We start from the raw sequence: 55404 nt of genomic DNA, 5'->3' as shown, positions 1-55404 counted from the left end.
CCAGCCCAGGGTGCCGTGACCGGTGTTGAGGAACAGGTTGCGGTAGCGGGTGGCACCGACGATCGGGGTGCCGTCCGGGGTCGCCGGGCGCAGGCCGGTCCAGAACTCGGCCTTGCTGACGTCGCCGCCTTCCGGGTACAGGTCGGTGGTGATCATTTCCAGGGTGGCGCGACGACGCGGGTTCAGCGACAGGTCGAAGCCGGCGATTTCCGCCATGCCGCCGACGCGGATGCGCTGGTCGAAACGGGTGATCGCGACCTTGTAGGTCTCGTCGAGGATGGTCGAGGTCGGCGCCATGTCCGGGTTGGTGATCGGCACGGTCAGCGAGTAGCCCTTGAGCGGGTAGACCGGGGCGTTGATGCCCAGCGGCTTGAGCATCTGCGGCGAGTAGCTGCCCAGCGCCAGCACGTAGCGGTCGGCGGTAACCAGTTGACCATCGACCCAGACGCCGTTGATGCGGTCGCCGGCGAAGTCCAGGCGCTGGATATCCTGGCCGAAGCGGAATTCCACGCCCAGGGCCTTGGCCATCTCGGCCAGCTTGGTGGTGAACATCTGGCAGTCGCCGGTCTGGTCGTTCGGCAGGCGCAGGGCGCCGACCAGCTTGTCGGCCACCTTGCCCAGGGCCGGTTCGACGCGGGCGATGCCGGCGCGATCCAGCACTTCATACGGTACGCCGGTGCTTTCCAGGACCGCGATGTCCTTGGCGGCGGCGTCGAGCTGCTCCTGGGTGCGGAACAGCTGGGTGGTGCCCAGGGAGCGGCCTTCGTAGGAAATGCCGGTCTCGGCGCGCAGTTCGTCGAGGCAGTCGCGGCTGTACTCGGACAGACGCACCATGCGCTCCTTGTTCACTGCGTAGCTCTTGGCGTTGCAGTTGCGCAGCATCTGCCACATCCAGGCGTACTGGCTCGGGTCGCCGGTCAGCTTGATGGCCAGCGGCGCGTGGGTCTGCAGCAGCCACTTCATGGCCTTGAGCGGGATGCCCGGGGCGGCCCAGGGCGAGGCATAGCCAGGGGAGACCTGGCCGGCGTTGGCGAAGCTGGTTTCCAGGGCCGGACCGGGCTGGCGGTCGACGACGACCACTTCGAAGCCGGCACGGGCGAGATAGTAAGCACTGGCGGTACCGATCACACCGCTGCCAAGCACCAGAACACGCATTCTTGCCTCCCACGCCGCGCCAGGGACACGGACGTTTTTTATTCTGAACGTAGATGCGCGCAGTATAGGAAGTGACGCTCAGCGATATTCACTGTTTGCAATGCGGTATTTGACGAAAAATCCTGGCAAAACCCGGTTTAACGGAGGTACATCCACCAGGACAAGAGCATTTTTGCCCGAGACCGAATGGTCGAGGATCTGGCGAAAATTTCACCAGATCAGGAAGAAATATCGAACAGCCATCAAACCGCCGGAATTTCTCTCGCGCGAGAACTTGTCAGCAGGATTTACCTGCCTCCGACGCCCTTCTCCCTGCTCACCGCCGCGAGCGGCGATAAGCAGGGAAATTCCCTTGGGCGCTCTACTTGCGCACCCACTGGCCGTTGACCTGCACGTACTGCCCGGACGGCGTACGCTCGATGGCCTTCTTGCCGGCCAGGCTTTCCACGTCGCGCAGCGTGGCGCCGCTCTGGCTGGCGACCTTCTGGTACTCGGCACGGCGCGCGGCGTTGATCTGCGCGGCGATGTCGGCGGCCTGCCCGCCGTTGCTGACGACGCCCAGATAGCCATCGGCCTGTTCGCCGACCAGGCCCTGGGACTTGGCGCCGCCGAGAGCGGACATGGCCTGTTCCAGGCTCATCGCCATGACCGGCAGGCTCAGGCAGAGGGCGACCAGCGCGGCGCCCAGTTTGCGGTGCAATCTCATGAAAAGGCTCCTTCTCAGAACAGGCCGCTGTTCTCGTTGATGATGCCGTCGAGCGCCTTGTCGACCTTGATATAGATCTCGTGCTCGATCTTCACGTTGAGGTTGATGTTGATCGGCTCCTTGGGCGCCGCCAGTTGCACGGTGGGTGTGCAGCCCTGGGCAAGGCCCGCCAGGAGCAGGAATGGGAGTAAGGCGCGGAGGCGCATCGGGATTCTCCTTGCGGTCATGGCGCGGCGGCCGGGTCATTGCGCAGGCGTTCCTGCACGCGCTTGCGGATGGTGTCGCTGACCCGGTCGCTCAGTTGCAGGCTGGTGAGCAGCTTGGGCACGTTCTCCTCCAGGTTGACGTTGAGGTTGATCGGCCGGCCCTGTTCCAGCGCGGGATTGCGCCCGCTCAGGCTCAAGGCGAGCAACAGCTTGCCGGTGTCATCATAATCCACCGTGCTGGAGAGCTTGTCGTAGCGGAAATCGTCGACGGCGGTCGCCAGCAGCTGCATGGCCGGATTGCTCTGGCCCAGCGAGCGAATCTTTTCCGAGCGGAACTGCAACACACCCGGTTCGCGCGCCGCGACCTGCCCGCCGTGAATATTCAATTTTCCCTTCTCCAGACTCAGCGGCAGCGTGCCGTCGATGATCCCGGTGCCGGTCAGCCCTTCCGCCGGATAGGCCTTGAGGATCGCCTCCAGCGACAAGCCTTCGAGTTTGAGTATCTGACCCTGGCCCGGCGCGGAAAGATCCACTGCGCCTGCCGGCAGCCAGGCGCGGCCATTGAACAGCGCCAGCTCCGCCTGCCGCCAATCGACACGGCCGGCCAGGGGGGCGTTCAGCGATGCCTTGTAGCTGCCCTGCAGCGCCAGCGGCCCCAGGGTCACGCCCGGGTTCAGCGCGGCGACCTTCAGTTGCGGCATTTGCAGCTCCATCTGCGAGCCTTGCAGGCCGAACTTCGCCTGCAGGTCGAGCCCGTGGACTTCGCTGCGGTCGTAGACGCCTTCCAGCCCCTGCCCGCGCAGGTTCAGCTCAAGGCTCTGCGGCGTGCTGCCCGGCGGCAGGCGCCAGTTCAGGTCCAGACTCGCCTTGCCGTTGTTCAGGCCGAGCAACGGCGGCCAATCGGCCAGTGACTGTTCCAGCGGGTTGCCGGTGCGCAGGAAAAACTCCGGCAGGCGCGCGCCCAGGCTCAGCCCCTTGCCGGCGGCGTTGTTCAGGTCGACCGTGGCGTTCAGTCCACCGCCGTTCTGCAACTGCCCCTTGAACTGCTGGGCGTCGAGGCTGACGGACAGGTCGCCCCTGGCGTTCCAGGCCAGTGGCTTGACGTGCGCCTGGCGCAGCTCGCCCAAGGCCAGTTGCAGCGGCGCGGCCAGTTGCAGGACGAGCGGCCCCTCGGCGGGGTACGCGAGGTTGAAGGCGCCCTTGCCGAGGGTAGCGCCGAGCTTGCTCACCTTGAGCCCTTGCGGCCCGTTCAGGGTGCCTACTTGCAGCTGCGGGCCGGCGGCAAAGGCCAGGGTCGCCGACTGCTCATCCACGCGGCCGTCGAAACTCAGATCGATGCGGCTGTTGTCGGCGCGCAGGCCGGTCAGCTCCAGGTGCGGAACCTTGCCCTCCAGCCTTGCGTCGTTCAATTGCAGCGCCAGCGGCGCCGCCTCCAGCAGTGCCACGCGCGAGCGCAGTCGCAAGTCGGCAGCGCCGACGGCGCGCAGGTCGGCCCGCACGCTGCCGGCTTCATCGTCCACGCCGGGCTCCAGGTGCAGCGTCAGGCGCGCCGGGCGCAGGCCAACCGGCAGCGCCTGCAGCCAGTTACCGTAGAGATCGGACAGGCGCAGGTCGCCGCTGAGCACCGATGGCCGCCAGCCTGTTTCAGTGGCGTTGGCGACCAGCCGCAGGTCCCCCTGCAGGTTGCCCAGCCCAGGCAGCGGCCAGGGCTGCGAGAGCTGCAGGGCGAGATCGACGTTGCCCCGGCCATCGCGCAGCCCCGGCCAGTCTGGCCAGGCCGCATCCCCGGCCAGGATGGTGTTCCAGCTCAGGCGCAGGCGCCCGGCTTCGGGGATCGGCAACGGCAGGCTGGGCGTGGGCAGCCACATGGCCAGCCAGTTGCGCACCGCCAGGATCGGCGGCACGGCAGGGCTGGCCAGGGTTCCGGCTAGCTGGCGGGTGGCCGGCGCCCAGCTCGATTCGAGGGACAACAGTTGTTGGTTGTCCAGATAGCTGTCCAGTTGCAGGCGCCATTGCCCCTCGCCGGGCTGCAATAGTCCGTTGAATGCCAGTTGCTGGCCGCCCTGGCGCAGCTCGCCGCCCAAGGCGGCGGCGCCACCCTGCAGCTGTTCCCAGTGCGCGCTGCCGTTCAGCGTGCAGCGCTGCTCGCGGGCACAGGGCAGTTCGACACTCACCCGCTCCAGGGCCAGGCGGCCGGGCAGCAGTGCCAACCAGCGCGCCAGTTGCTCCGGCGCGGGCAACGCACCCTCGCTCTGCGCCGCCCCCGCGTCCGGCCACTGCCGCACATCGACCGTTTCGGCGGACACCTCCGCCAACCGCCAGCGGCCGTCCGCATGTTGCGGCCAGCCCACCTGGAGCCGCTCCAGGCGCACCGCAAGCCGCCCGCCCTCCGGGGTCTGCCGCTGCAACGCCAGGCGTTCCAGCAGCAGGCCCGCGCGCGAAACGCCCAGCCCCTGCCACTGCTCGATACTCACGCCTGCGCCGGCCAGCAGCCGCGGTACGGCCAGCCACAGGCCACCCACAGCCAGCGCCAGGATCAGCAACAGCAGCAGAAGGACAGTGCGCAGGCGTGGTAACGACATGCCGAGCTCCAGGGAAAACGTCTGGCTCCGGACCTTGCGGCGGGAGCATGGGTGTACAGGCTGGCCAACGACCGGCGGAAGTTCAAGCGCCGCCAGTGATATTCCCTGCACAACCGACTATATTGCCGACATTCCCCCAAAGCCGACGCTTGCCGTCAGAGTCCCCGATGAGAACCCAGCACCAAAGCCGCCGCGAACTGGACAAGATCGACCGCAATATCCTGCGCATCCTGCAGGAAGAGGGACGCATCTCCTTCACCGAACTGGGCGAGCGGGTCGGTCTTTCCACCACGCCCTGCACCGAACGTGTGCGACGGCTGGAACGCGAGGGGATCATCATGGGCTACAACGCCCGCCTCAACCCGCAGTACCTCAAGGCCAGCCTGCTGGTGTTCGTCGAGATCAGCCTGGACTACAAGTCCGGCGACACCTTCGAGGACTTCCGCCGCTCGGTGCTCAAGCTGCCCCACGTGCTGGAATGCCACCTGGTCTCGGGCCACTTCGACTATCTGGTGAAGGCGCGCATCTCGGAAATGGCCTCCTACCGCAAGCTGCTGGGCGACATCCTGCTCAAGCTGCCGCACGTGCGCGAATCCAAGAGCTACATCGTCATGGAAGAGGTAAAAGAAAGCCTGACTCTGCCGATTCCGGATTGAATTCTGGCTGATCGCGGCAATCTTCCGGCTTATTACAACTTTCTGGCTCTTTTTACCGCCGCGCCTATTGGCGGGGCGGGAAGTCGACGTTTATCCTGCGTAAAATTTTAACAACACAAAAATCAGGATATCGCACATGAACGCCCGCGTTCACCAGCCGGTGCACACCGATCATCACGCCCCTTCCTATTACGCCGCGAGCGTCAACCGACGCATCGAAGCGCCGCCCCTGGCTGGCGAGGAAAAGGCGGACGTGTGCATCATCGGTGGTGGCTTCTCCGGGCTGAACACTGCCATCGAACTGGCCGAACGCGGTCTCTCGGTGGTACTGCTGGAGGCCCACCAGCTTGGCTGGGGCGCCAGCGGGCGCAACGGCGGGCAGTTGATCCGCGGCGTCGGCCATGGCGTCGAGCAGTTCGAGCCGGTGATCGGCGCCGACGGCGTGCGCCAGCTCAAGCTGATGGGCCTGGAAGCGGTGGAGATCGTCCGCCGCCGCGTCGAGCAGTACGGCATCGACTGCGACCTGACCTGGGGCTACTGCGACCTGGCCAACAAGCCTTCCGACGTCGAAGGCTTCCAGGAAGATTTCGATGAGCTCAAGGGCCTCGGCTACCGTCACGAGCTGCGCATGGTGCCGAAAGAGCAGATGCGCTCCATCGTCGGCTCCGATCTCTACGTCGGCGGCATGGTCGACATGGGCTCCGGCCACCTGCACCCGCTCAACCTCGCCCTGGGCGAGGCGGCCGTGGCGCAGAGCCTGGGCGTGCGCCTGTTCGAGAACTCGAAGGTGACCGCGATCGACTACGGCCGCGAAGTGCACGTGCGTACCGCCGGCGGCAGCGTGCGCGCCAAGACCCTGGTTATCGCCTGCAACGCCTACCAGAACGGCCTGAACCCCTACCTCGACGGCAAGGTGCTGCCCGCCGGCAGCTACGTGATCGCCACCGAGCCGCTCTCCGCCGAGCAGGCCCGCGCCCTGCTGCCGCAGAACATGGCGGTGTGCGACCAGCGCGTGGCGCTGGATTATTACCGTCTCTCGGCCGACAACCGTCTGCTGTTCGGCGGCGCCTGCCACTATTCAGGCCGCGATCCGGCGGACATCGCCGCCTATATGCGGCCGAAGATGCTCAATGTGTTCCCGCACCTGGCCAACGTCCGCATCGACTACCAGTGGGGCGGCATGATCGGCATCGGCGCCAACCGCCTGCCACAGATCGGCCGCCTGCCCGACCAGCCCAACGTGTACTTCGCCCAGGCCTACGCCGGCCACGGGGTGAACGCCACGCACCTGGCCGGGCGCCTGCTTGCCGAAGCCATCGCCGGCCAGCACAGCAGCGGTTTCGAGCTGTTCGCCAAGGTGCCGCACATCACCTTCCCCGGCGGCAAGCTGCTGCGCTCGCCACTGCTGGCCCTGGGCATGGCCTGGTATCGATTCAAAGAAGCGCTCGCCGGCTGACCGCCCGCACCGGGCAGCGGCTAGAATCTCCGGCAGTCCGCCCCGGGCGGCCTGTCGGAGACCCTTTCTTGCTTTCACGCCTGTTGCTGCTGGCTTTGCTGCTTCTCGGCGGCTGCGCCAGCGCGCCGCCACCCACACCGTCGCATACCCTCCCGGCGCAAGGCACTGCGCTGGATAGCGCGGTGCGCGAGCGCGCCATCGCCCATCCGGGGCAATCCGGCTTCCACCTGCTGGCTTCCAGCATCGATGCCTTCCTCGCCCGCGCCGAGCTGATCCGCAAGGCCCAGCGCAGCCTCGACATCCAGTACTACATCGTCCACGACGGCCTCACCACCCGCGCGCTGATCCGCGAACTGCTGCACGCCGCTGACCGGGGCGTGCGCGTACGCGTGCTGATCGATGACACCAGCAGCGACGGCTGGGACTACGAGCTGGGCACCCTCGCGGCCCACCCGAACATCCAGATCCGCCTGTTCAACCCGCTGCACCTGGGCCGCAGCACCGGCTTCACCCGCAACATGGGGCGCCTGCTCAATCTCTCCGAGCAGCACCGGCGCATGCACAACAAGCTGTGGCTGGCGGACGACAGCGTGGCCATCGTCGGCGGCCGTAACCTGGGGGACGAGTATTTCGACGCCAAGGCCGAGATGAACTTCAGCGACCTCGACCTGCTGGGCGTCGGGCCGGTCGCCCAATCCCTTGGCTTGAGCTTCGACCAGTACTGGAACAGCGCCCTGAGCCGTCCGATCGGCGACTACCTGTGGGACCGGCCGGACAAGGTCGAGCTGGATCGTATGAGGCGCCGGCTCGACCGTTACCTGGAGCGCGCGCGGGTCAAGCGCTCGGGCTATGTCGCGCGACTCAGCCGCAACAGCAACCGGCCGCATCTGGACAACTGGCTGGACGACCTGGTGTGGGCGCCCGCCCGCGCCATCTGGGATGACCCGCTGAAAGTGCTCAACCAGGACGAACCCAGGCCCGGCCAGATGCTGAGCACCCAGCTCGCGCCGTTGTTCGACGGGGTTTCCCAGGAGCTGATCCTGGTCTCGGCGTACTTCGTGCCCACCAGCGCCGGGCTCGACTACCTAACCCGCCGCGCCGACCAGGGCGTCAGCGTGCGCCTGCTGACCAACTCGCTGGAAGCCACCGACGTGCCCGCCGTGCACGCCGGCTACGCGCCGTACCGCATGGCCCTGCTGGAGCACGGGGTGAAGCTCTACGAGCTGCGCGCCGAACCGGACCGGCATATCGCCGGCGCACCCTGGATGGTGCGCGGCTCCAGCAGCGCCAGTCTGCACAGCAAGGCGGCGGTATTCGACCGCAGGCAGGTGTTCGTCGGCTCGCTGAACTTCGACCCGCGCTCAGTGCTGTGGAACACCGAGGTCGGGGTCATAGTCGACAGCCCGGAACTGGCCGAGCAGGTCCGCAGCCTGGCGCTGGCCGGCATGTCGCCGAACGTCAGCTACCAGGTGAAGCTCGACCGCAGCGGCAGCCAGCCCCGGCTGGTCTGGGTCAACGAGCGCGACGGCCAGCGCCATACGCGACACCACGAGCCGGGCAGCCCGTGGCGCCGCTTCAATGCCTGGATTGCCGGCGCCATCGGGCTGGAGAAGATGCTCTAGGAACGCTCCTGCTGCAGCTCGGCGTCGGTCGTCTGAATCACCGGCGGCAGGCCGCGGTAGGACACCAGCACGACGAAGCCCGCCGCCCCCAGCGCCATCACCATCGGCAACGCGTGACCGCTGACCCACTGGCTGGCCGCGCCCGTGGCCAGCGGGCCGATCAGGCAGCCGATACCCCAGAGCTGGGCGATGTGGGCGTTGGCGCGCACCAGGGCATCGTCCCGGTAACGCTCGCCGATGAGGATCAGCGACAGGGTGAACAGCCCGCCCGCACTGGCACCGAACAACACCAGCACCGGCCAGATCGCCGGACTGTGCAACAGCAGCGGAATGCCCAGGCTGCTCGCCAGCAGCACCGTGCCGCAGCCCTTGAACAGCGTCTGCCGGGAGATGCGGTCGGCAAGCCAGCCGATCGGCAATTGCAGCAGCGCGTCGCCGACCACCACCGTACTGACCATCGCCAGCGCCACCGCCTGGGTGAAGCCCTGTTGCACGCCGTAGACCGGCAGCAGGGTGAGAATCATCGCCTCGAAGCCGGCGAACAGCACCACCGCCCAGGCGATCGCCGGCAGTTTGGCGCAGAAGCCGAACAACCCGCGCCCGGAGGCACTGTGCGGGTCGACCTTGGGCGCGCCGCCACGGCCCAACAGAAGCAGGGAGCCGCCGATCAGCAGGCACACGGCGAACCAGAAGCCACGGTCGTCATCGGTTCCGATGAAGGTCAGCAGCACCGGCCCGGACAGCTGGCTCAGCGCATAGCCGGTGCCATACAGGGCGACCAGGCGACCGCGCCATTTCTCGATGGCCAGCTGGTTGATCCAGCTCTCGCCGAGGATGAACACCACGGTCAGTTGCACGCCGATCAGCAGGCGCAGGACCAGCCAGATCGGGTAGCTCTGCAGCAGCGCCAGCAGGCCGACCGAGAAAGCGCCCGAAATCAGGCACAGCCGCATCAGCCGCGGCGTACCGAAACGCGCCGCGAGCCGGCCGGCAAGCATGGCGCCGAGCAGCACGCCGGCGGCGGGCGTCGCCGCCATCACGCCGATGGCGAAGCTGCCGTAGCCCCATCCATCGAGGCGCAGCGATACCAGCGGCATGGTCAGTCCGAGGGCCAGGCCGATGCTGATGACCGACAGGCAAACAGCGGAATAAGCACCCCAACGCATTGTCTTTCTCCTGTTCCATCCGGAGCGCACTCCGGGCCAGATGCCGAGCCCGGTGCGCAATGCAAAGCGGCCGGGCTTCCCAAAGGAAACCCGGCCGCAGGTTTGGCTCTTGTCAGAGCGGCCCCGAGCGGGGCCGACCTTGCACAGCCTGAATCAATAAGTTCGCAACGGGGGAGCGATCCCCCTAACCGTCCTTAGAGCTTGATCCAGGTAGCTTTCAGTTCAGTGTACTTGTCGAACGCGTGCAGCGACTTGTCGCGGCCGTTGCCGGACTGCTTGAAGCCGCCGAACGGCGCGGTCATGTCGCCGCCGTCGTACTGGTTCACCCACACGCTGCCGGCGCGCAGCGCCTTGGCGGTCAGGTGGGCCTTGGACAGGTCGCTGGTCCACACCCCGGCGGCCAGGCCGTACGGGGTGTCGTTGGCGATGCGCACGGCCTCTTCGGCGTCCTCGAACTCGATGACCGACAGCACCGGGCCGAAGATCTCTTCACGGGCGATACGCATGGCGTTGGTCACGCCGTCGAAGATGGTCGGCTCGACGTAGGTGCCGCCGGTCTCTTCCAGGGTACGCTTGCCGCCGGCCACCAGCTTGGCGCCGTCGTCATGGCCAGCCTGGATGTAGCTCAGCACGTTGTTCATCTGGGTGGTGTCGACCAGCGCACCAACGTTGGTTTCCGGGTCCAGCGGGTTGCCCGGCTTCCAGGCCTTGATGGCTTCGACGACCATCGGCACGAACTGGGCCTTGATCGACTTCTCCACCAGCAGGCGCGAGCCGGCGGTGCAGACTTCGCCCTGGTTGAAGGCGATGGCGCTGGCGGCGGCTTCGGCGGCGGCCTTCAGGTCCGGCGCGTCAGCGAAGACGATGTTCGGGCTCTTGCCGCCGGCTTCCAGCCAGACGCGCTTCATGTTGGATTCGCCGGCGTAGACCATCAGCTGCTTGGCGATCTTGGTCGAACCGGTGAACACCAGGGTATCGACGTCCATGTGCAGGGCCAGGGCCTTGCCCACGGTGTGGCCGAAGCCCGGCAGGACGTTGAACACGCCTTTCGGGATGCCGGCCTCGATGGCCAGCTGGGCGATGCGGATGCCGGTCAGCGGGGACTTCTCGGAGGGCTTGAGGATCACCGAGTTACCGGTGGACAGCGCCGGGCCGAGCTTCCAGCAGGTCATCAGCAGGGGGAAGTTCCACGGCACGATGGCGGCAACCACGCCCACCGCCTCGCGGGTGACCAGACCGAGCTGATCGTGGGAGGTGGCGGCAACTTCGTCGTAGATCTTGTCGATCGCTTCACCGCTCCAGCGCAGGCTGTTGGCGGCGCTGTTGACGTCGATGCTCAGCGAGTCGCTGATCGGCTTGCCCATGTCCAGGGTTTCCAGCAGGGCCAGCTCTTCGGCGTTCTGCAGCAGCAGCTCGGAGAAGCGGATCATCACCTTCTTGCGCTGGGCCGGCGCCATACGCGACCACACGCCGGATTCGAAGGTGGCACGGGCGACCTGCACGGCACGCTCGGCATCGGCCAGGTCGCAGCTGGCGACCTTGGCCAGGAAGCGGCCATCCACAGGGCTGATGCAATCGAAGGTGGCGCCGGATACGGCGGCGACGTATTCACCGTTGACGAAGGCGCGGCCTTCGATCTTCAGGTCTTTGGCGCGAGCTTCCCAATCGGCGCGAGTGAGGGTACCCATGACAACGTGTCCTCTTATTAATGTACTTATCTAAGGTCCAGGCGCCCGGTGCGGGCGCGCTGTCAAATATTCCGCAAGGCGGAGCAAACGCATGCTGTCCGCCACCCTAAACCGGAGGGCGGTAATTTTCAATATTTTTTACACTAAGCGGCAAAACAGCCTTGTCACGTTCGTTTTATTAAACATAGACTCCCCCCTGATCGGTGCTCGAGGGTCATTCATAGTCGGCACCGAACGGAATATCCAACGGCGCCCAGCGTGCAGGCGCCCCGCTCGCCAACAACACACAAGAATCGAGACCGTCATGAAAGTCGATCAGATCGTCGATTTCGCCCAGGCCACCACCGCCCCGGAACACTACCGCCCCGCCCCGGAACGCATCATTAAGGGCGACCCGGCGCAGAACGTGCGCAACCACTACGCCAGCCCCTGCGGCCAGTTCAACGTCGGTATCTGGGAAGGCGAGCCGGGCCACTGGAACGTCAGCTACACCGAGCACGAGTACTGCGAGATCCTCCAGGGCGTGTCGGTGATCCGCGATGCCGACGGCGGCGCCAAGACCGTGCGCGTGGGCGACCGCTTCGTGATCCCGGCCGGCTTCAGCGGCACCTGGGAGGTGCTGGAGCCCTGCCGCAAGGTCTACGTGATCTTCGAGCAGAAGGCCTGATCGGCCAGATATGAAAAAGCCCGCCGATCGGCGGGCTTTTTTTCGTGCCGGCTTTTTGCGCAGGCAAGAAAAAACCCGCCACGAGGGCGGGTTTCTTCACAAGGGCGCAGATCAATTACTTGATCTTGGCTTCCTTGTAGATCACGTGCTTGCGAACAACCGGATCGTATTTCTTGATCTCGATTTTCTCAGGCTTGGTACGCTTGTTCTTGTCGGTGGTGTAGAAGTGGCCGGTACCGGCGCTGGACACCAGACGGATCAGTTCGCGCATGACGGTGCTCCTTAGAATTTTTCGCCGCGGGCGCGCAGGTCGTTCAGAACGGCCTCGATGCCACGCTTGTCGATGATACGCATGCCTTTGGCGGAAACGCGCAGACGCACGAAGCGCTTCTCGGACTCAACCCAGAAACGGTGATGCTGCAGGTTCGGCAGGAAACGGCGGCGGGTTTTGTTGTGTGCGTGGGAAATGTTGTTCCCGGTAACCGGACCCTTACCGGTCACTTGGCAAACTCTCGACATGGCTCAGCCCTCTGTAAACCACATGCCAAACCCGGCATGGGTTGGCTGCTTAACTCAATTGGATTCTCAGTTTCACCGGGGTCTTAACTGCCACATCGCCGCGATCGAGTCGCAAGATCAGAGCAGGGCCCCAGAAAAGAGCGCAGCTTTATATCAGAAAGACACTTCGCGCTGCAAGGGCGAGCACCACTCCGCGAAGCGAGCGCCAGCCCCCGTGAGGCGTGGCACGGGTGCCGTTCGTCGCCTGTCATCGTTGTGACGGGCAGCGGCTTGGTCTAGGGTAGCTCCTTCGAGGCTGCCATCAGCCTTGCATGACCCGCCCAGCCTCGCGGATGGGCATCTTGCCAGCTCACATGGAGTCCGTCATGCGTCTCGCCCTGCTTGCCCTGCTGATTGCCCCGGCCTTTGCCAGCGCCGCCTCGTTGAGCGTCTGCACCGAAGCCAGCCCCGAAGGTTTCGATGTGGTCCAGTACAACTCGCTGACCACCACCAATGCCTCGGCCGACGTGCTGATGAATCGCCTGGTGGACTTCGACGCCACTCGCGGCGAACTGGCCCCCAGCCTGGCCGAGCGCTGGACGGTTTCCGCCGACGGCCTGACCTATGACTTCCAGCTGCGCGGTGCGGTGAAGTTCCATCGCACGGACTACTTCAAGCCCAGCCGCGCCCTCGACGCCGACGACGTGGTGTTCAGCTTCCAGCGCATGCTCGACCCCGCGCAGCCCTGGCACAAGGTAGCCCAGAGCGGCTTCCCCCACGCCCAGTCGATGCAGCTGCCGAGCCTGGTAAAAGCCGTGGAGAAGGTCGACGCGCACCATGTGCGCTTCACCCTGAACCACCCGGACGCCACCTTCCTGCCGATGCTGAGCATGGGCTTCGCCTCCATTTATTCCGCCGAGTACGCCGACCAGCTGATGAAGGCCGGCACCCCGGAGAAGCTCAACGCCCAGCCGATCGGCACCGGCCCCTTCGTCTTCAAGCGCTTCCAGAGGGACGCCGTGGTGCGCTACGCCGCCAACGGCGAGTACTTCGGCGGCAAGCCGGCTGTGGATAACCTGGTGTTCGCCATTACCCCGGACGCCGCCGTTCGCATCCAGAAGCTCAAGCAGGGCGAGTGCCAGATCGCCCTGTCGCCCAAGCCGGTGGATGTGGAAGCCGCGACCAGGGCCGCCGACCTTAAGGTGGTGCAGACCCCGGCATTCATGACCGCCTTCGTCGGCATCAACAGCCAGCACGCGCCACTGGACAACCCCAAGGTGCGCCAGGCGATCAACCTGGCCTTCGACAAGCGCAGCTACCTGCAGGCGGTCTTCGCCGGCAGCGCCACCCCGGCCGATGGCGTCTACCCGCCGAACACCTGGAGCTACGCCAAGGACATCCCCGGTTACCCACACGATCCGGACAAGGCCCGCGCCCTGCTGGCCGAGGCCGGGCTGAAGGACGGCTTCGCGACCACGATCTGGACCCGCCCCTCCGGCAGCCTGCTCAACCCCAACCCCAGCACCGGCGCGCAGCTGCTGCAGTCGGATCTGGCGAAGATCGGCATCAAGGCGGAGATCCGCGTGATCGAATGGGGCGAGCTGATCCGCCGTGCCAAGGCCGGCGAGCATGAACTGCTGTTCATGGGCTGGGCCGGCGACAATGGCGACCCGGACAACTTCCTCACCCCGCAATTCTCCTGCGCCAGCGTCAAATCCGGGCTCAACTTCGCCCGCTACTGCGACGAGAAGCTCGACGGCCTGATCAGCCAGGGCAAGGTGGTGGCCGACCGGGCCAGGCGCGGCGAGCTGTATCACCAGGCGCAGCAGATCATCCACGAACAGGCGCTGTGGCTGCCGCTGGCCCACCCGACGGCCTCGGCCATCACCCGCAAGGACGTGAAGGGCTATGCGGTGAGCCCGTTCGGTCGCCAGGACTATTCCAAGGTCACCTTCTGAGCCCCGGCCGGGCGCGGCGGCTACAGCCAGCCGTGCTCGGCCATCGACAGCGGCTCGCCATCGCCGACGATGAAGTGATCGAGCACGCGTACGTCGATCAGCGCCAGCGCATCGATGATGCGCCGGGTCAGCAGACGGTCGGACTGGCTCGGCTCCGCTATCCCGGAAGGATGGTTGTGGGTAAGGATCAACGCGGCCGCATTGTGCGCCAGCGCGCGCTTCACGATCTGCCGGGGATAGACGCTGGCGCTGTCGATGGAGCCGTGGAACAGCACCTCGAAACCCAGCACCCGGTGGCGGTTGTCCATGAACAGGCAGGCGAACACCTCGTGAGGCTCGTGGCGCAGCCGCGCCTTGAGGAAGTCGCGCACCGCCTGCGGGCTTTCCAGCGCCGAGTCGCGGCTCAGTTGCTCGGCGAGATGGCGCCGGGCAATTTCCAGCACGGCCTGCAACTGCACGAACTTGGCCACGCCAAGGCCCAGATGGCTGCAGAAGGACTCCAGGTCGGCCTCCAGCAGCGCGCGCAGGCTACCGAACTCGTTCAGCAGCCGCCGCGCCAGGTCGACGGCGCTGCACCCGGCCACGCCGGTACGCAGGAAGATGGCCAACAGCTCGGCGTCGCTCAGGCTCGCCGCTCCCCGTTCGAGGAGTTTCTCCCGCGGGCGCTCCGCCGCGGGCCAATCACGAATGCTCACAGGACCTCCCAGTCACGCCGGCCCGCTGTTCCCATGCGGGCGCTGTGATATCTTACCCCCCTCGCTTCGCGCAGCCGGGGGCCTGGGGAGGCGTCGCCGGCTTCAGCGCGCGTCATCCATTTCCGTAAATCAAGGCGACCTATGCAGCGGCTCTATCGTAAACGCATCGTCCTGGGCGTCGGCGGCGGCATCGCTGCCTACAAGAGCGCCGAACTGGTTCGCCGCCTGCGCGACCAGGGCGCCGAGGTGCGTGTCGTGATGACCCAGGGCGGCCGCGAGTTCATCACCCCGCTCACCCTCCAGGCGCTGTCCGGCCATCCGGTGCACCTGGACCTGCTCGACCCCGCCGCCGAAGCGGCCATGGGCCACATCGAGCTGGCCCGCTGGGCCGACCTGGTGCTGATCGCCCCGGCCACCGCCGACCTGATGGCGCGCCTGGCCCAGGGCGTGGCCAACGACCTGCTGACCACCCTGGTGCTCGCCACCGATGCACAGATCGCCCTCGCCCCGGCCATGAACCAGGCCATGTGGCGCGACCCGGCCACCCAGGTAAATGCCGAACTGCTGCGCTCGCGCGGCCTGCACTTCTTCGGCCCCGCCGCCGGCAGCCAGGCCTGCGGCGATGTCGGCCCCGGCCGCATGCTCGAAGCCGAAGAGCTGGCGCAACGCGCCGCCGACTGCTTCGAGTTCAAGGACCTGACCGGCCAGCACGTACTGATCACCGCAGGCCCCACCCAGGAAAACATCGACCCGGTGCGCTACATCACCAACCACAGCTCCGGCAAGATGGGCTTCGCCCTGGCCGAAGCCGCGGCCGAAGCCGGCGCCCGCGTCACCCTGGTGACCGGCCCGGTGCACCTGCCCACGCCTGACCGGGTCAACCGCGTCGACGTGGTCAGCGCCCGCGACATGCTCGCCGCCTGCGAGGCCGCGATGCCGGCGGACATCCTGATCGCCGCCGCCGCCGTGGCCGACTACCGCCCGGAAGTGGTCGCTTCGCAGAAGCTCAAGAAAGACCCCACCAAAGGCGACGGCCTGCTGTTGCAGCTGGTGCGCAACCCGGACATCCTCGCCACCCTCGCGCAGCGCAGCGACCGCCCGTTCAGCGTCGGCTTCGCCGCCGAGACCGAGAACCTGCTCGAGTACGCCTCGCGCAAGCTCAAGGACAAGAATCTCGACCTGATCGTGGCCAACGACGTGGCGAATCCGTCGATCGGCTTCAACAGCGAAGAGAACGCCATCACGGTCATCGATCGAGAGCTGCACGAAACTGCGTTCGCCCAGACCAGCAAGGGCAAGATCGCCCGCCAGCTGATCGCCTTCATCGCTGACCGCACCAAACAACACTGAGAACTCAATGCACTCTCTGCAAGCCAAGATCCTCGACCCCCGCCTGGGCAACGAATTCCCGCTGCCGCAGTACGCCACCCCGGGTTCCGCCGGCCTCGACCTGCGCGCCATGCTCAAGGAGGACCTGCTCCTCGAACCGGGCCAGACCGTGCTGATCCCCACCGGCCTGTCGATCTACATCGCCGATCCGGGCCTGGCCGCGATGATCCTGCCGCGCTCGGGCCTGGGCCATAAGCACGGCATCGTGCTGGGCAACCTGGTCGGCCTGATCGATTCGGACTACCAGGGCGAGCTGATGGTGTCCTGCTGGAACCGCGGCCAGAGCGCCTTCAACATCGCCGTGGGCGAACGCATCGCGCAGCTGGTGCTGGTGCCGGTGGTACAGGCGCACTTCGAGCTGGTCGAAACCTTCGACGAAACCCAGCGCGGCGCCGGCGGTTTCGGACATTCGGGCAGCCACTGATCGCTCACTTCAGGATGAATCGCCGAGGAGACGTTGCATGAAACTTTTCCAACGCACCGCCAAGGACGCAGGTGACCTGCCGGAGATCGCGCCGGCCGGCAAGGCCAAAAAGCGCGTGCCCGGCGCCGCGAAAGTCGATCTGAAGCCGCTGGTGCCCGCGATGGCCGCCGCCACTGCGGGTGTCGCCGCCGCCGGGGCCCTGCTCTGGTTCAGCCTGTTCGGCAGTGCCGAACAGGTCCATCGCCAGCAACTGGCCAGCGCCTGGTCGGAAAACCAGGCCGGCGCCCTGCGCCAATCGCTGAATCAGCTGGCCGCCGACAATCGCACCATCGCCGGCAACCCGGAGCTGCTGCCGACGCTGCAGAGCAACGACCCCACCCGCATCGCCGCGCTGGAGAAAGCCCTCGCGCAATGGCACCTGGATGGCCTGGTGGATGTCCACCTGAACGCCAATGGCCTGGCCGTGCAGGATACGCAGCGCCCCGGCCCGCTGAACTACGCGGTGCTGGACATGTTGCACCGCGTCGAAGGCGGCCAGGTCGTCGCACCGGAGGCCTACAAGGTCGGCCAACGCTGGCTGGTCTACAGCGCCACCGCGCTGCGCGCCGCGGACAACTCGATCCAGGGCAGCCTGCTGCTGGTGCTCGATCTGCGGCGCCTGCTCAGTAGCCTGCCGTCGATGCCCGCCGATGTCGGCCAACTGCAGCTGGCCCAGCAATTCGGCACGTCGCCGGCGCAGGTACTGCTTCAGTCCGGCCAGGCCGCCGACACTACGGCGCAACCGCTCAGTAGCGGCAATCCGAACTGGAAACTCAGCTTCACCCCAGGCCCGACCCTGGTCGCGCCGCTGTATTCCCCGGCCCTGCTGGGCCTCGCCGCCCTGCTCGCCCTGGCCGGCTCGCTGCTGGGCGCCTACCTCGCGCAGAGCGGCCTGCAGCGCCGCGTCAACAAGGACGCCCAGACCCTCGGCCAGTTCGCTCAGGAACTCGCCGGCCAACGCACTGCCAAAGTTCCTGAGCTGAGCCTGCCGAGCCTGCAGGCCGTCGCTCAGGCGCTGGCCCGCCAACCACGCCGCAAGGCCGAAACCCCCGGTGCCAGCAGCGCCGACGTCCCCGCCCAAGCGGCCCCCATGGCCACCCCGGCGCGCGCCCCGGCTGCTGTCACCGAGACGCCATTGGTCGATCCGTTGTTCCAGAACAGCGACATTCTGGATATCGACATACTTGATGAAGACCAGGACCTCCTGGGATTGGAGCACACCACCGCTATGAGCACGCCTAAAGCCCCGCAACTGCCCGCCAGCATCTTCCGCGCCTACGATATCCGTGGCGTGGTCGGCGACACCCTGACCGCCGAGACCGCCTACTGGGTGGGTCGTGCCATCGGCTCCGAGAGCCTGGCGCGCGGCGAACCGAACGTCAGCGTCGGCCGCGACGGCCGCCTGTCCGGCCCCGAGCTGGTGCAGCAACTGATCCAGGGCCTGCTCGATTGCGGCTGTAACGTCACCGACATCGGCATGGTGCCGACCCCGGTGCTGTACTACGCGGCCAACGTCCTGGAAGGCAAGTCGGGCGTGATGCTCACCGGCAGCCACAACCCGCCGAACTACAACGGCTTCAAGATCGTCGTCGCCGGCGAAACCCTGGCCAACGAACAGATCCAGGCCCTGCGCGAGCGCATCGAGAGCAACGATCTGGCCACCGGCGTGGGCAGCGTCCAGCAGCTCGACATCCTGCCGCGCTACTTCCAGCAGATCCGCGACGACATCGCCGTGGCCAAGCCGCTGAAAGTGGTGGTGGACTGCGGCAACGGCGTGGCCGGCGTGATCGCCCCGCAGCTGATCGAAGCCCTGGGTTGCACCGTGATCCCGCTGTTCTGCGACGTCGACGGCACCTTCCCCAACCACCACCCGGACCCGGGCAAGCCCGAGAACCTGGAAGACCTGATCGCCAAGGTGAAAGAGACCGGCGCTGACATCGGCCTGGCCTTCGACGGCGACGGCGACCGCGTGGGCGTGGTGACCAACGAAGGCACCATCATCTACCCGGACCGCCTGCTGATGCTGTTCGCCAAGGACGTGGTGTCCCGCAACCCGGGCGCCGACATCATCTTCGACGTGAAATGCACCCGTCGCCTGATCTCGCTGATCAGCGGCTACGGCGGCCGTCCGGTGATGTGGAAGACCGGCCACTCGCTGATCAAGAAGAAGATGAAGGAAACCGGCGCCCTGCTCGCCGGCGAGATGAGCGGCCACGTCTTCTTCAAGGAGCGCTGGTTCGGCTTCGACGACGGCATCTACAGCGCCGCGCGCCTGCTGGAAATCATCAGCCAGGACAAGCGTGACGCCGAGCGCGTGTTCTCCGCCTTCCCGCTGGACATCTCCACCCCGGAAATCAACATCACCGTCACCGACGAGAGCAAGTTCGCCCTGATCGAGGCTCTGCAGGCCCGTGGCCAGTGGGGCGAAGCCAACCTCACCACCCTCGACGGCGTGCGTGTGGACTATCCCAAAGGCTGGGGCCTGGTACGCGCCTCCAACACCACGCCGGTGCTGGTGCTGCGCTTCGAGGCGGACACCCAGGACGAACTGGAACGCATCAAGGACGTGTTCCGCACCCAGCTGAAAGCGGTCGACCCCGCCCTCAGCCTGCCCTTTTGACCTCGTAGAAAATGCCGGAGCCCACCATGACCCAGAGCCGCGATGACGCCGCCCAGGTTGCCCGCGTCCTTGCCGAAGCCCTGCCCTATATCCGCCGGTTCGTCGGCAAGACGCTGGTGATCAAGTACGGCGGCAACGCCATGGAAACGGACGAGCTGAAGAACAGCTTCGCCCGCGACGTGGTGCTGATGAAGGCCGTCGGCATCAACCCGGTGGTGGTTCATGGTGGCGGGCCGCAGATCGGCGACCTGCTCAGCCGCCTGTCGATCGAGAGCCACTTCATCGATGGCATGCGCGTTACCGACGCACAGACCATGGACGTGGTGGAGATGGTCCTCGGCGGCCAGGTGAACAAGGACATCGTCAACCTGATCAACCGTCATGGCGGCAGCGCCATCGGCCTGACCGGCAAGGACGCCGAGCTGATCCGCGCGAAGAAGCTCACCGTCACCCGCCAGACGCCGGAAATGACCACGCCGGAGATCATCGACATCGGCCATGTGGGCGAAGTCACCGGGGTCAACGTCGATCTGCTGAACATGCTGGTGCAGGGCGACTTCATCCCGGTCATCGCGCCGATCGGCGTGGGCGCCAACGGCGAGTCTTACAACATCAACGCTGACCTGGTGGCCGGCAAGGTGGCCGAGGCGCTGAAGGCCGAGAAGCTGATGCTGCTCACCAACATCGCCGGCCTGATGGACAAACAGGGCCAGGTGCTCACCGGCCTGACCACCGAGCAGGTCAACGAGCTGATCGCCGACGGCACTATCTACGGCGGCATGCTGCCGAAGATCCGCTGCGCCCTGGAAGCGGTCCAGGGCGGGGTGACCAGCGCGCACATCATCGATGGTCGCGTACCCAACGCCGTACTGCTGGAGATCTTCACCGACAGCGGCGTCGGCACCCTGATCACCAACCGCAAGCACCACTGAACAAGACACCCGCCAGGAGCGATCCTCGCGGGTGTTTTTTCGCCTGTTAGGGGCCTCATCAGACGCCATGAATAACCAGCCTCGAACAGGTCTTCAGGAGTTTGTCTGACATGGCCGCGTCCCCCGTTTCACGCAACGATTTCAGCTTCTTCCACGGCCTGCGCGTGCGCTGGTCGGAGGTCGATCCGCAAGGGATCGTCTTCAATGGCAACTACCTGACCTACGCCGACGTCGGCACCACCGAGTACTACCGCCACCTGGGCGTGAGCTACCCGGCCGACCTGCTGCGCGGCGGTGGCGATCTGTTCGCGGTGAAGACCACCCTGGAATACCTGGCGCCGGCGCACTTCGACGACTGGCTGGAACTGGGCGTGCGAGTGAGCCGCCTGGGCCGCAGCAGCCTGACCTTCCAGGTGGGGATCTGGTGCGACGAGCAATTGCTGACGCTGGGAGAGCTGATCTACGCCTATGCCGGCGAAGACCGCACCAGCCAGCCCTTGCCGGACTGGCTGCGCGGGAAGATCAACGAATTCGAACGGCGTACGCCGGAGCAGTGAGCCGCAGGGCTCAGTGGGAAGCGCCGAGCAACTGCGCCACCCGCGCGCGGTCGGCGGCAAAGCTTGCGACGGCCTGCTCGCGCAGCTGCTGGTAGCGGCCGATGTCCTGCTCCAGGCGCTTCTGTTCATCGCGCAGGTTGGACAACTGGGCCTCGAGTTCGGCCGGCACCTGGCGACCGGCGCGCTCCTGATCGGCAGCCCGCGCCTGCAGGGTGGCCTGCTGGGACTTGAGCGCCTGCAGGTTGCCCTTGGACACGCTGGACAAGGCGTCCAGCTCCGTCAGCTTGCGGTCACGCGCAAGGTCCACGTCACTCACACTGGTGTACAGGCGCAGCAACTGCGCATCGGAACTGGCGCGCGCGGCATCGGCCTTGCGCTGCTGGATCTCGGCAGCCGTCGGCGCCGGCGGCACCACGCGGATCACGCGGCCCTGATCGTTGAGCACCTCGTAGCCTTTGCCGATGTATTCCGACGGCACGCCCTGACGATCGATGACGATCCCACCCTTTTCGTCGACGTAACGGTACATCTCGACCGAAGAGCCCTTGGGCTCCACGGCCAGCGCATGGCCCGCGAGCATGACTCCCAGAAGCCCGATCAATACCCTCAAAGTACCCTGCTCGGCCATGCCCGACACCTTGTTGCGGTTAGATACCGTACTGCGCGCGATACGCCTCGACAGCAGCCAGGTGCTGTTTCAGCTGTGCATCACCAGCAAGATATTCCAGTACTTGCTCCAGCGACACAATGCTGACGACCGGGATCGAAAAGTCGCGCTCGACCTCCTGGATCGCCGACAGCTCGCCCTTGCCGCGCTCCTGGCGGTTCAGCGCGATCAGTACGCCGGCCGCCTGGGCGCCCTGTGCGTCGATGATCTGCATGACTTCGCGGATGGCGGTGCCGGCGGTGATCACGTCATCGATGATCAGCGCGCGGCCGGTCAACGGAGCGCCGACCAGGGTGCCGCCCTCACCATGGTCCTTGGCTTCCTTGCGGTTGAAGCACCAGGGCAGATCGCGGCCGTGCTGTTCGGCCAGCGCAATGGCGGTAGCAGCCGCCAGCGGGATGCCTTTATAGGCCGGGCCGAACAGCACATCGAAGGGGATGCCACTGTCGACCACCGCGCTGGCGTAGAAACGCCCCAGCTGGGCCAGCGCCACGCCTGTGTTGAACAGGCCTGCGTTGAAGAAATAGGGACTGGTGCGCCCGGATTTGAGGGTGAATTCGCCGAAGCGCAGAACGCCGCGCTCGATGGCGAAGCGGATGAAATCGCGTTGATATGCCTGCATAGGAGAGAACCGGCCGGTATGAATTTAGCTAAACCGTTTGAGCTCGGGTATCATACACACACGTGATTTTGGGGGCCATTTATGCGGATCATCAGTGTGAACGTGAATGGTATTCAGGCTGCAGCCGAGCGTGGATTGCTCAGTTGGCTGCAAGCCCAGAATGCCGACGTGATCTGCTTGCAGGATACCCGCGCCTCCGCTTTCGATCTGGATGACCCGTCCTATCAACTGGACGGCTACTTCCTGTACGCCTGCGACGCCGAAGTGCCCAGTCAGGGTGGCGTCGCAATCTATAGTCGTCTGCAACCCAAGGCCGTCATAAGCGGGCTGGGTTTCGAGATGGCCGATCGTTACGGGCGCTACCTGCAAGCCGATTTCGATAAGGTGAGTATTGCCACTCTCCTGCTGCCTACCGGGCAGGAAGGGGACGAGAACCTGAACCACAAGTTCAAGTTCATGGACGATTTCGCCCAGTACCTGAACAAGCAGCGCCGCAAGCGCCGCGAATACATCTATTGCGGCTCGCTGTACGTCGCGCACCAGAAGCTGGATGTGAAGAACTGGCGCGAATGCCAGCAGATGCCCGGCTTCATGGCGCCGGAACGCGGCTGGATGGATGAAATATTCGGCACCATGGGCTACGTCGATGCCCTGCGCGAGGTCAATCGCGAAGGCGACCAGTACAGCTGGTGGCCGGACAGCGAGCAGGCCGAGATGCTCAACCTGGGCTGGCGTTTCGACTATCAGATCCTCACGCCGGGTCTGCGCCGCTTTGTGCGCGGCGCCAAACTGCCGCGTCAGCCGCGCTTCTCCCAGCATGCGCCGCTGATCGTGGACTACGACTGGGCACTCAGTATATGACGCCCATCTCGCACGCTGCATCCGATGCAGCCAGAAAAAAGCCGGCTTCGAGCCGGCTTTTTCATGTCCGCGGGGCGGTTACTTGATCGGCCGCCAGGTGAAGGGGTAGCGGTACTCGACCCCTTCATTGGCCTTGATCCCGGCAATAATGGTCAGTACCAGCGCACCGACGCTGACCAGACCCAGCAGCAGGAAGCCGACCACCACCAGCATCAGCAGGCAGCTGACCACGATCGCCAGGCTCACGGTGATCTGGAAGTTCATCGCCTCCTTGCCCTGCCGGTCCACGAAGGGGTCCGACTCACGCTTGATCTGCCAGACGATCAGCGGCCCGATCAGGTTGCCGAAGGGAAAGACGAAGCACAGGAAGGCGGCGAAATGGCAGAACATCGCCCATTGCCGGGCCTCGCGGCCCGGTTCGCTGTGTTGCACCGGCAGTTCCTCGCTCATCCTTTCACTCCTTGCGCTTGAATATCGAGCGGCGCGCCGTTCGTCGACTCAGTCGGCCAGCGCGGCGCGCTGCAGTTCGAACAGTTCGCGCAGGCCCTGCTGCGCCAGTTCCAGCATGGCATTGAGTTCGGCCGGCTGGAAGGGTACGCCCTCGGCGGTGCCCTGGACTTCGATGAAGCCGCCGGCATCGGTCATGACCACGTTCAGGTCGGTCTCGGCGGCGGAGTCTTCCAGATAGTCCAGGTCCAGCACCGGCTCGCCCTGGTACATGCCCACGGAAACGGCGGCGACCATCTGCTTGAGCGGGTTGCCCTTGAGCGCGCCACGCTTCTTCAGCACGGCCAGCGCGTCGATCAGCGCCACGGTGGCGCCGGTGATCGAGGCGGTGCGGGTACCGCCGTCGGCCTGGATCACATCGCAGTCGATGTACAGGGTGTTCTCGCCCAGCTTGCTCAGGTCCAGCGCGGCGCGCAGGGAGCGGCCGATCAGGCGCTGGATTTCCAGGGTGCGGCCACCCTGCTTGCCGCGCGCGGCTTCGCGCTGGTTACGCTCGCCGGTGGAACGCGGCAGCATGCCGTACTCGGCAGTCAGCCAACCCTGGCCCTGGCCCTTGAGGAAGCGCGGCACACCGGATTCGGCGCTGACGGTGCAGATCACCTTGGTGTCGCCGAACTCGACCAGCACGGAGCCCTCGGCGTGCTTGGTGTAATGGCGGGTGATACGGATCGGGCGCAGTTGGTCGGCGGCGCGGCCACTGGGACGGTTCATGGAGGCATCCTGTACAGAGTTGCTGGCGGGGAATGACCGCCATTATAGAGGCCAGCGGACGGACGCAACCACCGCTGGCGTGCGGCTGCGCGCCACGCTGGGGTACAATTGCCGGTTTCCGACGACCTGTCGGCCCATTTTCTTCGGACTGCGAGCGTCAGATTCCCAGTCACGAACAGCCAACGAGGTAGCCCCATGGTGCACAGCATGACCGCCTTCGCCCGCGTAGAGCGAGCCGGGACCCATGGAACACTCAGCTGGGAGCTGCGCTCGGTCAACCACCGCTACCTCGAACCCAACCTGCGCCTGCCCGAGGCCTTCCGCGACCTCGAAGGCACTGTGCGTGAAGCCCTGCGTCAGGGCCTGTCGCGCGGCAAGGTCGAGTGCACCCTGCGCTTCATCGAGGAGAACGCCAGCAAGACGCTGCAGGTGGACCGCGAGCGCGCCACGCAACTGATCGCCGCCGCCGAGACCGTCGCCGGCCTGATCCAGCAGCCCGCCCCGCTCGACCCGCTGGCCGTGCTGGCCTGGCCGGGCGTACTGGTGGCCGACGTCGCCGACCCGCAGGCGCTCAACGCCGCCGCCATGGCCGCGTTCAACCAGGCCTTGGACGACCTCAAGGCCGGCCGCGCCCGCGAAGGCGCCGAACTGGCGAAGATCATCGACGAACGTCTGGCTGCGATGCTGGAAGAAGTGACCAACCTGCGCCAGCTGGTGCCGGAAATGCTGGCCAACCAGCGCCAGAAGATCCTCGACCGCTTCACCGAGATGAAGGCCGAGCTCGACCCGCAGCGCCTGGAGCAGGAAATGGTCCTGCTGGCGCAGAAGAGCGACGTCGCCGAAGAACTCGACCGCCTGACCACCCACGTCACCGAAGTGCGCCGCGTGCTCAAGGCCGGCGGCGCCGCTGGCCGTCGCCTGGACTTCCTGATGCAGGAACTCAACCGCGAGGCCAATACTCTAGGTTCGAAGGCCTTCGACCCCCGCTCCACCCAGGCCGCCGTCAACCTCAAGGTCCTGATCGAGCAGATGCGCGAGCAGGTCCAGAATATCGAGTAAGCCGGGCACCTCCCGGCTACCCACCGTCAACCGCAACTCCAGGAAAGCGCCATGTCCGGCACTCTGTACATCGTTTCCGCCCCGTCCGGCGCCGGCAAGACCAGCCTGGTCAAGGCGCTGCTCGACGCCATGCCCGCCGTGCGCGTCTCCGTCTCCCACACCACCCGCGGCATGCGCCCGGGCGAAGTGGACGGGGTGAACTACCACTTCGTCGGCCGCGATACCTTCTCCGCCATGCTCGAGCGGGACGAGTTCCTCGAACACGCGGAAGTCTTCGGCAACCTCTACGGCACCTCGCAGCGCTGGGTGGAAAAAACCCTGAAGGAAGGTCTCGACCTGATCCTCGAGATCGACTGGCAGGGCGCCCAGCAGGTACGCCGGCTGATGCCCCAGGCACAGTCGATCTTCATCCTGCCGCCGACCCAGGAAGCCCTGCGCCAGCGCCTGACCAACCGCGGCCAGGACAGCGAGGACGTGATCGAGCGACGCATGCAGGAGGCCGTCAGCGAGATGAGCCACTACGTGGAGTACGATCACCTGGTGATCAACGACGATTTCGCCCATGCGCTGGAAGACCTCAAGGCGATCTTCCGCGCCCGCCAGCTGCGCCAGGACGCCCAGCAGCAGCGGCACACCGAACTGCTGCAACGATTGCTGGCCTGAATGGGAAGCGCAAAGGCTCTTCCATAAAGATTGGCGATTTTTTAGACTATTCAGTCCGCCCGGTATTTCCGGGCATCCATTTTCGTAACGAGGAACACCATGGCCCGCGTCACCGTTGAAGACTGCCTGGACAACGTCGATAACCGTTTCGAGCTGGTCATGCTCGCCACCAAGCGTGCTCGCCAGCTGGCCACCGGCGGCAAGGAGCCGAAGGTAGCCTGGGAAAACGACAAGCCCACCGTCGTCGCTCTGCGCGAAATCGCCTCGGGCCTCGTGGATGCTGAAATCGTTCAGCAGGAGGACGTGGTTGAAGAAGAGCCGCTGTTCGCTGCATTCGAAGACGAGGCCAACAACGAGGCCCTGTAAGTCGATGTCGGGCCGACGAAAAGGCGCGCCGCGACGTGCTGCTCGGCAGGGGGTGAACCCATGCCGGGCATAGATGCATTCGCCGACCGACTGTCGAGTTACCTAGGCCCGGACCAGGTCAACCTGGTCCGCCGCGCCTACTACTACGCCGAGCAGGCCCACGACGGGCAGCGCCGCCGCAGCGGTGAGGCCTACGTCACCCACCCGCTCGCCGTCGCCAACATCCTCGCCGACATGCACATGGACCATCAGAGCCTGATGGCGGCCATGCTGCACGACGTGATCGAGGACACCGGCATCGCCAAGGAAGCGCTCACCGCGCAGTTCGGCGAGACCGTCTCGGAACTCGTGGACGGGGTCAGCAAGCTGACCCAGATGAACTTCGAGTCCAAGGCCGAAGCGCAGGCCGAGAACTTCCAGAAGATGGCCATGGCCATGGCGCGCGACATCCGCGTGATCCTGGTGAAGCTGGCCGACCGCCTGCACAACATGCGCACCCTGGAAGTGCTGTCGGGCGAGAAGCGTCGCCGCATCGCCAAGGAAACCCTGGAAATCTACGCCCCCATCGCCAACCGGCTGGGCATGCACAGCATGCGCGTGGAATTCGAGGACCTGGGCTTCAAGGCCATGCACCCGATGCGCTCCGAGCGCATCCGCCAGGCGGTGAAGAAAGCCCGTGGCAACCGCCGCGAGATCGTCGGCAAGATCCAGGAATCGCTGGTCAACTGCCTCGCCCGCGAGGGCATGGAAGGTCAGGTCCTGGGCCGCGAGAAGCACCTGTTCAGCATCTACAAGAAGATGCGCGGCAAGCGCAAGGCGTTCAACGAGATCATGGACGTCTACGCCTTCCGAATCATCGTCGACAAGGTCGACACCTGCTACCGCGTGCTCGGCGCCGTGCACAACCTGTACAAGCCGTTCCCCGGTCGCTTCAAGGACTACATCGCGATTCCCAAGGCCAACGGCTACCAGTCGTTGCACACCACGCTGTTCGGCATGCACGGCGTGCCCATCGAAATCCAGATCCGCACCCGCGAGATGGAAGAGATGGCCAACCACGGGATCGCCGCGCACTGGCTGTACAAGTCCAGCGAAGACGAATCGCCCAAGGGCACCCATGCCCGCGCCCGCCAGTGGGTGAAGGGCATCCTCGAACTGCAGCAGCGCGCCGGCAACTCGCTGGAATTCATCGAGAACGTGAAGATCGACCTGTTCCCGGACGAGGTCTACGTCTTCACGCCCAAGGGCCGCATCATGGAGCTGCCCAAGGGCTCCACGGCCGTCGACTTCGCCTACGCGGTGCACACCGACGTCGGCAACAGCTGCATCGCCTGCCGCATCAACCGCCGCCTGGCGCCGCTGTCCGAACCGCTGCAGAGCGGCGCGACGGTGGAAATCGTCACCGCGCCGGGCACCCGGCCGAACCCGGCCTGGCTCAACTTCGTGGTCACCGGCAAGGCGCGCACGCACATCCGCCACGCGCTCAAGCTGCAGCGCCGCTCCGAGTCGATCAGCCTCGGCGAACGCCTGCTGAACAAGACTTTGGCCGGCTTCGACAGCCACCTGGAGAAGATCCCGCAGGAACGCATCCAGGGCGTGCTCAACGAATACCGCATGGAAGTCTTCGAGGACCTGCTCGAAGAGATCGGCCTGGGCAACCGCATGGCCTATGTGGTCGCGCGCCGCCTGCTCTCCAGCGAGGGCGAGAGCGCCGCACCGAGCAGCGAAGGGCCGCTGGCGATCCGTGGTACCGAGGGCCTGGTGCTCAGCTACGCCAAGTGCTGCACGCCGATCCCGGGCGACCCGATCGTCGGCCACCTGTCCGCCGGCAAGGGCATGGTGGTGCACCTGGAAAGCTGCAAGAACATCAGCGAGATTCGCCACAACCCGGAAAAATGCATCCAGCTCAGCTGGGCCAAGGATGTCACCGGGGAGTTCAACGTCGAACTGCGCGTCGAACTGGAGCACCAGCGCGGCCTGATCGCCCTGCTCGCCACCAGCGTCAACGCCGCCGACGGCAATATCGAAAAGATCAGCATGGATGAACGCGATGGTCGCATCAGCGTGGTCCAGCTGGTCGTCAGCGTGCACGACCGCGTGCACCTGGCCCGCGTCATCAAGAAGCTGCGCGCGCTCAAGGGCGTGATCCGCATCACCCGCATGCGCAGCTGATCCCACCCTAAGGAGTCGACATGACCAAGACCGTTATCCACACCGACAAAGCCCCGGCCGCCATCGGCACCTACTCCCAGGCGATCAAGGCTGGCAACACCGTGTATGTCTCCGGTCAGATCCCGCTGAACCCGCAGACCATGGAACTGGTCGAGGGCTTCGAAGAGCAGACCGTCCAGGTCTTCGAGAACCTGAAAGCCGTGATCGAGGCCTCCGGCGGCTACCTGCACGACGTGGCCAAGCTGAACATCTTCCTCACCGACCTGTCGCACTTCGCCAAGGTCAACGAGATCATGGGCAAGTACTTCACCCAGCCCTACCCGGCCCGTGCCGCCATCGGCGTTGCCGCGCTGCCGAAAGGCGCCCAGGTCGAGATGGACGCCATCGTCGTCCTGGAATAAGCGGTACGTGATTCCCACGGGGCCCCAGCGGCCCCGTTCTCTTGTCTGCAAGGAGCAAACATGCGTCGCGCCCTGATCCTGAGCGCCCTGATTGGCCTGCTCACCGGCTGCGCCGGCACCCCATCCGACCCCTCCGGCGTCTGGGTCAACCAGGCCGCCATCGATGCCGCCGGCAAGGGCGGCAAGCTGCGCGAAGCGCTGCTGGCCTACGGCCCGAACCTGGAGTGGAAGCTGGACACCAAGGCCCAGCAAGCCACCTTCAGCAACGGCTTCGAGCTGGGCGAAGGCCAACTGACCGCCGAGGACCCCAGGCATTACCGCGTCGACTTCTACGGCAGCAACCAGGAAGCCCTGGAGCTGAACGGCAAGGAGCTGGTGCAGGTGGGCAGCGACAACTGGCCCGAGCAGCGCTTCGTCCGTCCCAAGCAGCAGCCCGCCGCCCACACCCCGGCCGGCAGCACCTTCCAGAACGCCCTGTACGATGCCTACCTCAAGGGCACCTGGGTGATCGAGGAAGGCCAGGGTGAAGGCAGCAAGGTGAAGTTCCTGCCCAATGGCAGCCTCGAAGGCATGCCCGGCGCCGACCGCTACGCACTGTGCCTGGCCGGCGACTGCGCGGCCATGAGCGGCGACTACGACAGCATCTGGCTGCAACAGGGCCAGCAGGGCCGCGAGTACCTGTTCGAGCGCGACGGCGACAAGCTGGAGCTGTTCGAAGCGGTGAACCGCGCCCAGGCCGACGAGATGCCGCAGTACGCTCCGGGCAACAAGGTCTGGACGCTGGAACGCGACTGATCCGCGCGAGCGGGCTGGCTAGATCGACAGGATCAGCGCAGCCCGCTCCATAGCAGCCATCCACCCAGCGCCAGCAGCAGTCCACCACAGATCCGGTCCAGCGCCGTCACCCGGCGCTTCAGCCAGCCGCGCCAGCGGGGCCGATCCAGCAGGCGCACCAGCGCCATATCCCACAGCAAAACCACCGCGCCCATCCACAGCACGCAGACGCCCAGCGCCCAACCGGGCAGATGGAACTGGCCGAGCACGCCGAACAGCCCTGTGTAGAAGATCGGCAGCTTCGGATTCAGGCTGCTGGCCAGAAAGCCCTCGCGCACGCCGCGCAGAAAGCCTCCAGCCTTGTGGTTGCCCCTCTCAGTGGGAATCTCCAGTTCGCGCCGCGCCAGCAGCGCCTGAGCACCCAGCCAGACGAAGTAGGCGCCGCCCAGCAGCTGCACCACGCGCAGCCCGTGGCTCGCCACGTCCGGCAGCAGGCCCAGGACGAACAGCACCAGCAGCATGCTCGCCAGATTGGCCAGGGCGATGCCTGCCGCACAGCCGTCGGCATGGCGTCGACCGCGCACCAGTGCCGCGCGGATCAGAAGGAAGAAATCCGGCCCCGGCGACAGCAGGGCAGCGAAGTGGGTGCTGGCGACCAGCACGAAGGCGGCGAACATGGCGATCTCCCGAATGCGGCGTCGCGCAGTCTGGAAGGGTCGGCCTCGGGCAGTCTTGGAAGAAACTCAGGTGCGCGTGGTGCGCAGGAAGCGTCCGGGGGTGACGCCGGTGAAGCGGCGGAAGGTGCCGGAGAAGTGCGCCTGGTCGTAGAAGCCCAGCGCCAGCGCGACGTCCAGCGGCTTCTCGCCAGCCACCAGCAGGCGCTTGGCCTCGCGGATGCGGCGCTGCAGCAGGTAGGTGTGCGGCGGCACGCCATAGGCATTGCGGAAGGCCTCGATCAGATGGCGCGGATGGCGTTGCAGCAGTGCCGCCAGCGCTTCGAGGCTCACGGCCTCGCGGTAATGCGCTTCCAGGTAGTCGCGCAATTTCGCGGTGACGCCGCCGTCGCGGGCTGCCGAGGCGTTCGGACGCATGCCGCCATGGCGGACGAACACCAGCTCCAGCAGCGCCAGCAATTCGCTTTCCAGGGCCAGCGCGTCGTTGCGTTCGAACTCGGTCGCGACGCGCTTGAGCGCTTCCGCCACCTGGCCGTCGTCATGCGGGTTGAGCGTCTGGAAACCGCGCGGCAGCTGCTTGCGCCCGAGCAGCGGCAGCAGGCGCGACTCCTCGATGTAGAGCATGCGGTAGACCAGCCGCTCGGACTCGGCATTGCCGGTGTGCGGCTCCTCCGGGTTCATCAGCGACAGGGTGCCGGCGGGCAGTACATGGTGCGCGCCGCGGCACTGATAGCCGCCAGCACCGTGGAGGATGGCGCCGATGGCGAAGGCATCATGGCTGTGCCGACCGAACGGCTGGCCGGAGAAGTCCGCATGGAACAACTCCACCCCCGGCAACCAGGGGCGCGCCAGCAGCCGATTGGCGTCCATCAGGGTTTGATGGCCTTGCGAGGCGAGCAGCGTTGCCGCGTCAAATCGCGCCAGGCTAGACGTGGGACGACGGCAATGGTCATTCCCTTGTCGAGTCCCGCAACGACGCATGGCGCGATTTGACGCGCAACCCGAAGGGACGAGGCCAGATTTATGCAGCACCGCGACACTTGATTTTCACCGGGGATCATCAAATTTCCTCCCTGCACATAACGCTGCATAAATCTGGCCGTTGTCGCGGCCGCATCGCAAGGACATCAGACCCTTTCAGTCCTGCTTACCCGCGAGGATCGCCGCGTAGCCTTCGCGGAAGCTCGGGTAGCGCGGCTCCCAACCCAACGCCCGGGCACGGGCGTTGCTGCAGCGCTTGCTGCCGGCGCGGCGCACGCTCTGCTCGTCGGACCAGTGAGTGACACCCAGCTGCTCACGCAGCCAGGCGACCACGTCGTGCAGCGCGGCGGGGTCGTTGTCGACGCCGATGTAGCAGTCGTCCAGGGCGACGCCACTGCGGTCGGCTTCCAGCAGCGTGGCCAGCAGGCCGGCGGCGTCCTCGGCGTGGATACGGTTGGCGTAAAGCGGCGGCTCGCTGGCCACGCGGTAGCCCTCGCGCACCTGCTTGAGCAGCCATTCGCGGCCGGGGCCGTAGATGCCGGTCAGGCGCACGACGCTGGCAGGAATGCCGCTGCGCAGCGCCACCTGCTCGGCTTCGAGCATCACGCTGCCGGAGTAGCTCTGCGCCTGGGCGGGGGAAGTTTCGTCGATCCACTCGCCGTCGCGCTGGGCGTACACGCCGCTGCTGGAGACGAACAGCAGGCGCCTGGGCGATTGCCCGCGCTGTCGCAGCCAGCCGAGGGTGTTGCGCAGGCCTTCGACGTAGGCGGCGCGATAGCCCGCTTCGTCGTGCTGGGTCGCGGCGGCGCAGTACACCAGGTAATCCAGCCGGCCGACCGGCCAGGTGTCGGGGCACTCGAGCTGCGCCAGATCGCCGGACACCGGCAGCACCTCGAAGGGCAACGCAGCGATGTTGCGGCGCAGGCCGTGGACGCGCCAGTCGCGGGCGGCCAGTTGGCGTCCCAGACGGCTGCCGACATCGCCGCAACCGACGATCATCAGGCTGGGGAAGGTGCTCGTGCTCATGCTTGGCTCCGTGAATCGGGGCCGGGAGTTTAGCGCGGTTGGTTCGCAGCGGTGCAGCCGCTATGCTTGGGCCACCTCAACGGATTTAGCCGCCATGACCCTCACCGAACTGCGCTACATCGTCACGCTCGCCCAGGAGCAACATTTCGGCCGCGCCGCCGAGCGCTGCCACGTCAGCCAGCCGACCCTCTCGGTCGGCGTGAAGAAGCTGGAAGACGAGCTCGGCGTGCTGATCTTCGAGCGCAGCAAGAGCGCGGTGCGCCTGACCCCGGTGGGCGAAGGCATAGTCGCGCAGGCGCAGAAGGTGCTGGAGCAGGCCCAGGGCATCCGCGAACTGGCCCAGGCCGGCAAGAACCAGCTGACCTCGCCGCTGAAGGTCGGCGCCATCTACACCATCGGCCCGTACCTGTTCCCGCACCTGATTCCGCAACTGCACCGGGTCGCCCCGCAGATGCCGCTGTACATCGAGGAAAACTTCACCCACATCCTGCGCGACAAGCTGCGCACCGGCGAGCTGGACGCGATCATCATCGCCCTGCCGTTCCAGGAAGCCGACGTGCTGACCCTGCCGCTGTTCGACGAGCCCTTCTACGTGCTGATGCCGGCGGATCACGCGTGGACCGCGAAGAAATCCATCGACGCCGAACTGCTCAATGACAAGAGCCTGCTGCTGCTCGGCGAGGGCCACTGCTTCCGCGACCAGGTGCTGGAAGCCTGCCCGACCACCCGCAAGGGCGACGAGAACAAGCACACCACGGTGGAATCCAGCTCGCTGGAAACCATCCGCCACATGGTCGCCTCGGGCCTGGGCGTGTCGGTGCTGCCGTTCTCGGCCGTGGACAGCCACCACTACGCGCCCGGCGTGATCGAGGTTCGCCCGTTCACCGCACCGATACCCTTCCGCACCGTCGCCATCGCCTGGCGCGCCAGCTTCCCGCGGCCGCGCGCCATCGAGGTGCTGGCGGACTCGATCCGCCTGTGTTCGGTCGCCAAGCCGACCGTCAAGGGTGAAGCCGAGCCGGCATGACCGAGCTGTCGAACGTCCCGGTCACCGCGCTCAAGGGCGTGGGCGCCGCGCTGGAAGAGAAGCTGGCGAAGGTCGGCCTGGAAAACCTCCAGGACATCCTCTTCCACCTGCCGCTGCGCTATCAGGACCGCACCCGCATCACCCCCATCGGCGCGCTGCGCCCGGGGCAGGATGCGGTGGTCGAAGGAGTGGTCTCCGGCGCCGACGTGGTGATGGGCAAGCGCCGCAGTCTTTTGGTGCGCCTGCAGGACGGCACCGGCACCCTGAGCCTGCGCTTCTACCACTTCAGCCAGGCGCAGAAGGAAAACCTCAAGCGCGGCACGCACCTGCGCTGCTATGGCGAAGCCCGCCCCGGTGCCTCGGGCCTGGAGATCTACCACCCCGAATACCGCTCCCTCACCGATGCCGCCGCGGCGCCGGTGGAGCAGACCCTCACGCCGATCTACCCGACCACCGAAGGCCTCACCCAGCAGCGCCTGCGCCAGCTCAGTGAGCAGACGTTGCAGCGTCTGGGCCCATCGAGCCTGCCGGACTGGCTGCCGGCTGAACTCGCCCGTGACTACCGCCTGGGCCCGCTGGACGAAGCCATCCGCTACCTGCACCGGCCGCCGCCGGATGCCGACCTGGAAGAGCTCGCCGAAGGCCGCCACTGGGCCCAGCACCGCCTCGCCTTCGAGGAGCTGCTGACCCATCAGCTGTCGCTGCAACGCCTGCGCGAAAGCGTGCGCTCCCAGGCCGCCCCGCAGCTGCCGCCGGCCAAGCGCCTGCCGCCGCTGTACCTGAAGAACCTCGGTTTCAAACCCACCGGCGCGCAGCAGCGGGTCGGCGCGGAGATCGCCTACGACCTCGCCCAGCCCGAACCCATGCTGCGCCTGGTGCAGGGCGACGTGGGCGCCGGCAAGACAGTGGTCGCCGCCCTTGCCGCCCTGCAGGCGCTGGAGGCCGGCTACCAGGTGGCGCTGATGGCGCCGACCGAGATCCTCGCCGAGCAGCACTACCTCAACTTCAGCAAATGGCTGCAACCGCTGGGCATCGAAGTCGCCTGGCTGGCCGGCAAGCTCAAGGGCAAGGCCCGCGCCAGCGCGCTGGAACAGATCGCCGCCGGCGTGCCCATGGTCGTCGGCACCCACGCGCTGTTCCAGGACGAAGTGAAGTTCAAGCGCCTGGCCCTGGTGATCATCGACGAACAGCACCGCTTCGGCGTGCAGCAGCGCCTCGCCCTGCGCCAGAAGGGCGTGGACGGCCGGCTCTGTCCGCACCAGCTGATCATGACCGCCACGCCTATTCCGCGAACCCTGGCAATGAGCGCCTACGCCGACCTGGACACCTCGATCCTCGACGAATTGCCGCCAGGCCGTACCCCGGTGAACACCGTGCTGGTGGCCGACAGCCGTCGTATCGAAGTGATCGAGCGGGTCCGCGCCGCCTGCCAGGAAGGCCGCCAGGCCTACTGGGTGTGCACGCTGATCGAGGAATCCGAAGAGCTGACCTGCCAGGCCGCCGAAACCACCTACGAGGAACTCTCCTCGGCACTGGGCGAGCTGCGCGTCGGCCTGATCCACGGGCGCATGAAGCCGGCGGACAAGGCCGTGGTGATGGAAGCCTTCAAGGAAGGCATGCTGCAGCTGCTGGTGGCGACCACCGTGATCGAGGTCGGCGTCGACGTGCCCAACGCCAGCCTGATGATCATCGAGAACCCCGAGCGCCTGGGCCTGGCCCAGCTGCACCAGCTGCGCGGCCGCGTCGGCCGGGGCAGCGCGGCGAGCCACTGCGTGCTGCTCTACCACCCGCCGCTGTCGCAGATCGGCCGCGAGCGCCTGGGGATCATGCGCGAGACCTGCGACGGCTTCGTCATCGCCGAAAAGGACCTGGAACTGCGCGGCCCCGGCGAGATGCTCGGCACCCGCCAGACCGGGCTGCTGCAATTCAAAGTCGCCGACCTGATGCGCGACGCCGACCTGTTGCCGGCCGTGCGCGACGCGGCCCAGGCGCTGCTGGCGCACTGGCCGCAATCGGTCAGCCCCTTGCTGGCACGCTGGCTGCGCCACGGTCAGCAATACGGGCAAGTGTGATGCAGTTCACTCTCACCGGTCGGCTGACTGCGCGGTCACGCTAGCTGGCTGGTTATACTCCGACCCAGCCGTTGATAACCGGATCACATTCATGAGCGACGCCGCACGCGCCACTTCCGCCTCATCGCGGGCCCCCGAGGTCATCCTGCAGCTGCTCGACAAGCTGGGGATCGCCTATCGCGAGGTCAACGACGTCCCCTCCCTGCCCAGCGCCCGCCGCATCCAGGCAGGCCTCTTGGAGGACAGCGTCGGCACGCTGTTGGTGCTGTTCCCGCAGAGCCAGCTGCTCGACCTCAATCGCCTGGCCGAGCTGACCGGCCGCAAGCTGGTGGCGGTCAAGCCCGAACGCATGGAGCGCATGCTCGGCAAGCACCAGCTCGGCCGCCTGCCGGCGCTGCCGCCGCTGACCAGTTCGCCCTGCCTGTATGACGACCGCCTGCTGCAGGAACCGCAGGTGCTGATCGAGTCCGGCAGCGCCGGCATCCTGCTGGAGATCGCCACCCCGGCGTTCCGCAGCCTGCTGGAAAAAGCCAGCGCCGCGCGGTTCGGCGTTCCGCTGGAAGCCATCCGGCCGAACCTCGACCGCCCGGACGACGACCGCGCCGAAATCACCCAGGCGGTGCAGGCTTTCACCGCCCGCCGCATCCAGCAGCGTCTCGAGGAAACCATCGAGATTCCGCCGCTGCCGGAAACCGCACAGAAGATCATCAAGCTGCGCGTCGATCCCAACGCCACGGTGGACGACATCACCGGCGTGGTGGAAACCGACCCGGCGCTGGCCGCCCAGGTGGTCAGCTGGGCCGCTTCGCCCTACTACGCCGCGCCCGGCAAGATCCGCTCGGTGGAAGACGCCATCGTCCGCGTGCTGGGCTTCGACCTGGTGATCAACCTGGCACTGGGCCTGGCGCTGGGCAAGACCCTGAGCCTGCCCAAGGACCACCCGCAGCACGCCACGCCCTACTGGCAGCAGGCGATCTACACCGCCGCGGTGATCGAGGGCCTGACCCGCGCCATTCCGCGCACCGAGCGCCCGGAAGCCGGCCTGACCTACCTCGGCGGCCTGCTGCACAGCATCGGCTACCTGGTCCTGGCGCACATCTTCCCGCCGCACTTCTCGCTGATCTGCCGGCACCTGGAAGTGAACCCGCACGTCGAACACAACCTGGTCGAGCAGCACCTGCTGGGCATCACCCGCGAGCAGATCGGCGCCTGGCTGATGCGCACCTGGGACATGCCCGAGGAGATCTACACCGCCCTGCGCTTCCAGCACGACCCCAGCTACGCCGGCGACTGTGCGACCTACGCCAACCTGGTTTGCCTGGCGACCCGCCTGCTGCGCAACAACGGCATCGGCGGCGGTCCGGAGACGAGCATCCCGCAGGATCTGCTGGAGCGCCTGAACATCAGCCGCGACAAGGCCGAGGATGCGGTGCGCAAGGTGCTGGATGCCGAAGCCGCGCTGCGCGAGCTGGCCAGCCAGTTCAATACGCCGCACTGAGCGCGTCGCCGCTGAAATGAAAAAAGGCCCCATCCGGGGCCTTTTTTCATCGCGCGAAAGGGATCAGGCAGCCTTCTTTTCGCTGGCCGGCGCAGCCTTCTTCTTCGGCTTGAGGTACTTCACCAGCCCCTGGAACCAGATCACCAGGCCCGGGTTGCCCTGGATCTGGATGTCCTTGTTCTGGATACCCTGCATGAACGCCAGTTGCGGGTTCTTCGAGGTCATGGTGGCGAAGCCGTAGGCGCCATCCTTGAAGCCAAGCGCGAAGGCCGGCTGCGGATGGGTGCCGCGATGGGCGCTGACGCGCAGGCCCTTGACGATGTAGTGGCGGGCAACCTTGCCGTCGAGGGTGTGCAGTTGGAACACCAGGTCCTTGCCTTCCAGCTGCTTCTGGAACGCCGGATTCTCCCGGCTGGCCTTGGCCATCATGCGCCCGAGCATCCACAGCAAAAGACGAAATTTCATGCACAAACCTCGATGTTCGAGACAAAAGTCTGCGCATTGTAGTCACTTCAAAAAGAGACTACATCCGATCTTTTGATGGGTTTATGTAACCGGAGGGGCGACCCGGAGCCGCTCTGGCTCCGGGCTGCAAGCGATCAGTTGACCGCGTCTTTGAGCGCCTTGCCTGGTTTGAAGGCAACGGTGTTGCTGGCTTTGATCTTTACCGGCTGGCCAGTCTGCGGGTTCTTGCCGGTACGGGCGCCACGGTGACGCTGGATGAAGGTGCCAAAACCGACAAGGGTAACGCTGTCCTTGCGATTGAGCGCGCCAGTGATTTCGTCCAGCAGCGCGTTCAGCACCTTGTTGGCTTGTTCTTTGGTGAGGTCGGCCTTTTCGGCGATGGCGGCGGCCAGTTCTGGTTTACGCATAGATGTAGATGCCTCTTTGACGGTTTGTTGTTGTTGTGTCCGTGCTGTCTTCCCAACAGCGCCCAAGGCACCGCAGGCTTGCCGTACAGGCTCTAGGCTGCGGCAGACGGGGGGAGAATGGCACGCCGAAAGCGGGCGCGCCAGTATCGTCCGACAATTTAAGAGCACATTCCCACAGTAAAACCGTCACTAAAGAGGGCTATTACGCCAACAGAGCCGGCAACTCCTTGTTAAGCGAGAGCTTTTCGCTGACAGCCGCCCCGGTCAGTGCGTAACCGAGCAAACGACCGGCGGTATCCCGGTAAAGCACCTTGAGGTCCGGGCCAGAGCCTTCCACCCGCCATTCACCCTCGCTGCCGCGCGGCGGCGGCGAGACCACCAGCGGGCACACCGGGGTCTTCACGGTCACCGGCATCGGGCCATAGGCCACGGAGGTCGACTTGCCCGCCAGGGTCTGCGCCAGCGCGCGGGCGCAGGACATCAACGGCATCACGTAGAGCAGGTTCAGGCCATCGACCTCGGCGCAGTCGCCCAGGGCGTAGATGTTGGCGTGGGAGCTGCGCAGTTCGCGGTTGACCATCACGCCGCGATTGACGTCCAGCCCCGCGGCGGCGGCCAGGTCGATACGCGGGCGCAGGCCCACGGCGGAAACCACCAGGTCGCAGGCGATCACGCTGCCGTCGGACAGGTGTGCTTCCAGTGCTTCGCCCGCACGCACCAGGCGGTTCAGCACCGGGCCGAGGTGGAAGCGTACGCCGAGGCTTTCCAGCCCCTGCTGCACCGCGTGGGCGGCGGCCGGGTGGAGCAGGCCGGGCATCACCTGCTCGCAGGGCGCCACGACCTCGATCTGGAAACCACCGCTGGAGAGGTCGTTGGCGAACTCGCAGCCGATCAGCCCGGCGCCCAGCAGCAGCACGCGGCGCTTACCGGCGGCCGCCGTGCGGAAGCGGGCGTAGTCCTCCAGGTCGTTGATCGGGAAGATCAGGTCCTGGGCGTCGCCCTCCACCGGCACGCGAATGGTGTCCGCGCCCCAGGCCAGCACCAGGTCGCGGTAGCGGATTTCCTCTTCGCCGATCCAGATGCGCCGATGACCCGGGTCGATGCCGGTGACGCGGGTGTGGGTGAGGATGCGCGCCTTGAGCTGGTCGGCCATGGCGCCCGGCTCGGCCATGGTCAGGCCGTCGGCGTCCTTGTCCTTGGAGAACCCGGTGGAGAGCATCGGCTTGGAGTAGGAACGGCCGTCGTCGGCGGTGATCAGCAGCAGCGGCGTCTCGCCGTCGAGCTTGCGCCACTCGCGCGCCAGGTTGTAGCCGGCCAGGCCAGTACCGATAATCACCAGCGGTGCGTTGTCACTCATTGCGCTCTCCACTTCTTAAAGACGCCACTTCGTAAAGACGGCACGGCGGCCATCGGCTCGCCGCGTGAAATTCGTTCGGCCGGGCAGTTCAGGAGATCGCAATCATCTCGAAGTCCATCTTGCCCGTACCGCAGTCAGGACACACCCAGTCCGCGGGAATGTCTTCCCAGCGGGTACCCGGCGGGATGCCCTCGTCCGGCAGCCCCAGCGCTTCGTCATAGATGAAGCCACAGATTACGCATTGCCATTTGCGCATCGGCCAAGCCCTCCTGCGATTACCGGGTGAAGCTAACGGATTCGTGCGCACCCTCCAACGGCGCGCGTGCCGACGGGTTTCGTCAGCAGAGTCAACCCGGCGCTTCCCAGTCTACGCCGCTGCTGTTCGAAAAGATGGTACGGCCTTGCCGGGGCCATAAACGCCGACGGCGGCCCGAAGGCCGCCGTCGCAGGTCGAACCGGGCAGGATCAGCCGATCTCGATCATCTCGAAGTCCAGCTTGCCGACGCCACAGTCCGGGCACAGCCAGTCTTCCGGCACATCTTCCCAGCGGGTGCCGGCGGCGATGCCTTCTTCCGGCCAGCCCTTGGTTTCGTCATAGATCAGGCCACACACCACACACTGCCACTTCTTCATCGGCTATCACCCTCGTGCTCTTGTCGCTTGGACGTCAGTGCATCCAATGTCGGGCTTTGTACTGGCGATGGAGCCGGCGCGCAAGTACCGACCGACCGGCCAAACCTTTGGTGGGGTATGGCGTAAGGCACTCTTGCGGAGAACGCAATCGGCCGCGCAAAGCCGCCATGTTAAGCTGCCGCGTCCCTGGCCACCCGCAGTCATCACCGTGCCCGACGCAGCCCTGTCTCATCCGCCCCGCTGGCTCTCCGCCGCCCAGTTGCACCCCGCGCCCTCCGCCCAGGTCCTGGACTGGCTGTTCGACGAGGGTTCGCTGACGCGCCGTCTGACCGCCCTGTCCGACGGTGGCTTCGCGGTAGAGCCGCTGGCCGAGGGCTGGCACCGGATGCGCGCGGACGAATGCAGCGCCCTGGGCGTACCCGATGGCAGCTTGGGCTGGGTTCGCGAGGTGTACCTGAAGGGCCACGGCCAATCCTGGGTGTTCGCCCGCAGCGTCGCCGCGCGCCACGCACTGGAAGGCTCCGGCTTCGACCTGCGCCTGCTCGGCAGCCGCTCCCTGGGCGAATTGCTGTTCAGCGACCGCGCCTTCCAGCGCGGCCCCATCGAAGTGTGCCGCTACCCGGCCGCCTGCCTGCCCGCCGAGGTGCGCGTCGAGCGCCCCTGGGGACGGCGCTCGCTGTTCAGCCGCGACGGCCTCGGCGTGCTGGTCGCCGAAGTATTCCTGCCCACGCTCTGGCACCGGCTGGAAGAACAGTCCGTATAATCCCCGGATCGTTTCCGGAGGCCGCCATGTTCGTCGCCCTGATCAAACCCCTTGCTCGCCTGCATCCCCGCGCCTGGGACTTCCTCCAGCTGACGCGCATGGACAAGCCGATCGGCATCTACCTGCTGCTGTGGCCCACCCTGTGGGCACTGTGGATGGCCAGCGGCGGCGTGCCTAGCGTGAAGAACCTGCTGATCTTCGTCGTCGGCACCGTGCTGATGCGCGCCGCCGGCTGTGTGATCAACGACTTCGCCGACCGCAAGCTCGACGGCCACGTCGAGCGCACCAAGGCTCGCCCGCTGGCCACCGGCAGGATCACCGTGCGCGAGGCCTGGATCACCTTCTTCGTGCTGCTGGGTGCCAGCTTCCTGCTGGTGCTGTGCACCAACGCGCAGACCATCGCGCTGTCCTTCGGCGGCGCAGCGATCGCGGCGCTCTATCCCTTCATGAAGCGCTACACCTACTACCCGCAGGTGGTGCTGGGCGCGGCCTTCTCCTGGGGCATCCCGATGTCCTTCACCGCGGCGAGCGGCGCCCTACCCGCGGCGGCCTGGCTGCTGTTCTTCGCCAACGTGCTGTGGACTGTGGCCTACGACACCTACTACGCGATGACCGACCGCGAGGACGACCTGAAGATGGGCATGAAGTCCACGGCGATCCTCTTTGGCGACGCCGACCGCGCGATCAACCTGACCCTGCAGGGCCTGATGCTCCTGCTGCTGATCCTGGCCGGCAACAAGCTGGGCATGCACCTGTACTTCTACCTCGGCCTGGCCGTGGCGGCGGGCTGCTTCGCCTGGCAGTTCCACTCCACCCGGGATCGCGAGCCGCTGAAGTGCTTCAAGGCCTTCCTGCACAACCACTGGGCGGGGCTGGCGATCTTCCTAGGTACGGTGCTGGATTACGCGCTGCGCTGACTGCAGAGGGCGCCGCCCTCTCCCGGGGGAGAAGGCGGCGTGATTGACTCTACTGCGGCTTGGCCACGTGCCAGGCGCCCATCTTTCCTTCGCCCGTCATGTCACCCGGCTTCTTGTCCTGGACGAAGGTGTACAGGGGCTTGCCGTAGTAAGCCCACTGCATGCTGCCGTCGTCACGTTTGACCAGCGTCCAGTCCTCCATGGCCTTGGCGTCCGCCGCAGCCTTCAGTGGCGGCCAGTACTCCGAACAGCCACTGTTGCACATCGACTTGCCACCGCTGTCCTTGTCGAAGGTGTACAGCGTCATGCCCTTGGCATCGACCATCATGCCGTTCTTTTCCATCGCCGGCTCGGCCGCCAGCACGGCCATCGTCGGGAGGGCCAGCCCAAAGGCAAGGGCCGGAAGCAACCTCTTCATCGCGTGTCTCCTCTGGTGAGGTGGAACGGCGCGGGTGTCATCGCCAGGGCGACGTCGACTACGCACTCGCAACCGTCATCGCGGCATGCCGGCACCGCAGCGCCAGCCGCACCGCCAACCGGGCCGGTGCATTGCCCGCCGACCGCAACAGGAAATCGCGGTGGCTGTTTCAGCATAGACGAGCGCTCTACGGCAGGGGTCGGCTACCATCCCCGTGTCACATCCCTGAAATAATTCCGTTATCTAATGCGGCGCAATACGAAAATTCCTGAGGCACCAGCATGGTTGGCAAGACAATCCTCATCGTCGATGACGAAGCTCCGATCCGGGAAATGATCGCCGTGGCCCTGGAGATGGCCGGCTACGAATGCATCGAGGCCGACAGTGCCCAGCAAGCCCACGCGGTGATCGTCGACCGCAAGCCGGACCTGATCCTGCTCGACTGGATGCTGCCGGGGACCTCCGGCATCGAGCTGGCCCGCCGCCTCAAGCGCGACGAGCTGACCTCGGGCATCCCGATCATCATGCTCACCGCCAAGGGCGAAGAGGACAACAAGATCCAGGGCCTGGAAGTCGGCGCCGACGACTACATCACCAAGCCGTTCTCCCCGCGCGAGCTGGTGGCCCGCCTGAAGGCCGTGCTGCGCCGCACCGGTGCCGGCGACAGCGAGACGCCGATCGAAGTCGGCGGCCTGCTGCTCGACCCGATCAGCCACCGCGTGACCATCGACGGCAAGCCGGCCGAGATGGGCCCGACCGAATACCGCCTGCTGCAGTTCTTCATGACCCACCAGGAGCGCGCCTACACCCGTGGCCAGCTGCTGGACCAGGTCTGGGGCGGCAACGTCTACGTGGAAGAACGTACCGTCGACGTGCACATCCGCCGCCTGCGCAAGGCCCTCGGCGAGGTCTACGAAAATCTGGTTCAGACCGTGCGCGGCACCGGTTATCGTTTCTCGACCAAAAGCTGATCGGGCACTGCGCCCGATGGGTACAAGGAACGGACTTTCGTGACCCAGAACTGGAGTGGCGTGCTGATTCGCCACCTGCTGTTAGTCATCGCCGGCGGCCTGCTGCTCGGCCTGGTCTCCGGCCAATGGGGCTGGGCCCTGGCGGCTGCCCTGGCGGCCTACCTCGGCTGGAGCCTCTGGCAGCTGCTTCGCTTGTACAAGTGGCTGAAAACCCACCAGAGCGATGAAGCCCCGCCCGACGGCTACGGCCTGTGGGGTGAGGTATTCGACAGCATCTATCACCTGCAGCGGCGCAACCAGAAGGCGCGCGGACGGCTGCAGGCGGTGATCGATCGCATGCAGGAATCCACCGCGGCCCTGCGCGATGGCATGATCCTGCTCGACCGCGACGGCAACCTGGAGTGGTGGAACCAGTCCGCCGAACGCCTGCTCGGTCTCAAGAGCCCGCAGGACGGCGGTCAGCCGGTGACCAACCTGGTCCGCCACCCGCGCTTCAAGGAATATTTCGCGCACGAGGACTACCGCGAACCGCTGGAGCTCACCTCGCCGATCAACGACAACCTGCGCCTGCAGTTCCACATCACCCTCTACGGCGCCGGCGAGCACCTGATGCTGGTGCGCGACGTGACCCGCGTCCATCAGCTGGAACAGATGCGCAAGGACTTCGTCGCCAACGTCTCCCACGAGCTGCGCACCCCGCTGACGGTGATCGCCGGCTACCTGGAGACGCTGCTGGACAACGTCGAGGACGTGAATCCGCGCTGGACCCGCGCGCTGCAGCAGATGCAGCAGCAGGCCGGACGCATGCAGAACCTGCTCAACGACCTGCTCCTGCTGGCCAAGCTGGAAGCCACGGACTACCCGGCCGACAACAAGCCGGTGGCGGTCGACCTGCTGCTGCTGTCGATCCGCAACGACGCGCAGGCGCTCTCCGGCTCGCGCAGCCACCGCATCAGCCTGGAGGCGGATTCGAAGGTGAAGCTCAAGGGCAGCGAGGCCGAGCTGCGCAGCGCCTTCTCCAACCTGGTGTTCAACGCGGTGAAATACACCCCCGACGAAGGCGAGATCCGCATTCGCTGGTGGGCGGACGAGCAGGGCGCACATCTGGCAGTGCAGGACAGCGGCATCGGCATCGATCCCAAGCACCTGCCGCGTCTGACCGAACGCTTCTACCGTGTCGACTCCAGCCGCAACGCCAGTACCGGCGGCACCGGCCTGGGGCTGGCCATCGTCAAGCATGTCCTGCTGCGCCACCGCGCCAGCCTGGACATCAGCAGCGTGCCGGGCAAAGGCAGCAGCTTCACCTGTAATTTCCCGCAACAACAGGTCGAGCGCCGCGCCTGACGGCGCTCGCCGCCCTGTTGCTGCCAACGGCGGGCTTGCCAGTGGCGCCCGTGAACCGCATTCTTGTCCGTCCATTCCCAATCCAACAGAACCATGGACCCTTCCCCTAGTAGCAACCTCCTGACCTACTTCGCCGATTTCGGCCTGATTCTTTTCGCTCTCTTCCTCGTCGTGCTCAACGGCTTCTTCGTGGCCGCCGAGTTCGCCATGGTCAAGCTGCGCTCCACCCGCGTGGAGACCATCGCCAAGCAGCACGGCTGGCGCGGCACCATCCTGCGCAAGGTGCACAACCAGCTCGACGCCTACCTGTCCGCCTGCCAGCTCGGCATCACCCTGGCCTCCCTGGGCCTGGGCTGGGTCGGCGAGCCGGCCTTCGCCGAACTGCTCGAACCGCTGCTGGCCATGGTCGGCGTGCATTCCGAAGAAGTCATCCGCGGCGTTTCGTTCTTCACCGCGTTCTTCATCATTTCCTACCTGCACATTGTGGTCGGCGAACTGGCGCCCAAGTCCTGGGCGATCCGCAAGCCTGAGCTGCTGTCGCTGTGGACGGCGGTGCCGCTGTATCTCTTCTACTGGGCCATGTACCCGGCCATCTGGCTGCTCAACGCCAGCGCCAACACCATCCTGAAGATCGCCGGCCAGGGTGAACCGGGTCCGCACCACGAACACCACTACAGCCGCGACGAGCTCAAGCTGATCCTGCACTCCAGCCGCGCCCACGACCCCAGCGACCAGGGCATGCGCGTGCTGGCCTCGGCGGTGGAACTGGGCGAGCTGGAGGTGGTGGACTGGGCCAACTCCCGCGAGGACCTGGTCTACCTGGAGCGCAACGCGCCGCTGGACGACATCCTCGCCACCATCCGCCGTCACAAGTACAGCCGCTACCCGGTGTACGACAGCGGCAAGGGCGAGTTCATCGGCCTGCTGCACATCAAGGACCTGCTGCTGGCCCTGACCACGCTGGAGAGCCTGCCGGAGTCCTTTGACCTCGACGAACTGACCCATCCGCTGGAGATGGTGACCAAGCACATGCCGCTGGCACGCCTGCTGGAGCAGTTCCGCCAGGGCGGCTCGCACTTCGCCCTGGTGGAGGAAGCCGACCACAAGGTGATCGGCTACCTGACCATGGAAGACGTGCTGGAAGTGCTGGTCGGCGACATTCAGGACGAACACCGCAAGGCCGAGCGCGGCATCGTCGCCTACCAGCCGGGCAAGCTGCTGGTGCGCGGCGACACGCCGCTGTTCAAGCTGGAACGCCTGCTGGGCCTGGACCTCGACCACGTAGAGGCCGATACCCTCGCCGGCCTGGTCTACGACACCCTGAAAAGGGTGCCGGAGGAAGAGGAAGTGCTCGACACCGAAGGCCTGCGCATCATCGTGAAGAAGATGAAGGGCCCGAAGATCGTCCTCGCCAAGGTGGTGAAGCTGGACTGATCGTCCGCTTACGAAAAAGGCTGCCCGAGGGCAGCCTTTTTTATTGGGCGGTATCCCGCTCCGCAAGATAGCGCTTGCTGTAGGGCGTATAACGCTCTGCGTTATACGCCGATTGACCAGGGTTTCACGGCACTCCAAACTCAGCCTTGGCATCGTCGGATGGGTAAGGTGCATCGGCGTACAACCGCGAACGGTTGTACGCCCTACGAAAACTCGTCAGTTCTCCTTCACCACCGCGAAATTCGGCAGGGTATCCACCGGCTGGGAGAAGTCGTAGGGGATCGACACCAGGTCCAGGCCGACGTTGCGCTGCACCACGAAGTGCAGGTGCGGGCCGCTGCTGTTGCCGGTGTTGCCCGAGCGCGCCAGGGAGGTGCCAGTGGCGACGCGCTGCCCCTCGTGAACCAGCACCGAGCCGCGCATCAGGTGCAGGTACACGCCCATGGTGCCGTCGTCATGCAGGATGCGCACGAAATTGCCGGACGGGTTCTTGCCGCGCCCGTCCTGGCCATTCTCGATCTTCACCACCATGCCGCCACGGGCCGCGATGATGGGCGTCCCCACGGGCATGGCGATGTCCATGGCGTAGCGCCCCTTGGGCGTGAAATGGCTGTAGCGGCCATTGGCACCCTGGGTCAGGCGGAAGGGGCCGCCCACCCAGGGCAGCGCGTACTGATACGCCAGCGGTTGCAGGCGCGGATCGCCCAGGGCATAGCGCAGCTTGGGTTTGTACAGCATGGGCTTTCCGGGGTCGCGCGGGGTGAGCGTCGCCAGGCTAATCGAGCTGCGCGGCGGCAGCACCCAGCGGATCGGCCGCTCCGGCGCGCCAATGGTGTTCTGCGCACCGGTCACGCTCAGCTCCACCTCCACCGGTGCATACAGGTCGTTGCGCACCTGCAGCGTCTCGCCGCCGGCGTGCTTCTTGGTCTCCAGCTTCACCTGCTGTTCCAGGTGCTCGACCATGCGGTCGCGGAAGACGAACACCGCCGCTCCCGGCACGGCCTTGTCCGTGTAGGTGACCACGCCATTGGCGTCGGTGTACTTGTAGATGGTCACGGCCGAAGCCGTCCCAGATGCGGCCAAAAGACCGCACAGGAAGATACTGCGCCCTAGCATGTCGACTCTGGTTATAGGTATGGCGACAACGGCAAGACTAGCAGCGCAACCGGCACGGAGCGACCAGCCGACAGTCGGCGTGTGAAGCAGTGCCGTCCTCCGCTCGGCGCGGAGTCAGGCGCCGGGCACGTAATGTTTCTGGCTGCTGCCGCGGGCGATCAGGCGCGACAGGTAGTCGAGCTTCTGCGGATCGCGGTCGACGAAACGGAAGGTGAGCTGCAGCCACTCGCTGTCGGGCTTGGGCTCCAGCGCCGCCACGGCGTGCAGGTAGCCGTTGAGACGCGCCACATCGCTGTCTTCCTCCAGGTCCAGCACGGCGCTTTCCAGCACCTGCGGCAGCGGCGAGCCGCGCTTCACCACCAGCAGCGCTTCCTTCAGGCTCAGGGCCTTGATCACGCACGGCAGGCTGGCCTGGGGCAGGCGCAACTGGCCCTGCTGTCCCTTCGCGGCGGAGCGTGCGGCCGGCGCGGCGGCTGCCGGGGCAGCGGCTGGAGCAGCGGGACGCGGCGTGGTAGCCGGGGCCGGACGCACCACATCGGCCTTGCCACCGGTCAGTGCGCTGAGCGAGTCATTGGGCATGGAGCCGACCAGGCTGCGCTGCGGCGCCTGGGCGGCCAGCGCTTCGAGCTTGCCGGCGCGGGACAGCGCCTTCTTCACCTTGCTCACCAGCTGGTCGTTGGAGAACGGCTTGCCGATGAAGTCGGAGACGCCGGCCTGGATGGCCTGCACTACGTTGTCCTTGTCGCCACGGCTGGTGACCATGATGAACGGCGTAGTTTTCAGGCTGTCCTGCTCGCGACACCAGGTGAGCAGCTCGATACCCGACAGCTCCGGCATCTCCCAGTCGCAGAGGATCAGGTCAACGCTCTGGCGCGCAAGGAACTGCTGCGCCTTGCGGCCATTCACCGCCTCTTCGATCTGCAGACCGGGGAAATGGTCCCGCAGCCCCTTTTTCACCAGATCCCGGATGAACGGGGCGTCATCCACCACCAGCACACTGACCTTGCCCATCGGCAACTCCTTCGAACGATAGGGCGAAGAATAGCCTCGCCGGGTGGCGACATGCCATCGGCACGAAACCGTCCGGCCATAAAATGACGAACCCGGCGCTTGGCCGGGTTCGTCGGTGCAGCTGGCGAAAGCCTTATTCGGGCTTGTTGCCGTTGCCAGTGCCCTGCACTTCTTCCTTCATGCGGGTCAGGCCCAGGTGACGCACGTCGGTGCCGCGCACCAGGTAGATCACCAGTTCGGCGATGTTGCGCGCGTGGTCGCCGATGCGCTCCAGCGAACGCAGGGCCCAGATGACGTTGAGCACGCGGGAGATGGCGCGCGGGTCTTCCATCATGTAGGTGACCAGCTCGCGCAGGGCGGTCTTGTACTCGCGGTCGACGGTCTTGTCGTACTGGGCCACCGACAGCGCGAGGTCAGCGTCGAAGCGGGCGAAGGCGTCCAGCGCCTCCTGCACCATCTTGCGCACCTGGTTGCCGATGTGGCGCACCTCGACATAGCCGCGCGGCGACTCGCCTTCCTCGCACAGCTGGATGGCGCGGCGGGCGATCTTCGAGGCTTCGTCGCCGATGCGCTCGAGGTCGATCACCGACTTGGAGATGCTGATGATCAGGCGCAGGTCGGAGGCGGCCGGCTGGCGGCGGGCGAGGATGCGCAGGCATTCCTCGTCGATGTTGCGCTCCATCTGGTTGATCTGGTCGTCGATCTCTCGCACCTGCTGGGCCAGGCCCGAGTCGGCGTCGATCAGCGCGTTGACCGCGTCGTTGACCTGCTTCTCCACCAGGCCGCCCATGGCCAGCAGATGGCTGCGCACATCTTCCAGCTCGGCGTTGAACTGCTGCGAGATGTGGTGGGTGAGGCTTTCTTTGTTGATCATGTTCGCTCCGCGAAAGCCGCTGGCTCCGGGCCGCAGGCTTGTAATGTTCTCCGGGAAGTTCTACCGCGCACGCAATGCCCGGAAACTAGCCGTAACGACCGGTGATGTAGTCTTCGGTCTGCTTCTTGGCCGGGTTGGTGAACAGGGTGTCGGTGTCACCGAATTCGATCAGCTTGCCCATGTACATGAACGCCGTGTAGTCGGAGACGCGCGCGGCCTGCTGCATGTTGTGGGTCACGATGACGATGGTGAACTTGGACTTCAGCTCGTAGATCAGCTCTTCGATCTTCAGGGTGGAGATCGGGTCCAGCGCCGAGCAGGGTTCGTCGAGCAGCAGGACCTCCGGTTCCACGGCGATGGTGCGGGCGATGACCAGACGCTGCTGCTGGCCGCCGGAGAGGCCGAGGGCGGATTCGTGCAGGCGGTCCTTCACTTCGTCCCACAGAGCCGCGCCCTTGAGCGCCCACTCGACGGCTTCATCGAGCACGCGCTTCTTGTTGATGCCCTGGATGCGCAGGCCGTACACCACGTTCTCGTAGATGCTCTTGGGGAACGGGTTGGGCTTCTGGAACACCATGCCGACGCGGCGGCGCAGCTCGGCGACGTCGACGTTCTTGGCGAAGATGTTGTGGCCGTCGAGCAGGATCTCGCCCTTGACGTTGCAGCCGTCAACCAGGTCGTTCATGCGGTTGAAGCAGCGCAGCAGGGTCGACTTGCCGCAACCGGACGGGCCGATGAAGGCGGTCACGCGCTGCTTCGGGATGTTCATGCTGACGTCGAACAGCGCCTGCTTCTCGCCGTAGAACAGGCTCAGGCCGGGTACTTCGAGGGCGACGGTCTCGCTCTCCAGGTTCATGCCCTGGCGGTCGCCGCGGCCGAGCGCGCCGATGTCGATGCCGTGGGTTGCGGTTTCGTGTTGCATCTTCAGTCTCCCTTGGAGGCTTGGCGGCGGGCCGGGCCCGCCGCCGGCAGAATCAGTTTTCCAGCGCCTTGTACTTTTCGCGCAGGCGGTTACGGATGGCGATGGCCGAGAAGTTCAGCAGGGCGATGACCATCACCAGCAGCAGCGCAGTGGCGTACACCAGCGGACGCGCGGCCTCGACGTTCGGGCTCTGGAAGCCGACGTCATAGATGTGGAAGCCCAGGTGCATGATCTTCTGGTCCAGGTGCACGTAGGGGTAGTTGCCGTCCACCGGCAGTGCCGGGGCCAGCTTCACCACGCCCACCAACATCAGCGGCGCCACTTCGCCGGCGGCGCGGGCCACGGCGAGGATCAGGCCGGTCATCATGGCCGGGCTGGCCATCGGCAGCACCACTTTCCACAGGGTTTCGGCCTTGGTCGCGCCCAGGGCCAGGGAACCTTCGCGGGTGGCACGGGGGATGCGCGCCAGGCCTTCCTCGGTGGCCACGATCACCACCGGTACGGCGAGGATCGCCAGGGTCAGCGAGGCCCAGAACAGGCCCGGCGTACCGAAGGTCGGTGCCGGCAGCGCCTCGGGGAAGAACATCCGGTCGATCGAACCACCCAGCACATAGACGAAGAAGCCCAGGCCGAATACGCCGTAGACGATCGCCGGGACGCCCGCGAGGTTGTTCACCGCGATGCGGATGATCCGGGTCAGCAGGCCCTGGCGGGCGTACTCGCGCAGGTAGACCGCGGCGATCACGCCGAACGGGGTGACGATCACAGCCATCACCAGAGTCATCATCACGGTGCCGAAGATGGCCGGGAAGATACCGCCCTCGGTGTTGGCTTCACGCGGGTCGTCGCTGAGGAATTCCCACAGCTTCTGGAAGTAGAAGCTCAGCTTGGCGCCGACACCCATGGCGTTGGGCTGGTAGGCGTGCACCAGCTTGCCCAGGGTGATCTCGGTTTCCTTGCCGGTGGCATCGCGCATGGTGATGCTGTCGCGGTTGAATTCCTGGTGCAGGGCATTCAGCTGCTCTTCCAGCACCTTGTACTGGGCGTTCAGCTCGGCGCGGCCAGCGGCGATGTCAGCCTCGGCGGTGGCATCCAGCTTGCCGTTGAGCTGCAGGCCACGCTCTTTCAGGCGCAGGCGCTCGAGGCCGTGGTTGATGCCACCGATGTCCTTCTTCTCCAGCTGGTACAGCTTGGCGTAGAGCGCGTCGACGCGCTTGAGGCGGGCCTGCAGCTCGGCCATGGCGGCCGGACCTTCGGCGACCACCTTGCCGCTTTCCTTCACGTTCAGCAGGTAGCCATAGAAGTTGCCCCACTCGCGGCGCTCCAGGGTCACCAGCTCGGCCGGGTGACGCTTGTCGCCCAGCCACTCGCCGATCACCCAGGAGAAGTCGCTGCCGTAGAGATCGCGGTTGCCCAGCTTGAGCAGTTCGCGGGTCATGAACTCCGGGCCATTCTCCGGCACCGGCAGACCGGCGCCACGCAGGCGCTCGCGCGATACCTGCTCGACCTGCACCTCTTCACCGATCAGGGTCTTGGGCGCTTCACCGGGGACGGTGTAGGTCGCCTCGATCACGTCCGCCGGCCAGAAGTGGCCGAGACCGCGCACGGCGATCACGGCGAGCAGGCCGATGGTCATGATCACGGCGATGGACACGGCCCCTGCGTTCATCCACACCCAGGGAGTACCGCTGGCGAACCACGCTTTGACGGATTCCTGTTTCTGTTTCACGGAACTAGCCTCGTCGGGCGTCGCTTAGAGCGACGCGTATTTCTTGCGCAGGCGCTGACGGATCAGCTCTGCCAGGGTGTTCATCACGAAGGTGAAGGACAGCAGCACCAGTGCCGAGAGGAACAGCACGCGGTAGTGAGTCCCGCCCACCTCCGACTCGGGCATTTCCACCGCGACGTTCGCCGCGAGGGTACGCATGCCCTGGAAGATGTTCACGTCCATGACGGGGGTGTTGCCGGTGGCCATCAGCACGATCATGGTCTCGCCCACCGCGCGGCCGAGGCCGATCATCAGGGCCGAGAAGATACCGGGGCTGGCGGTCAGGATCACCACGCGGGTCAGCGTCTGCCAGGGCGTGGCGCCCAGGGCCAGGGAGCCGTAGGTCAGGCTCTTGGGCACGCTGAAGATGGCGTCTTCGGCGATGGAGAAGATGTTCGGGATCACCGCGAAGCCCATGGCCAGGCCCACTACCAGTGCGTTGCGCTGGTCGTAGGTGATGCCCAGGTCGTGGCTGATCCACAGGCGCATGTCGCCGCCGAAGAACAGGGTCTCCAGGTGTGGGCTCATCCACAGGGCGAAGGCGCCGGTAGCGAGGACGACCGGAATCAGGATCGCTGCTTCCCAGCCGGCCGGCAGGCTCAGGCGGATGCGCTCGGGCAGACGGCTCCAGATCAGGCCGGCGGCCAGGATGCCCAGCGGGGTGAGCAGCAGCAGACTGAAGATGCCCGGCAGGTGACCTTCGACGTACGGAGCCAGGAACAGGCCGGCGAAGAAGCCGAGGATCACAGTCGGCAGCGCCTCCATCAGCTCGATCACCGGCTTGACCTTGCGGCGCATGCCCGGAGCCATGAAGTAGGCGGTATAGACGGCGGCGGCGATGGCCAGCGGTGCTGCGAGGATCATCGCGTAGAAGGCGGCCTTCAGGGTACCGAAGGTCAGCGGCGACAGGCTCAGCTTGGGTTCGAAGTCAGTGGTCGCGGCGGTGGACTGCCAGACGTAGCCCGGCTTGTCGTAGCTCTCGTACCAGACCTTGCCCCACAGCGCGCTCCAGGACACTTCCGGGTGCGGGTTGCTGAGGTTGAAGCGGCGCAGCTCGCCGCCCTGCTCGACAACCAGGCGGTTGGCGCGCGGCGACAGGGCCATCAGGCCGGCCGACGGGGCGACGTTCTCCACCAGCAGGGTGCGATGCGCGGTGCTGTGGAAGATGCCGAGGTTGCCCTGCTTGTCGAGCGCCAGGAAGCCTTTGCGGCGCTGCTCGGGAGCGATTTCGGTCACCGGCTGGTCGCCCAGCTTGAAGTCGCGCACATGGGCCAGGCGCGGTTCGCCGTCTTCGCCACGGGCCATGAACCACTGGCTGATGCCACCCTTGGAGTCGCCGACCATCAGCGAGATGCCACCCAGCAGCTGGCTGCTGGCGGTCACTTCGGCGGAGGCGTCATCCAGCAGCTTGTAGCGGCCGTTGAGCTGGTGGGTGCCAATGTTGAACACGTCGGCCTGGGCGCGGCCGTTGATAACATAGAGCCACTGCTTGCGCGGGTCCATGTAGATCGCCTTCACCGGGTCGGCGATCTGCGGCAGGTCGATGCGCTCCTCTTGCAGCGTAGTCTCGCCGGTCAGCATGTTTTCCTGACTGGACATGTTGAGCAGGAGCATCTGGCTGCCAGTGGAGGCCGCCAGCAGCAGGCCTTCATCACCCGAGACGATCGCTACGTGCTCCAGCGGGCGGCCCTGGGTATCCAGGTTGATCGCGGCTTCACCATAGGGATAGTCGATCTGCGGAGTGATGGTTTTCTTGTTGTCCGGGTAGGTGACCTTATAGGTGTGCTTGAACACCAGCGCCTGGCCGTTGGACAGGCCCAGTGCCACGGTCGGGTGACCCGGCTGGTCTTCGGCAATGGAAGTCACGTTGCTGCCGGCGGGCAGCTTGAGCGCGACACGACTTACTTCGTCGCCGGTCTTGGTGCTGAAGAAGACCACCTCGCCGTTGGCGGCGACACGCATGCCCACCATGTTCTGCTCTTCGATGCTCAGCAGCAGTGGCGCTTGCGCCGTCTTCAGCCAGGCCGGAGCCAGGGGGGCGCGCGCCTCCAGGGTGGCGCCACGGAACAGCGGCAGCACTACATAGGCGAGGTAGAAGAAAATCAGGGTAATGGCAGCCAGGACGGCGAGACCGCCGACCAGCACGTACCAGCGGGTGAGTCGATCCTTGAGCGCACGCATGCGGCGCTTGCGCTGCAGCGCAGGCGTATTGAAATCGATCCGCTCGGGGAGAGAAGAAGTCATCGGGGAGTTGGCCAGGTCGTTCATGCAGTGACACCCTAGCGGCTCTGTGTGACAGAAAGATGACATGGAGGTGACGCGACAAAGCCCACCAGCAGAGCCATGCTGGCGGGCCCGGTCGGGAAGGCGTCAGCCCATGCCGGGCGGCGTTGGCCGCCCGCTTGGCGGGCTGATTACAGACCCAGGTCCTTGATCGCTTTTTCGGCGACTTTCGACGGCAGCGGGATGTAGCCGTCTTTCACGACAACCTGCTGGCCGGTCTTGGAGAGCACCATCTTCAGGAACTGGGCTTCCAGCGGGTTCAGCGGCTTGTTCGGGGCCTTGTTGACGTAGACGTAGAGGAAACGGGACAGCGGGTAGCTGCCGTTCAGGGCGTTGGTTTCGTTGTCCTCGATGAACTCGCCGCCTTCCTTCTTGGCCAGGGCAACGGTCTTCACGCTAGCGGTCTTGTAACCGATACCGGAGTAGCCAACGCCGTTCAAGGACTGGCTGACCGACTGAACCACGGAAGCCGAACCCGGCTGCTCGTTCACGTTCGACTTGTAGTCGCCTTTGCACAGGGCTTCTTCCTTGAAGTAGCCGTAGGTGCCGGATACGGAGTTACGACCGAACAGCTGCACAGGCTTGTTGGCCCAGTCGCCGGTCAGGCCCAGATCGCCCCAGGTCTTCACTTCCTGCTTGCCGCCACACAGACGGGTGGAGGAGAAGATGGCGTCGACCTGTTGCATGGTCAGGCCTTTGATGGGGTTGTCCTTGTGCACGAAGATCGCCAGGGCGTCCACGGCAACCGGAACAGCGGTCGGCTTGTAGCCGTACTTCTGCTCGAAGGCCTGCAACTCGACGTCCTTCATCTTGCGGCTCATCGGGCCCAGGTTGGCGGTGCCTTCGGTCAGAGCCGGCGGCGCGGTGGAGGAACCGGCGGCCTGGATCTGCACGTTCACGCTCGGGTACAGGCGCTTGTACTCTTCGGCCCACATGGTCATCAGGTTGGCCAGGGTATCGGAGCCAACGCTCGACAGGTTGCCCGACACACCGCTGGCTTTTTGGTATTCCGGCAGGGCCGGATCAATTGCGGCGACCGCACTGGCGGTGCCTACGCCCGCGGCGACAAAGGTCAGGGCCGCCATCAAACGCTTGAGTTTCATGCCTTGCTCCTTGAGGAGAATGGGGTTGGATGGAACGGGGGCCAGTATCGTCAGGCCGCATGAAGACTCTATGACGCGAATGTGACAGTTGGATGAAATGCCATCAGCCAATTGCGCGAACGGCATGGCGAGGAAAAACAGCCGTGGGGAAATGACGAAAGGTGCGCTCCAGAGCCACGGAAAGGCTCTGGACGCCCTTGTAGGAACGAGCTTGCTCGCGAACCTTAGCAGGCAGCCATACCGTCATAATCGATGAAATGGCGCCACAGCGCGCACCGTCGCATGCGCTCCGAAGCTCTCCGATCGAGGCATTGCACCCCGTAGGAGCGGACTCCGTCCGCGATAGCCGCCGTCTCAGCGTGCACGACTGGTCCAGGTTGGAGGTGAGGGACTCCCGCCCCCGGCCAAACTTTCCCGCGCGCAAAAGCAAAGCCCCCGACCAGCAGTGCTGATCAGGGGCTTTGGGATAGGAGCTTGACGATGACCTACTCTCACATGGGGAAACCCCACACTACCATCGG

The 55404-nt window shown here is 65.8% G+C and carries 54 protein-coding genes (1 of these 54 only partly in view); 25 read left to right on the top strand and 29 right to left on the bottom strand.

What is annotated here, in order from left to right:
* From dadA to ACNFBT_RS17085, 4 genes are all read right to left on the bottom strand, one after another.
* Positions 1-1155, bottom strand: the 5' portion of a protein-coding gene (dadA, locus tag ACNFBT_RS17100) for a D-amino acid dehydrogenase (RefSeq protein ID WP_416751300.1). It extends 141 nt beyond the left edge of the window; the window shows 1155 of its 1296 coding nt (coding positions 1-1155); its start codon is at positions 1153-1155; its stop codon lies off the left edge, out of view.
* Between the two features lie 361 nt (positions 1156-1516).
* Positions 1517-1861, bottom strand: coding sequence for a YdbL family protein (locus tag ACNFBT_RS17095; RefSeq protein WP_416751298.1), 345 nt, complete (start codon positions 1859-1861; stop codon positions 1517-1519).
* 14 nt (positions 1862-1875) lie between these two features.
* Positions 1876-2067, bottom strand: a complete 192-nt coding sequence (locus tag ACNFBT_RS17090; RefSeq protein WP_015479537.1) for a YnbE family lipoprotein — start codon at positions 2065-2067, stop codon at positions 1876-1878.
* A gap of 17 nt (positions 2068-2084) precedes the next feature.
* Complete coding sequence (locus ACNFBT_RS17085; RefSeq protein ID WP_416751295.1) at positions 2085-4649, bottom strand: intermembrane phospholipid transport protein YdbH family protein; 2565 nt, start codon at positions 4647-4649, stop codon at positions 2085-2087.
* Positions 4650-4816: 167 nt separating this feature from the next.
* On the opposite strand from ACNFBT_RS17085, the gene dadR reads away from it, so the two are divergent.
* The 3 genes from dadR (at position 4817) to ACNFBT_RS17070 (ending at position 8383) form a co-directional block, all read left to right on the top strand.
* Positions 4817-5305: a transcriptional regulator DadR gene (gene dadR / locus ACNFBT_RS17080; protein ID WP_015479539.1), complete on the top strand. Its 489-nt coding sequence runs from the start codon at positions 4817-4819 to the stop codon at positions 5303-5305.
* Positions 5306-5441: 136 nt separating this feature from the next.
* The gene (locus tag ACNFBT_RS17075) at positions 5442-6761 is read left to right on the top strand and encodes an NAD(P)/FAD-dependent oxidoreductase (RefSeq protein ID WP_416751293.1); all 1320 of its coding nucleotides are present in this window, start codon (positions 5442-5444) and stop codon (positions 6759-6761) included.
* A gap of 68 nt (positions 6762-6829) precedes the next feature.
* A complete protein-coding gene (locus tag ACNFBT_RS17070) occupies positions 6830-8383 on the top strand; it encodes a phospholipase D family protein (protein ID WP_416751291.1) in 1554 nt (517 codons plus the stop codon).
* On the opposite strand, the gene ACNFBT_RS17065 is transcribed toward ACNFBT_RS17070, so the two are convergent.
* The gene (locus ACNFBT_RS17065; RefSeq protein WP_416751290.1) at positions 8380-9549 is read right to left on the bottom strand and encodes an MFS transporter; all 1170 of its coding nucleotides are present in this window, start codon (positions 9547-9549) and stop codon (positions 8380-8382) included. The genes ACNFBT_RS17070 and ACNFBT_RS17065 overlap by 4 nt on opposite strands.
* Before the next feature lie 194 nt (positions 9550-9743).
* Positions 9744-11237 (bottom strand): aldehyde dehydrogenase, encoded by a 1494-nt coding sequence (locus ACNFBT_RS17060; RefSeq protein ID WP_416751288.1) that lies wholly within the window; start codon positions 11235-11237, stop codon positions 9744-9746.
* 304 nt (positions 11238-11541) lie between these two features.
* Here ACNFBT_RS17060 and ACNFBT_RS17055 point away from each other — a divergent pair, with 304 nt between their 5' ends.
* Complete coding sequence (locus tag ACNFBT_RS17055; protein ID WP_152227320.1) at positions 11542-11904, top strand: cupin domain-containing protein; 363 nt, start codon at positions 11542-11544, stop codon at positions 11902-11904.
* A gap of 115 nt (positions 11905-12019) precedes the next feature.
* On the opposite strand, the gene rpmG is transcribed toward ACNFBT_RS17055, so the two are convergent.
* Positions 12020-12175, bottom strand: a complete 156-nt coding sequence (gene rpmG / locus ACNFBT_RS17050) for a 50S ribosomal protein L33 (RefSeq protein WP_017520721.1) — start codon at positions 12173-12175, stop codon at positions 12020-12022.
* Between the two features lie 11 nt (positions 12176-12186).
* The gene (gene rpmB / locus ACNFBT_RS17045) at positions 12187-12423 is read right to left on the bottom strand and encodes a 50S ribosomal protein L28 (protein ID WP_009614118.1); all 237 of its coding nucleotides are present in this window, start codon (positions 12421-12423) and stop codon (positions 12187-12189) included.
* Between the two features lie 365 nt (positions 12424-12788).
* Between rpmB and ACNFBT_RS17040 the strand changes: the two genes are divergently transcribed.
* Positions 12789-14360 carry an ABC transporter substrate-binding protein gene (locus ACNFBT_RS17040; protein ID WP_416751285.1) on the top strand — a complete coding sequence of 524 codons (1572 nt, stop codon included), beginning with the start codon at positions 12789-12791 and terminating at the stop codon, positions 14358-14360.
* Positions 14361-14380: 20 nt separating this feature from the next.
* Here ACNFBT_RS17040 and radC read toward each other — a convergent pair whose 3' ends face one another.
* Positions 14381-15055 (bottom strand): RadC family protein, encoded by a 675-nt coding sequence (gene radC, locus ACNFBT_RS17035; protein WP_416751283.1) that lies wholly within the window; start codon positions 15053-15055, stop codon positions 14381-14383.
* A 141-nt stretch (positions 15056-15196) separates the two neighbouring features.
* Between radC and coaBC the strand changes: the two genes are divergently transcribed.
* The 5 genes from coaBC (at position 15197) to ACNFBT_RS17010 (ending at position 21016) form a co-directional block, all read left to right on the top strand.
* On the top strand, positions 15197-16405 hold the full coding sequence (gene coaBC, locus ACNFBT_RS17030; protein WP_416751281.1) for a bifunctional phosphopantothenoylcysteine decarboxylase/phosphopantothenate--cysteine ligase CoaBC: 1209 nt from the start codon (positions 15197-15199) through the stop codon (positions 16403-16405).
* A 7-nt stretch (positions 16406-16412) separates the two neighbouring features.
* Positions 16413-16868, top strand: a complete 456-nt coding sequence (gene dut / locus ACNFBT_RS17025; protein WP_416751279.1) for a dUTP diphosphatase — start codon at positions 16413-16415, stop codon at positions 16866-16868.
* Positions 16869-16905: 37 nt separating this feature from the next.
* Positions 16906-19527 (top strand): phosphomannomutase/phosphoglucomutase, encoded by a 2622-nt coding sequence (locus ACNFBT_RS17020; protein ID WP_416751277.1) that lies wholly within the window; start codon positions 16906-16908, stop codon positions 19525-19527.
* Between the two features lie 26 nt (positions 19528-19553).
* Positions 19554-20459 (top strand): acetylglutamate kinase, encoded by a 906-nt coding sequence (gene argB / locus ACNFBT_RS17015; protein ID WP_416751276.1) that lies wholly within the window; start codon positions 19554-19556, stop codon positions 20457-20459.
* A 110-nt stretch (positions 20460-20569) separates the two neighbouring features.
* Positions 20570-21016 (top strand): acyl-CoA thioesterase, encoded by a 447-nt coding sequence (locus tag ACNFBT_RS17010; RefSeq protein ID WP_416751274.1) that lies wholly within the window; start codon positions 20570-20572, stop codon positions 21014-21016.
* Between the two features lie 10 nt (positions 21017-21026).
* Here the strand turns inward: ACNFBT_RS17010 and ACNFBT_RS17005 are convergent, their stop codons facing one another.
* Positions 21027-21644, bottom strand: a complete 618-nt coding sequence (locus ACNFBT_RS17005; RefSeq protein ID WP_416751272.1) for a DUF4124 domain-containing protein — start codon at positions 21642-21644, stop codon at positions 21027-21029.
* 19 nt (positions 21645-21663) lie between these two features.
* Entirely contained in the window at positions 21664-22305 is a 642-nt protein-coding gene (pyrE, locus tag ACNFBT_RS17000; RefSeq protein ID WP_416751270.1) for an orotate phosphoribosyltransferase, read from the bottom strand.
* Between the two features lie 81 nt (positions 22306-22386).
* On the opposite strand from pyrE, the gene ACNFBT_RS16995 reads away from it, so the two are divergent.
* Entirely contained in the window at positions 22387-23166 is a 780-nt protein-coding gene (locus tag ACNFBT_RS16995; RefSeq protein ID WP_416751268.1) for an exodeoxyribonuclease III, read from the top strand.
* Positions 23167-23244: 78 nt separating this feature from the next.
* Here the strand turns inward: ACNFBT_RS16995 and ACNFBT_RS16990 are convergent, their stop codons facing one another.
* Together ACNFBT_RS16990 and rph are read right to left on the bottom strand one after the other, a co-directional pair.
* Complete coding sequence (locus tag ACNFBT_RS16990; RefSeq protein ID WP_416751266.1) at positions 23245-23616, bottom strand: DUF4870 domain-containing protein; 372 nt, start codon at positions 23614-23616, stop codon at positions 23245-23247.
* 48 nt (positions 23617-23664) lie between these two features.
* Positions 23665-24384 (bottom strand): ribonuclease PH, encoded by a 720-nt coding sequence (gene rph, locus ACNFBT_RS16985; RefSeq protein WP_416751264.1) that lies wholly within the window; start codon positions 24382-24384, stop codon positions 23665-23667.
* Between the two features lie 195 nt (positions 24385-24579).
* On the opposite strand from rph, the gene ACNFBT_RS16980 reads away from it, so the two are divergent.
* The 6 genes from ACNFBT_RS16980 (at position 24580) to ACNFBT_RS16955 (ending at position 29840) form a co-directional block, all read left to right on the top strand.
* Positions 24580-25443, top strand: a complete 864-nt coding sequence (locus ACNFBT_RS16980) for a YicC/YloC family endoribonuclease (RefSeq protein WP_416751262.1) — start codon at positions 24580-24582, stop codon at positions 25441-25443.
* 51 nt (positions 25444-25494) lie between these two features.
* Positions 25495-26106: a guanylate kinase gene (gene gmk / locus ACNFBT_RS16975; RefSeq protein ID WP_416751260.1), complete on the top strand. Its 612-nt coding sequence runs from the start codon at positions 25495-25497 to the stop codon at positions 26104-26106.
* 99 nt (positions 26107-26205) lie between these two features.
* The gene (gene rpoZ / locus ACNFBT_RS16970; protein ID WP_043256481.1) at positions 26206-26472 is read left to right on the top strand and encodes a DNA-directed RNA polymerase subunit omega; all 267 of its coding nucleotides are present in this window, start codon (positions 26206-26208) and stop codon (positions 26470-26472) included.
* Between the two features lie 60 nt (positions 26473-26532).
* Positions 26533-28644, top strand: coding sequence for a bifunctional GTP diphosphokinase/guanosine-3',5'-bis pyrophosphate 3'-pyrophosphohydrolase (gene spoT / locus ACNFBT_RS16965; protein ID WP_416751258.1), 2112 nt, complete (start codon positions 26533-26535; stop codon positions 28642-28644).
* A 20-nt stretch (positions 28645-28664) separates the two neighbouring features.
* A complete protein-coding gene (locus ACNFBT_RS16960) occupies positions 28665-29045 on the top strand; it encodes a RidA family protein (RefSeq protein WP_152227352.1) in 381 nt (126 codons plus the stop codon).
* Positions 29046-29105: 60 nt separating this feature from the next.
* The gene (locus tag ACNFBT_RS16955) at positions 29106-29840 is read left to right on the top strand and encodes a hypothetical protein (RefSeq protein ID WP_416751255.1); all 735 of its coding nucleotides are present in this window, start codon (positions 29106-29108) and stop codon (positions 29838-29840) included.
* A 32-nt stretch (positions 29841-29872) separates the two neighbouring features.
* On the opposite strand, the gene ACNFBT_RS16950 is transcribed toward ACNFBT_RS16955, so the two are convergent.
* From ACNFBT_RS16950 to ACNFBT_RS16940, 3 genes are all read right to left on the bottom strand, one after another.
* Complete coding sequence (locus ACNFBT_RS16950; protein WP_416751254.1) at positions 29873-30496, bottom strand: LysE family translocator; 624 nt, start codon at positions 30494-30496, stop codon at positions 29873-29875.
* 66 nt (positions 30497-30562) lie between these two features.
* Complete coding sequence (locus tag ACNFBT_RS16945) at positions 30563-31363, bottom strand: AraC family transcriptional regulator (RefSeq protein ID WP_416751252.1); 801 nt, start codon at positions 31361-31363, stop codon at positions 30563-30565.
* A 267-nt stretch (positions 31364-31630) separates the two neighbouring features.
* Positions 31631-32500 (bottom strand): NAD-dependent epimerase/dehydratase family protein, encoded by an 870-nt coding sequence (locus ACNFBT_RS16940; RefSeq protein WP_416751250.1) that lies wholly within the window; start codon positions 32498-32500, stop codon positions 31631-31633.
* 94 nt (positions 32501-32594) lie between these two features.
* On the opposite strand from ACNFBT_RS16940, the gene oxyR reads away from it, so the two are divergent.
* From oxyR to ACNFBT_RS16925, 3 genes are all read left to right on the top strand, one after another.
* Complete coding sequence (oxyR, locus tag ACNFBT_RS16935) at positions 32595-33527, top strand: oxidative stress transcriptional regulator OxyR (RefSeq protein WP_416751248.1); 933 nt, start codon at positions 32595-32597, stop codon at positions 33525-33527.
* Positions 33524-35599: an ATP-dependent DNA helicase RecG gene (gene recG / locus ACNFBT_RS16930; RefSeq protein ID WP_416751246.1), complete on the top strand. Its 2076-nt coding sequence runs from the start codon at positions 33524-33526 to the stop codon at positions 35597-35599. Before oxyR ends, recG begins: the two co-directional genes overlap by 4 nt.
* A gap of 91 nt (positions 35600-35690) precedes the next feature.
* On the top strand, positions 35691-37097 hold the full coding sequence (locus tag ACNFBT_RS16925; RefSeq protein WP_416751245.1) for an HDOD domain-containing protein: 1407 nt from the start codon (positions 35691-35693) through the stop codon (positions 37095-37097).
* 63 nt (positions 37098-37160) lie between these two features.
* On the opposite strand, the gene ACNFBT_RS16920 is transcribed toward ACNFBT_RS16925, so the two are convergent.
* The 5 genes from ACNFBT_RS16920 to ACNFBT_RS16900 form a co-directional block, all read right to left on the bottom strand.
* Entirely contained in the window at positions 37161-37562 is a 402-nt protein-coding gene (locus ACNFBT_RS16920; protein ID WP_416751243.1) for a helicase, read from the bottom strand.
* A 134-nt stretch (positions 37563-37696) separates the two neighbouring features.
* Positions 37697-37969 carry an HU family DNA-binding protein gene (locus ACNFBT_RS16915; RefSeq protein WP_009614168.1) on the bottom strand — a complete coding sequence of 91 codons (273 nt, stop codon included), beginning with the start codon at positions 37967-37969 and terminating at the stop codon, positions 37697-37699.
* Positions 37970-38171: 202 nt separating this feature from the next.
* Entirely contained in the window at positions 38172-39326 is a 1155-nt protein-coding gene (locus tag ACNFBT_RS16910) for an NAD(P)/FAD-dependent oxidoreductase (protein ID WP_416751241.1), read from the bottom strand.
* Between the two features lie 88 nt (positions 39327-39414).
* The gene (locus tag ACNFBT_RS16905; protein WP_416751239.1) at positions 39415-39582 is read right to left on the bottom strand and encodes a rubredoxin; all 168 of its coding nucleotides are present in this window, start codon (positions 39580-39582) and stop codon (positions 39415-39417) included.
* Positions 39583-39791: 209 nt separating this feature from the next.
* A complete protein-coding gene (locus ACNFBT_RS16900; RefSeq protein ID WP_015479573.1) occupies positions 39792-39959 on the bottom strand; it encodes a rubredoxin in 168 nt (55 codons plus the stop codon).
* Positions 39960-40182: 223 nt separating this feature from the next.
* Between ACNFBT_RS16900 and ACNFBT_RS16895 the strand changes: the two genes are divergently transcribed.
* A complete protein-coding gene (locus ACNFBT_RS16895; protein ID WP_416751716.1) occupies positions 40183-40722 on the top strand; it encodes a chorismate--pyruvate lyase family protein in 540 nt (179 codons plus the stop codon).
* Between the two features lie 26 nt (positions 40723-40748).
* Positions 40749-41639, top strand: a complete 891-nt coding sequence (ubiA, locus tag ACNFBT_RS16890; RefSeq protein ID WP_416751236.1) for a 4-hydroxybenzoate octaprenyltransferase — start codon at positions 40749-40751, stop codon at positions 41637-41639.
* A gap of 49 nt (positions 41640-41688) precedes the next feature.
* Here ubiA and ACNFBT_RS16885 read toward each other — a convergent pair whose 3' ends face one another.
* Positions 41689-42057 (bottom strand): hypothetical protein, encoded by a 369-nt coding sequence (locus tag ACNFBT_RS16885; RefSeq protein ID WP_416751234.1) that lies wholly within the window; start codon positions 42055-42057, stop codon positions 41689-41691.
* A 281-nt stretch (positions 42058-42338) separates the two neighbouring features.
* On the opposite strand from ACNFBT_RS16885, the gene phoB reads away from it, so the two are divergent.
* The 3 genes from phoB (at position 42339) to ACNFBT_RS16870 (ending at position 45806) form a co-directional block, all read left to right on the top strand.
* A complete protein-coding gene (phoB, locus tag ACNFBT_RS16880; RefSeq protein ID WP_416751232.1) occupies positions 42339-43028 on the top strand; it encodes a phosphate regulon transcriptional regulator PhoB in 690 nt (229 codons plus the stop codon).
* 39 nt (positions 43029-43067) lie between these two features.
* Complete coding sequence (gene phoR / locus ACNFBT_RS16875) at positions 43068-44372, top strand: phosphate regulon sensor histidine kinase PhoR (RefSeq protein WP_416751231.1); 1305 nt, start codon at positions 43068-43070, stop codon at positions 44370-44372.
* A 93-nt stretch (positions 44373-44465) separates the two neighbouring features.
* Positions 44466-45806, top strand: coding sequence for a hemolysin family protein (locus tag ACNFBT_RS16870; protein WP_416751229.1), 1341 nt, complete (start codon positions 44466-44468; stop codon positions 45804-45806).
* 216 nt (positions 45807-46022) lie between these two features.
* Here the strand turns inward: ACNFBT_RS16870 and ACNFBT_RS16865 are convergent, their stop codons facing one another.
* The 7 genes from ACNFBT_RS16865 to ACNFBT_RS16835 all read right to left on the bottom strand — a co-directional run bounded on the left by ACNFBT_RS16865 (position 46023) and on the right by ACNFBT_RS16835 (position 54883).
* Complete coding sequence (locus tag ACNFBT_RS16865; RefSeq protein ID WP_416751227.1) at positions 46023-46922, bottom strand: peptidoglycan DD-metalloendopeptidase family protein; 900 nt, start codon at positions 46920-46922, stop codon at positions 46023-46025.
* A 114-nt stretch (positions 46923-47036) separates the two neighbouring features.
* On the bottom strand, positions 47037-47933 hold the full coding sequence (locus ACNFBT_RS16860; protein WP_416751225.1) for a response regulator: 897 nt from the start codon (positions 47931-47933) through the stop codon (positions 47037-47039).
* A 133-nt stretch (positions 47934-48066) separates the two neighbouring features.
* Positions 48067-48807 carry a phosphate signaling complex protein PhoU gene (phoU, locus tag ACNFBT_RS16855; RefSeq protein ID WP_275609295.1) on the bottom strand — a complete coding sequence of 247 codons (741 nt, stop codon included), beginning with the start codon at positions 48805-48807 and terminating at the stop codon, positions 48067-48069.
* 85 nt (positions 48808-48892) lie between these two features.
* Positions 48893-49729 carry a phosphate ABC transporter ATP-binding protein PstB gene (pstB, locus tag ACNFBT_RS16850; protein ID WP_015479583.1) on the bottom strand — a complete coding sequence of 279 codons (837 nt, stop codon included), beginning with the start codon at positions 49727-49729 and terminating at the stop codon, positions 48893-48895.
* A 52-nt stretch (positions 49730-49781) separates the two neighbouring features.
* Entirely contained in the window at positions 49782-51458 is a 1677-nt protein-coding gene (gene pstA / locus ACNFBT_RS16845; RefSeq protein ID WP_416751223.1) for a phosphate ABC transporter permease PstA, read from the bottom strand.
* 24 nt (positions 51459-51482) lie between these two features.
* Complete coding sequence (locus ACNFBT_RS16840; RefSeq protein WP_416751714.1) at positions 51483-53516, bottom strand: ABC transporter permease subunit; 2034 nt, start codon at positions 53514-53516, stop codon at positions 51483-51485.
* Between the two features lie 395 nt (positions 53517-53911).
* Complete coding sequence (locus ACNFBT_RS16835; RefSeq protein WP_416751221.1) at positions 53912-54883, bottom strand: phosphate ABC transporter substrate-binding protein PstS; 972 nt, start codon at positions 54881-54883, stop codon at positions 53912-53914.
* Positions 54884-55404 lie beyond the last annotated feature (521 nt).

The organism is Pseudomonas sp. NY15181 (genome assembly GCF_048068055.1).
In the GTDB taxonomy this organism is placed as follows: domain Bacteria; phylum Pseudomonadota; class Gammaproteobacteria; order Pseudomonadales; family Pseudomonadaceae; genus Pseudomonas.
Note: the sequence above shows the minus strand (reverse complement) of the source record. Positions and strands in the feature narration are given on the sequence as shown.

Excerpts from the sequence above, each read along its gene's own strand:
- ACNFBT_RS16900 (WP_015479573.1), bottom strand. The coding sequence starts at position 39,959 with ATGAAGAAGTGGCAGTGTGTGGTGTGTGGCCTGATCTATGACGAAACC.
- ACNFBT_RS16940 (WP_416751250.1), bottom strand. The coding sequence starts at position 32,500 with ATGAGCACGAGCACCTTCCCCAGCCTGATGATCGTCGGTTGCGGCGAT.
- ACNFBT_RS16905 (WP_416751239.1), bottom strand. The coding sequence starts at position 39,582 with ATGCGCAAATGGCAATGCGTAATCTGTGGCTTCATCTATGACGAAGCG.
- ACNFBT_RS16950 (WP_416751254.1), bottom strand. The coding sequence starts at position 30,496 with ATGTTCGCCGCCTTCGTGCTGGTCGCCAGCACCCACTTCGCTGCCCTG.
- ACNFBT_RS17020 (WP_416751277.1), top strand. The coding sequence starts at position 16,906 with ATGAAACTTTTCCAACGCACCGCCAAGGACGCAGGTGACCTGCCGGAG.
- ACNFBT_RS16835 (WP_416751221.1), bottom strand. The coding sequence starts at position 54,883 with ATGAAACTCAAGCGTTTGATGGCGGCCCTGACCTTTGTCGCCGCGGGC.
- ACNFBT_RS16860 (WP_416751225.1), bottom strand. The coding sequence starts at position 47,933 with ATGGGCAAGGTCAGTGTGCTGGTGGTGGATGACGCCCCGTTCATCCGG.
- ACNFBT_RS16925 (WP_416751245.1), top strand. The coding sequence starts at position 35,691 with ATGAGCGACGCCGCACGCGCCACTTCCGCCTCATCGCGGGCCCCCGAG.
- oxyR (WP_416751248.1), top strand. The coding sequence starts at position 32,595 with ATGACCCTCACCGAACTGCGCTACATCGTCACGCTCGCCCAGGAGCAA.
- ACNFBT_RS17040 (WP_416751285.1), top strand. The coding sequence starts at position 12,789 with ATGCGTCTCGCCCTGCTTGCCCTGCTGATTGCCCCGGCCTTTGCCAGC.
- gmk (WP_416751260.1), top strand. The coding sequence starts at position 25,495 with ATGTCCGGCACTCTGTACATCGTTTCCGCCCCGTCCGGCGCCGGCAAG.
- ubiA (WP_416751236.1), top strand. The coding sequence starts at position 40,749 with ATGTTCGTCGCCCTGATCAAACCCCTTGCTCGCCTGCATCCCCGCGCC.
- ACNFBT_RS16910 (WP_416751241.1), bottom strand. The coding sequence starts at position 39,326 with ATGAGTGACAACGCACCGCTGGTGATTATCGGTACTGGCCTGGCCGGC.
- dut (WP_416751279.1), top strand. The coding sequence starts at position 16,413 with ATGCACTCTCTGCAAGCCAAGATCCTCGACCCCCGCCTGGGCAACGAA.
- dadR (WP_015479539.1), top strand. The coding sequence starts at position 4,817 with ATGAGAACCCAGCACCAAAGCCGCCGCGAACTGGACAAGATCGACCGC.
- argB (WP_416751276.1), top strand. The coding sequence starts at position 19,554 with ATGACCCAGAGCCGCGATGACGCCGCCCAGGTTGCCCGCGTCCTTGCC.
- ACNFBT_RS16955 (WP_416751255.1), top strand. The coding sequence starts at position 29,106 with ATGCGTCGCGCCCTGATCCTGAGCGCCCTGATTGGCCTGCTCACCGGC.
- pyrE (WP_416751270.1), bottom strand. The coding sequence starts at position 22,305 with ATGCAGGCATATCAACGCGATTTCATCCGCTTCGCCATCGAGCGCGGC.
- ACNFBT_RS16980 (WP_416751262.1), top strand. The coding sequence starts at position 24,580 with ATGGTGCACAGCATGACCGCCTTCGCCCGCGTAGAGCGAGCCGGGACC.
- spoT (WP_416751258.1), top strand. The coding sequence starts at position 26,533 with ATGCCGGGCATAGATGCATTCGCCGACCGACTGTCGAGTTACCTAGGC.
- phoB (WP_416751232.1), top strand. The coding sequence starts at position 42,339 with ATGGTTGGCAAGACAATCCTCATCGTCGATGACGAAGCTCCGATCCGG.
- ACNFBT_RS17005 (WP_416751272.1), bottom strand. The coding sequence starts at position 21,644 with ATGGCCGAGCAGGGTACTTTGAGGGTATTGATCGGGCTTCTGGGAGTC.
- ACNFBT_RS16870 (WP_416751229.1), top strand. The coding sequence starts at position 44,466 with ATGGACCCTTCCCCTAGTAGCAACCTCCTGACCTACTTCGCCGATTTC.
- ACNFBT_RS16960 (WP_152227352.1), top strand. The coding sequence starts at position 28,665 with ATGACCAAGACCGTTATCCACACCGACAAAGCCCCGGCCGCCATCGGC.
- rpmG (WP_017520721.1), bottom strand. The coding sequence starts at position 12,175 with ATGCGCGAACTGATCCGTCTGGTGTCCAGCGCCGGTACCGGCCACTTC.
- rpmB (WP_009614118.1), bottom strand. The coding sequence starts at position 12,423 with ATGTCGAGAGTTTGCCAAGTGACCGGTAAGGGTCCGGTTACCGGGAAC.
- rph (WP_416751264.1), bottom strand. The coding sequence starts at position 24,384 with ATGAACCGTCCCAGTGGCCGCGCCGCCGACCAACTGCGCCCGATCCGT.
- ACNFBT_RS17075 (WP_416751293.1), top strand. The coding sequence starts at position 5,442 with ATGAACGCCCGCGTTCACCAGCCGGTGCACACCGATCATCACGCCCCT.
- ACNFBT_RS17010 (WP_416751274.1), top strand. The coding sequence starts at position 20,570 with ATGGCCGCGTCCCCCGTTTCACGCAACGATTTCAGCTTCTTCCACGGC.
- pstB (WP_015479583.1), bottom strand. The coding sequence starts at position 49,729 with ATGCAACACGAAACCGCAACCCACGGCATCGACATCGGCGCGCTCGGC.
- ACNFBT_RS16990 (WP_416751266.1), bottom strand. The coding sequence starts at position 23,616 with ATGAGCGAGGAACTGCCGGTGCAACACAGCGAACCGGGCCGCGAGGCC.
- ACNFBT_RS17085 (WP_416751295.1), bottom strand. The coding sequence starts at position 4,649 with ATGTCGTTACCACGCCTGCGCACTGTCCTTCTGCTGCTGTTGCTGATC.
- coaBC (WP_416751281.1), top strand. The coding sequence starts at position 15,197 with ATGCAGCGGCTCTATCGTAAACGCATCGTCCTGGGCGTCGGCGGCGGC.
- phoU (WP_275609295.1), bottom strand. The coding sequence starts at position 48,807 with ATGATCAACAAAGAAAGCCTCACCCACCACATCTCGCAGCAGTTCAAC.
- ACNFBT_RS16945 (WP_416751252.1), bottom strand. The coding sequence starts at position 31,363 with ATGGACGCCAATCGGCTGCTGGCGCGCCCCTGGTTGCCGGGGGTGGAG.
- ACNFBT_RS17090 (WP_015479537.1), bottom strand. The coding sequence starts at position 2,067 with ATGCGCCTCCGCGCCTTACTCCCATTCCTGCTCCTGGCGGGCCTTGCC.
- ACNFBT_RS17065 (WP_416751290.1), bottom strand. The coding sequence starts at position 9,549 with ATGCGTTGGGGTGCTTATTCCGCTGTTTGCCTGTCGGTCATCAGCATC.
- ACNFBT_RS17060 (WP_416751288.1), bottom strand. The coding sequence starts at position 11,237 with ATGGGTACCCTCACTCGCGCCGATTGGGAAGCTCGCGCCAAAGACCTG.
- ACNFBT_RS16915 (WP_009614168.1), bottom strand. The coding sequence starts at position 37,969 with ATGCGTAAACCAGAACTGGCCGCCGCCATCGCCGAAAAGGCCGACCTC.
- recG (WP_416751246.1), top strand. The coding sequence starts at position 33,524 with ATGACCGAGCTGTCGAACGTCCCGGTCACCGCGCTCAAGGGCGTGGGC.
- ACNFBT_RS16920 (WP_416751243.1), bottom strand. The coding sequence starts at position 37,562 with ATGAAATTTCGTCTTTTGCTGTGGATGCTCGGGCGCATGATGGCCAAG.
- ACNFBT_RS16885 (WP_416751234.1), bottom strand. The coding sequence starts at position 42,057 with ATGAAGAGGTTGCTTCCGGCCCTTGCCTTTGGGCTGGCCCTCCCGACG.
- rpoZ (WP_043256481.1), top strand. The coding sequence starts at position 26,206 with ATGGCCCGCGTCACCGTTGAAGACTGCCTGGACAACGTCGATAACCGT.
- ACNFBT_RS17095 (WP_416751298.1), bottom strand. The coding sequence starts at position 1,861 with ATGAGATTGCACCGCAAACTGGGCGCCGCGCTGGTCGCCCTCTGCCTG.
- ACNFBT_RS16995 (WP_416751268.1), top strand. The coding sequence starts at position 22,387 with ATGCGGATCATCAGTGTGAACGTGAATGGTATTCAGGCTGCAGCCGAG.
- ACNFBT_RS17055 (WP_152227320.1), top strand. The coding sequence starts at position 11,542 with ATGAAAGTCGATCAGATCGTCGATTTCGCCCAGGCCACCACCGCCCCG.
- ACNFBT_RS16865 (WP_416751227.1), bottom strand. The coding sequence starts at position 46,922 with ATGCTAGGGCGCAGTATCTTCCTGTGCGGTCTTTTGGCCGCATCTGGG.